Origin of the sequence: Streptomyces sp. NPDC096046 (assembly GCF_040303285.1) — a bacterium.
In the GTDB taxonomy this organism is placed as follows: Bacteria; Actinomycetota; Actinomycetes; order Streptomycetales; family Streptomycetaceae; genus Streptomyces.
The window spans coordinates 1-50,316 of record NZ_JBEOSZ010000007.1 but is presented as its reverse complement, the minus strand read 5'-3'; the positions used below and the strand labels follow the sequence as shown (position 1 = coordinate 50,316).

Here is a 50,316-nt window from a genome sequence, read left to right as displayed (position 1 = left end):
ACGGCGGTTACGACCCCGCCAGCACTCCCGTCCAGTACACCGTCCCCGCACAGGCGTTGGACACCGTGACCGAGGTACCGTCCGAGCCGGTGCCGGGGCGGAACGGGCCGCCGGTGCGCCCGCCCCGACCCGCCCGCACGCAGGCTCGCGTCCGCACGCAGGCTCACGTCCGGGCGGTTACGACCCCGCCAGCACTCCCGTCCAGTACACCGTCCCCGCACAGGCGTTGGACACCGTGACCGAGGTACCGTCCGAGCCGGTGCCGGGGGTGTAGGCCACCGCGACGCTGCCGTCGACCGTGCCGTCCTCCGTGGCCAGCTGGGGGGCCGTGCCCGTGCCCGTGTCGCCGCCGGTGGAGGTGCCGGCCGTGGCCGCCGGGTCCTCCGACGGGGTCGGGTCCGGGCTCGGGTCGGGATCGCCGACGCTGCCGCCGGGGGTGGGGCAGGTCTCGGAGGGGACCCAGGCGAACCTCACGTCGTAGCCGAGGCCCGGCTGGAGCACCAGCTGGGCGGCCTCCAGGGACGGGTCGGGCAGGAGCCCGGCCGCCGCGTCCCCGGCGGTGTGCCGGACCGCGCCGACCTTGCTCATGTCGGCCGCGCCCTGCGGCAGCGCGCTGACCGAGCCCGGGCCGGTGACCGTGCAGGCCGCGCCGGAGACGTTGACGACGCGGAAGGAGCCGGAGACCGCGCCCGTGGAGTCCGGGGCGTTGCTGCTTCCGGAGGCGGGGCCGAGCTGGGCCGGCGTGCACACCGGGATGCCGGCGGCGGCGGTGGAGGAAGGGGCGGTACCGCCCTGGGACGCGCCGGTGGGGGCGCCGGGCCCCTGGTCCTTGTCCTTCTCCTTCTTGTCGCCCTTCTCCTTGTCCTCGGTCTTGCCGGAGGAGCCGCCCGAAGTGCTCTCGCCGCCGTCCGGGCCCTTGCCCTCGCTCGCGCCGCCCTGGGCCTCGGAGGCGTGCCCGGCGACGGACGGGTTGGCGTCGGAGCCGGTGGCGTTGGAGACGTGGACGAGGGCGGGGACGGCGGTGCCGATGAAGAGGGCGGCGGCCGCCATGCCGACGACGGCCTGCCGCTTGCGGGCCCGCCGCTGCGGCACCGCCTTCCGCAGGTAGTCCAGGGTGCCGTCGCGCGGTTCCACCTCCTGCACCACTTGGTGCAGCATCGTGCGCAGGTCCAGCTCGTCCGAGTCGAACCCTTCGGGGTTCTGATCGTCGGGGCCGTGGTTCACAGTTCCGTTCCCAGCGTGCGATTGCTTCGGATCTTGCCCGTGCGGCCTGGTCGGCGCCTGCCACCCGTCGAGGCGCTCGACGGGCTCGGGGCGGTCGCGCCCCTTGCCGCCCGCGCCGTTGCCGTCACTCATACCGGTGCCTCCATGGCGACCCTGAGCGCCGCGATACCGCGCGAGCCGTACGCCTTGACCGAGCCCAGCGATATGCCGAGCGTCTCGGCGACCTGCGCCTCGGTCATGTCCGCGAAGTACCGCAGCACCAGCACCTCGCGCTGACGGCGCTGCAGCCCTTTCATCGCCTTGATCAGGGAGTCGCGCTCCAGCTGGTCGTAGGCGCCTTCCTCGGCGCTGGCCATGTCGGGCATGGGCTTCGACAGCAGCTTCAGGCCGAGGATGCGGCGGCGCAGCGCGGAGCGCGAGAGGTTGACGACGGTCTGGCGCAGGTACGCCAGGGTCTTCTCGGGCTCGCGGACCCGCTTGCGGGCGGAGTGGACACGGATGAACGCCTCCTGGACGACGTCCTCGCAGGAGGCGGTGTCGTCGAGCAGGAGCGCCGCGAGACCCAGCAGCGAGCGGTAGTGCGCCCGGTAGGTCTCGGTGAGGTGATCGACGGTGGTACCGGCCGCTACGCCGTCCTCCGCGTCGTCGCGCTGGTTGGGTATGCGGGCCGGCCGCGCTGCGGGCACGGGCGCGATCACCGGCATGCCACCGGGCGTACCGGCCATGCGGGGTCGGAGAGCCGCCGGACGGGGCGGTCGGAGGACCGTGCCGCGTGCCGCGCTGAAGTCGAGTACCTCTGCCACGCCTGTTGGACACGCGTACCCCTGTCAGGGTTGTACGTGCCGGGCATCGCTTTCATGCCGACCGTCGCCGTCGACGGTCTACCCGCGTCAGGCAGCACAACCGATGGTGCATTAAATGCCCTCATGCGTCCCGCTCTTCCCCTATGTCCGTATGTGACCGGACGTCCCCACGCCCGGTGCCAGGCGTCCCCACGCCTGATGAAGCGCTCCCACGGTCGAAGGGTGACCGCAAAGACGCTCCCCGCCCTTCGCACGGTTGCGGAGAGCGGGGAGGTAAATCCTCTGATGCCGAAGCGCCCGGGACAAGTGATCCGCTCCATCGACCGGCTCACATGTCGTCCGCAGATCCTACAAACCGCCTATGACATCGGCCGGGGGATTTTCGGCACGGCGAAACTTCACGAAAACCGGGCGGACCACCGGGTTCAGGACACCTCGGCCGCGACCAGCTCGGCGATCTGCGCGGTGTTGAGGGCGGAGCCCTTGCGCAGATTGTCCCCGCACACGAACAGTTCGAGCGCCGTGGGGTCGTCCAGCGCCCGCCGGACCCGCCCGACCCAGGTCGGATCGGTGCCGACCACGTCGGCCGGGGTGGGGAACTCCCCGGCGGCCGGGTTGTCGCAGAGCACGACCCCGGGCGCCGTGGCGAGGATCTCGCGGGCCTTGCCGACGGTGACCTCACCCTCGAAGCGGGCGTGCACGGTCAGGGAGTGCGTGGTGATCACCGGAACGCGGACACAGGTGACGGCCACGGGGAGGCCGGGCAGACCGAGGATCTTGCGGGACTCGTCCCGCACCTTCAGCTCCTCCGAGGACCAGCCGTCCTCCTGGGCCGTACCGGCCCACGGCACGACGTTCAGGGCGACCGGCTCCGGGAACGGCCCGGTGTGGTCCCCGACGGCCCGGCGGACGTCACCGGGGCTGGTGCCGAGCTCCGTGCCCGCGACGAGGGAGAGCTGCCGGCGCAGGATCTCCACGCCGGCGCGCCCGGCGCCGCTGACGGCCTGGTACGAGGAGGCGACCAGCTCGCGCAGCCCGAACTCGGCGTGCAGCGCGCCCAGGGCGACGATCATGGAGAGCGTGGTGCAGCTGGGGTTGGCGATGATCCCGCGCGGGCGCATCCGCACGGCGTGCGGGTTGACCTCGGGCACGACGAGCGGCACGTCCGGGTCCATCCGGAACGCGCCGGAGTTGTCGACGACCACCGCGCCCTTGGCGGCGGCGAGGGGCACCCACCGCTCGGCGACCTCGTCGGGGACGTCGAACATGGCGACGTCGACCCCGTCGAAGACCTCCTCGGCGAGCGCCACGACCTCGGTCTCCTCGCCGCGCACGGCCAGCTTGCGGCCGGCCGAGCGCGGGGAGGCGACGAGTCGGATCTCGCCCCAGATGTCCGCCCGCTGGGACAGGATCCGGAGCATGACCGTGCCGACGGCTCCGGTCGCTCCCACCACGGCGAGCGTCGGGCGTCCGGACCGGCCGGTTCGGTCGGGTCCGGCCATCAGCGGCCGGTGCCTCCGTAGACGACGGCCTCGTCGCTGTCGGAGTCGAGCCCGAACGCGGAGTGCACCGCGCGAACGGCCTCGGGCACGTCGTCGGCGCGCGTGACGACCGAGATGCGGATCTCCGAGGTCGAGATCAGCTCGATGTTGACGCCCGCGTCGGACAGGGCCGTGAAGAAGTCGGCCGTGACGCCCGGGTTGGTCTTCATACCGGCGCCGACGAGGGAGATCTTGCCGATCTGGTCGTCGTAGCGCAGCGAGTCGAAGCCGATGCCGGCCTTGTTCTTCTCGAGCGCGTCGATGGCCTTGCGGCCCTCGGTCTTCGGCAGCGTGAAGGAGATGTCCGTCAGGCCCGTGGAGGCGGCGGACACGTTCTGCACGACCATGTCGATGTTGATCTCGGCGTCGGCGATCGTGCGGAAGATCGAGGCCGCCTCGCCGGGCTTGTCCGGCACACCGACGACCGTGACCTTGGCCTCGGAGGTGTCGTGCGCGACACCGGAGATGAGAGCCTGCTCCACCTGCTTGTCCCCTTGCGTAATCGGCTCGCTGCTGACCCAGGTGCCCTGAAGTCCGCTGAAGCTGGACCGGACGTGGATCGGGATGTTGTACCGGCGGGCGTACTCCACGCAGCGGTGGAGCAGCACCTTCGACCCGGATGCCGCCAGTTCGAGCATGTCCTCGAAGGAGATCCAGTCGATCTTCCGGGCCTTCTTCACCACCCGCGGGTCGGCGGTGAACACACCGTCGACGTCGGTGTAGATCTCGCAGACGTCGGCGTCGAGGGCGGCGGCGAGCGCCACCGCCGTGGTGTCGGAGCCGCCGCGGCCGAGGGTGGTGATGTCCTTGGTGTCCTGGCTGACGCCCTGGAAACCGGCGACGATCGCGATGTTGCCCTCGTCCACCGAGGTCTTGATCCGGCCCGGCGTGACGTCGATGATCCGGGCCTTGTTGTGGACCGAGTCGGTGATGACACCTGCCTGGCTGCCGGTGAACGACTGGGCCTCGTGGCCCAGCTTTTTGATGGCCATGGCCAGCAGGGCCATGGAGATCCGCTCTCCGGCGGTCAGCAGCATGTCGAGCTCGCGCCCGGCAGGCATCGGGGAAACCTGCTCGGCGAGATCGATCAGCTCGTCCGTCGTGTCGCCCATCGCGGAAACCACGGCAACCACCTGGTTGCCGTTCTGCTTCGCTTCCACGATCCGCTTGGCGACGCGCTTGATGCCCTCGGCATCGGCTACGGAGGAGCCTCCGTACTTCTGCACGACAAGGCCCACGTGCGCTCCTCGCTCAATCCGTCTCTGTCCGCTCATACGCATTCGTACCGCGGTCGGCTCAGTCTAACGAGCGTCCGAAAAACCCCTCCGCGATATCGCATGGTGAGATCCGGGCGCGCCCGTCCAGAGTGGCTCATGCCCATCTGGGCACGGGCCACTCGGAAAGTGCCCGGCGTCACAACCCGCGTCCCGGGCGGGCCCGGTGACGCAACTTTCAAGCACTATGGTTCGGCTGTGCGCGTACTCCTGGTGGAAGACGATGAACCGGTCGCCGAGTCCCTGCGCCGTGGCCTGAAGCGCTACGGCTTCGAGGTCGAGTGGGTCACCACGGGCGGGGCGGCCCTGCGGCACGAGGGTCCGTACGACGTCGTCCTGCTGGATCTCGGCCTGCCCGACACCGACGGCCTGGACGTCTGCAAGACGCTGCGCGAACGCGGCGACGTGCCGATCATCGTGATCAGCGCCCGCAGCGACGAGACGGACCGGGTGGTCGGCCTGGAGCTCGGCGCGGACGACTACGTCTCCAAGCCGTTCGGCGTCCGGGAGGTCATCGCGCGGATAAGGGCCGTCATGCGCCGCACGCGGCCCAGCACCCCCACGGGCACACCCGACGCCGGTCCCGACCGCTACGGCACCCGCCTGACCGTCGACCGCAGGGCCGCCCGGGTGCGTCTCGACGGCGAGGAGGTCGCCCTCGCGCCCAAGGAGTACGACCTGCTGGCCTTCCTCACCGAGGAGCCGGGGGCGCTGATGTCGCGCGAGCAGATCATGGAAGCGGTCTGGGACGCGAACTGGTTCGGGCCGACGAAGACACTGGACGTGCACGTGGCGGCGCTGCGGCGCAAGCTCGCGGGGGCGATCACCATCGAGGCGGTGCGCGGGGTCGGCTTCCGGCTGGAGATCACCCAGGACCCCGGCCTCGGCGGGAGCGGCGCCGCCTCATGATCCGCCAGCTCGTCCGCAGCTACGTCCTGCTCGTCGCGGTCGCGATCGCGCTGTTCACCGTGCCGGTGGCGTTCACGCTCACGAACCAGCTGCGCGGCGACACCAGATCGGCCGTGCTGCGCGAGGCCGACGCCATGGCCCTGCTGCTGGGCGACGGCCGGGCCGCCTCCTGCGAGGCCCTGGAGAAGATGGCCAGGGCCTACGACGACGAGATCCAGGTGACCCGCACCGCGAACTGCGCGGCGGACCTGCCGCGGCCGACGCCCGACGCGGCACTGACCCGGGCCCTGAAGGACGGCACGCCCACGACCGACTGGGGCTCCTCCTTCATCTGGGGCCCCGAACTGGTGATCACCGTGCCCGCCCGCGCGGCCGGTACGGACCGGGTCGTCGGCGCCGTACGCATCGTCTCCTCGACCGGTGAGATGACCGGCCGCCTCTGGCAGATCTGGGGCTTCCGGGCGGTCCTCGCCGTGCTGGTCCTCGGGGTGGCCGCGCTGCTCGGCGTCGTGGTGGCCCGGCGGCTCACCCGGCCGCTGCGCCAGCTCAACGACATGGCCAGCAGGTTCAGCGACGGCGATCTGACCGCCCGCTCCCCCGTGACGGGCCCGCCCGAGACCCAGACCCTGGCGCGCACCCTCAACCAGGGCGCCGAACGCCTGGACACACTGATCGCGGCCCAGCGCATCTTCGTCGCGGACGCCTCCCACCAGCTGCGCACCCCGCTGACGGCGTTGCGGTTGTCCCTGGACAACATCGCGGACGGCGTGGACGACGAGTTCGTACGGGAGGACGTGGAGCAGGCGACGGCGGAGGTCGTGCGGATGAGCCGGCTGGTCAGCGGGCTGCTGGTGCTGGCCCGGGCCGAGGCGAAGGTGACCGCGGCCGAGCCGCTCCCGCTGATGGACATCGTGCGGGAGCGGCTCGCCGTGTGGAGGCCGGCCGCCGAGGAGCGCGGAGTCACCATCGCGCTCGGGGGGAGTGCCGACGGCCGGCTGTCCGTGCTGTCCAGCCCGGGCCATCTGGACCAGATGCTGGACAACGTGCTCTCCAACGCCCTGGAGGTCTCACCCGACGGCGGGACGATCACCGTGCGGGTGGAGCCCCGGGGCGAGGTGGTGGGGGTGTCGGTCCTGGACGAGGGGCCCGGCATGTCGGACGCCGAGAAGTCCCGGGCCTTCGACCGGTTCTGGCGCGGTCAGGGCCTGACCGGCAAGTCCGGCTCCGGCCTCGGTCTCGCCGTCGTCAAGCAGCTGGCGACGGACGACGGCGGGACCGTGGTGCTGACGGACGCCGCCCCGGTCCCGGCTTCGCTCGACCGGGGGCGTCCCCGGGGGCGCGGCCTGTGCGTGACGATCACGCTCCGGGCGGCCCACCGGGGCGGCGGTTGACCCGGCTCAGCCCTGCGGCATCTTCGACGAGTGGTGGTTCACGATCAGCCACCCGCCGTTCGGCTGCTTCTCGTAGGCGTAGGTGTAGCGGGCCTTGACGGTGCTCTTCTCGCCCGTGTCGTGGTCGGTGAGCGCGAACTCGTACACACCGGTGTCGATGACGGTGTCACGGTCGAGGACGTTGACGACCGACTCGACCTTCGTCCCGACCGGCTTGTTCCGCAGGAAGTGCTCGAAGTAGTCGACGATCCCGGCTCTGTCCGTGCGGACCTCGTTGGAGACGGTCGGCAGCAGGACGGCGTCCTTCGCGTACAGGTCGGCGACCTTCTGCGGGTCGCCGGTCCCCAGCGCGGCGTTCCAGCGGTCGAACAGTCCGAGCACCTGCGTCGTGGACACCGGCTTGGCGTGCTTCGCGCCCTTGCTCCCGGAGTCGGCCCCGGCGATCCCGGCACCGAGGGCGAAGGTGCCCGCGGCCAGGACCGCGGTGGCGGTGGCGACGGCTATGCGACGGCGGACGGGGCGGCGGTTCATGACATCTCCAGTGCGATCGAGGGGAGTTGACCTGCCTCCGCGTTCTCTGCGGTGGAAGTGACTCCAGCCTCGCGTTTCACCTGCCAGGGGCCGTACAACCCGCGTACAGGGCCCGTACAGGGAGCCCCCAAATCACGCTGCGTGGCACGGCGCCGGACGCTACCGTCGGGACATGGAGATACTGCGCTACGTGGCGTTCAGCACGGATCCCGAGGGCGGCAACCCGGCGGGGGTGGTGCTCGACGCGAGCGGCGCCGACGACGCGGCGATGCTGGCGGCAGCGGCCGAACTGGGTTACTCGGAAACGGCGTTCGCGGTGGAGTCCGGCGACGGCTCCCTGGACGTCCGCTACTTCAGCCCGCTCGCCGAGGTGCCGTTCTGCGGCCACGCGACGATCGCCACGGCCGTCGCCCACGCGGAGCGGCACGGCACCGGGCGACTGCTGCTGCGCACCGCGGCGGGCCCGGTCACCGTGGCCACGGACCGCTCCGCGGACGGCACCCTCGTGGCGACCCTGGTGAGCGTCGCGCCGCGCACCGTCCCGCTCGCGGAGGCCGACCTCGCCGCGCTGCTCTCGATCCTCGGCTGGTCCGCCGAGGACCTGGACCCGGCCCTGCCGCCCCGCGTGGCCTTCGCCGGTGCCTGGCACCCGGTCGTCGCCGCCGCGAGCCGGGAGCGGCTGGCGGACCTGGACTACGACATGGCGGCGCTCACCGCCCTCATGGCCCGCAGGGACTGGACCACGATCGACCTGGTGCGGCGGGAGTCACCCACCGTCTACCACGCCCGCAACCCGTTCCCGCCCGGCGGGGTGGTCGAGGACCCGGCGACGGGAGCGGCGGCGGCCGCGTTCGGCGGCTATCTGAGGGAACTCGGACTCGTGCCCGTGCCCGTGACGCTGACGATCCATCAGGGTGCGGACATGGGCCGCCCGAGCACGATCACGGTGTCGGTGCCGGCGGACCCGCACAGCGGAATCGGCGTCACCGGCACGGCCGTTCGGATCTGACCGGCTACTTCGCCGGGCGCAGACCCAGGGGTCCGGCGATCTCCTCGGCCATCACCCGGCCCGCCTCGATCTCCAGGGTGTCGTCGCCCATGCCCTGGTCCGTGTCCAGGCCGTCGAGTTCGGCGAGGGGCTGGTCCAGGCGGACGTGGGCGAGGACCGACTGCAGGGCGCGCAGGGTGGCCGACGCGGTGGAGCCCCAGTTGGAGAAGTAGGAGAACTGCCACCACCACAGGGCCTCGCTGGTACGGCCCGCGCGATAGTGGGCCATGCCGTGCCGCAGGTCGGCCATGACGTCGGCCAGGTCGTCGGAGATCCGGGCCGGCACGGGCGCCTTGCGGGGCTCGTAGGGGTCGAAGACCTCGGAGTAGACGTCGATCGGGTCCAGCAGACGGGCCAGGTTCTCGCGGAGCGCGTCGACGTCCGGCTCGGGTCCCGAGTCGGGTTCGTAGCGCTCGTCGGGCACGATGTCCTCGTGCGCGCCGAGCCGGCCGCCGGCCAGGAGCAGTTGCGAGACCTCCAGCAGGAGGAAGGGCACGGCCGATTCCGGCTCGTCGCCCTTGGCGACCTCCGTGACGGCGACCAGGAAGCTCTCGATCTGGTCCGCGATCTGGACCGCGAAGTCGTCCGGGTTCTGGTCGGTCGCGTGCAGCGTGGCGTCAGACATCTAGGAGTCGTCTCCCCTCGAAGGCGCGGCCGAGTGTGACCTCGTCCGCGTATTCCAGGTCGCCACCCACCGGGAGGCCGCTGGCCAGGCGGGTGACCTTCAGGCCCATGGGCTTGATCATGCGGGCGAGGTACGTCGCTGTCGCCTCGCCCTCCAGGTTCGGGTCCGTGGCGAGGATGAGCTCGGTGACCGTGCCGTCGGCGAGACGGGCCAGCAGCTCCCTGATGCGCAGATCGTCCGGGCCCACCCCGTCGATCGGGCTGATGGCGCCGCCCAGCACGTGGTAGCGGCCCCGGAACTCACGGGTGCGCTCGATCGCCACGACGTCCTTCGGCTCCTCGACCACGCAGATGACGGCCGGGTCGCGGCGGGTGTCGCGGCAGATGTTGCACAGCTCCTCCTGTGCGACGTTGCCGCAGGTCGCGCAGAAGCGGACCTTCGCCTTGACCTCCATCAGGGCCTGCGCGAGGCGCCGTACGTCCGTCGGCTCGGCCTGCAGGATGTGGAAGGCGATCCGCTGCGCGCTCTTCGGACCCACGCCGGGCAGCCGTCCCAGCTCGTCGATCAGGTCCTGGACCACGCCTTCGTACAACGGACTGCCCTTCCTGGGTCTTCGGGGTCGGTACGCACCGTCCCGTACGTACCGTAGTTGTCAGCCGCCTGTCCGAGGAAGGCGGTGCGCCGGGTCAGAACGGCAGGCCGGGGATGCCGCCGCCGCCCAGCCCCTGCGCGAGCGGGCCCAGCTTCTGCTGCTGGAGCGCCTGCGCGTTCTCGTTGGCCGCCTGGACGGCCGCCACGACGAGGTCGGCGAGGGTCTCGGTGTCCTCGGGATCCACCGCCTTCGGGTCGATCTTCAGGGCGCGCAGCTCGCCGGCGCCGGTGACGGTGGCCGTCACCAGACCGCCGCCCGCCTGCCCGTCGACCTCCGTCTGCGCCAGTTCCTCCTGCGCCTGTGCCAGGTCCTGTTGCATCTTCTGGGCCTGCTGGAGCAGCTGCTGCATATTGGGCTGGCCACCACCGGGGATCACGATCAGCTCCTTGCTCGGTACGGGTTTTCCCGTTCGGCACGAGCCTACGTGGTCGGGGCTGCCGTCGCCCCAGCACTCTTTCGAGTGAGTCCCCCTCGCGCCCTATACCCGATCAAGGAATACTTCCGGGCGGAAAAGAGGCGAAAGCTACGTCTTCGCCACCCATTGGGAGGTAGGAAGGGTCGGGCGCGTTCGGGAGGCGGCCTTTCGCCCCTCGCGCAGCGTGATCGGTGAGTGAACCGTGCGTGGTCATTCGTGGTCAGTGAGGAGTGCCGGGTGGGTCAGCCGGAGATGCAGCCCGAGGGGCCGCCTCAGGACGGGCGGGGCGAGCAGGCGGCGGCCGGGCTGCGGCCGGGCGATCTGACCGGGCGGGTCTTCCCGCTCGGGGACTGGGGCGAGCCGGCGGCCCGGCTGGACGAGCTGTACCGGTGGGTGGAGCGCGGGGCGCTGCGGACGGCGGCCTGGTATCTCGTGGACCGGGTGTGGAAGCGGCGGTGCGCGCGGGTGCTGCGCTGTGGGGCCGCGGCCGGGGCGGTCACCGGGGTCGCGCTGCCCCTGCTGGATCTGACCGGCGTCGCGGACGGGATCGCGCCGTGGGGGTGTGTGGCGCTGCTGCTGGGCGCGGCGTGCGTGGCCGTCGACCGGTACTTCGGGGTGACGTCCGGGTGGATGCGGGACGTGGCCACCGCGCAGGCCGTGCAGCGGCGGCTCCAGGCGTTGCAGTTCGACTGGGCGGCGGAGAGTGTGCGGGAGGTGCTGGGGCCGGCGGAGGGGACGGCCGGTGAGGCCGCCGAGCGGTGCCTCGGGGTGCTGCGGAGGTTCTCCGAGGACGTGACGGAACTGGTGCGGGTGGAGACGGCGGACTGGATGGGGGAGTTCCGGTCGGGGGGTGCCGCGCCGGTGGGGTTGCAGACGGTGGTGTTCCCCGGGCCGGTGCGCGGCCCCGAGGCGGGGGTGAACGGGCGGTTCGCCGTGCCCCCGGCGGGGGGCGCACGGCCGAACATGCCCCGGCAGCGGCCGCCCGAGCCGCGCTGAGGAGCCTCAGCTCGCGCCCTCGCGCCCGCACAGGGTGAGCCCTTCCGGGCTCCGGCACGGCAGGTGGCCGTGGGTGCGGATGACGTCCCCGCCGGACAGGAGCACGAGCAGCTTGAAGTGGTCGCCGCGGTTGAGCGGCACGCGCGGGATGCGCAGGGTGTTCCCGTCGTAGGCGAAGCCGCGGCCGGCGGTGAAGTGGTCCATGAGGTGGTCGGTGTCGGACGGCTGGGTGACCGAGACACCGCGGACCGTCCGGCCGGTGAACACCGCGGTCGGGCCGTGCGGTTCGGGGCCGGTGCAGTCGTCGTGGTCGATGCCCGGCGAGCCGTCGTTCTCGATGCGCGGCAGCACGAGCGTCGCGTCGGACAGGCCGAGGCGGCGGTTGGCGCGGCCCGAGCGCCCGTCGTCGCCGATGGGGTTGTCCATCTGGACGCGGTAGCCGATCCTCTTGCGGCGCGGCACCCGGCGTTCGTACCAGACGCCCGAGGCGATGACGCCGAGGAGGGCCGTGGCCACGGCCACGAGGTTCTCCGCGCTCAGCCACTCCATCGTGGGTGTCCCCGCCGCCGCCCGGACGATTCGATCGTCCGGTCACCGTACGGCCGCGCGAGCGCCCATCCGGTTTTCGTCGGCCGGAATTCGCCCGACGTTCAACGGCCTCCTGCCTCCCAGGAGTCGGTCACTGCTTCGTGTACGTCAGCCGCTCCCCGCTGCTGGTGTTCACGCGCTGGAGCGTGCCGTCCGGGAGGAGGGTGATCTCGGTGGCCGCGCCCGGGGTGCACGCCGTGCGGGGCTGCCCGACCTTCACGCTGGACGGGCCGATGCTCAGCGCACCGCCGGAACCGGGCTCCGCGGTCAGCCGCCCCTCGAACACGCAGTGGTAGGTGCCGCCGCCCTTGGTCGGGCCGTCGGCCACGAGGGAGAGGACCGTGTCGCCGGGTCCGCCCTGCTGGATGGTGAGCGAACGGCTGTGCTCGCCGTCGGCGTTGTCGATGGCCGTGGCCCAGGTGCCGAGGTACCCGGCCGGGATCGTGCCGTCCGCCGGGGAGGGGGAAATGTCGGGCTGCGAGGTCGTCGGGGACGGGCTCGGCGTGGTCGGGGGCGCGCCCGTGCTGTGCGTGGGGCCGGGGCCGTCGTCGGCCCGGTCGTCACCGCCGCCCTGCATCAGCGCGTACACCGACCCGCCCGCGGCGAGCGCGACGACCAGGGCGATCACGACCAGCAGCGCGGTGGAACGACCGCCTCCGCGCGGCGGTGGCTGCGGGGGGCCGTACGGCGGGGTCGGGCCGTAGGGCGGGGTCGGGCCGTAGGGCGGGGTGGTACCGAGACCGCCGTAGGCGGGGTGGGGCGGGGCGACGCCCGGGGCACCGGGCTGGGGGTGCTGCTGGGGGTGGCCGTACGCCGGGTACACGGCCGGGGCCGGCTGCGTCCGCGGGTGGGACGGGGCCCCGGTGGCCGGGAGTCGCCGGGGCGCCGGGGGCGCACTCTGCCCCGCGACCATGGTGGGCAGGTGGTTCACCGGCGGCCCCTCCCCCGGCAGGCCCGGCGCGGGCGGCCCGGGGGTCGCGGCGGGCGCCGCCGCGCCGGCCGCGGGCAGCGCCGGGCGGGGCGACGACTCGTCGGCGGCGGGCGCGTGTTCGGGGGTCGGGCCGGGACCGCCGGAGGGGGCGGACGGCACGGTGGGACCGGGACCGGAGGGTCCCGCAGGGGCGGACGGTGCGGCGGCGCCTGCCCCTGGGGCCCCGGCCGGGACGGGCGGAGCAGCGGGACCGGGCACGGAACCGGGGACCCCGGAGGGCCCAGGCGATGGCACGGCACCGGGGACCCCGGAGGGCCCAGGCGATGGCACGGCACCGGAGGCGGAACCGTGCCGACCGGCCGGCTCGGCTCCGGGACGCTCGGCGGTACCGGCCGGACGGGCCGCGGCACCGCCCTGCCGCCCCGCGGCGGTACCGCCGGCGGTACCGCCCCCCTCGCCTTCCGGGTCCTCCGCGTCCAGCAGCCGCACGGCGTGCCGCCCCAGCTGGGCGACCAGTGCGCTCGGCAGCCACGGGTCGAGGGCGCGGCCGTCGGAGACGGTGTCGTCGGCACCCGTGCGCTGCAGGACGCGGTCGAGGGAGGGCCGGGCGGCGGGGTCCTTGCGCAGGCAGTCGCGGACGAGGTCGGCGATGCCCTCGGGGACGCCCTCCAGGTCCGGTTCCTCCTGGGCGATGCGGAACATCAGGGCGTGCACGCCGCTGTTGGCGGTGCCGAAGGGCAGGGCGCCGGTCGCGGCGTAGGCGAGGACCGAGCCGAGGCAGAAGACGTCGCACGCCGGGGTGATGCGGTCGCCGCGCACCTGCTCGGGCGCCATGAAGCCGGGCGATCCGACGAGCGCGCCGGTGCGCGTGAGCCCGCCGTCCGTCACCGTCTCCAGCGCGCGGGCGATGCCGAAGTCGATGACGCGCGGGCCGTCGATGGTGACCAGCACGTTGGACGGCTTGAGGTCGCGGTGGACGATGCCGGCGGCGTGGATGTCCTTGAGCGCGTGCGCGAGCCCGGCCGCGAGGATGCGGACCGTCCGTTCGGGCAGGGCACCGTGGTCGTGCCCGACGACCTGCTGGAGACTCGGCCCGGCGACGTACCCCGTGGCGACCCACGGCACCGCCGCCTCGGTGTCCGCGTCGAGCACCGGCGCGGTCCAGTGGCCGCCGACCCGCCGCGCGGCCCGCACCTCCTGCCGGAACCGCTCGCGGAACTCCTCCTGCGCGGCGAGTTCCTCACGGACCAGCTTCACTGCGACCGTGCGGCCACGCTCCGAGCGGGCCAGATAGACGTGCCCCATGCCCCCGGCACCGAGGCGCGCCAGCAGCCGGTACGCGCCGATACGCGGCGGATCCCCGGGCCCCAGCTTCTCCATCGCTCAGCCGCCTTCCCCCCACATGCGAGCAACGGATCGAGAATAGTGCGGGTCGGGGCCGGGGGGGGTCCGGGCGAGGTCTACGGTTCCGTAACAGGCGGGGGGTGGGTGCCGGGCAGCCCCACCTGGTCGAGTGCCTGCGACAGCCGTTCCAGCGTCCGCACCGCCTCCATGAGCTCCCTCTCGCCGAACGCCTCGGCCAGCCGGTCGGCGAACGCCGCGTGCCCGGGGTCGATCCGGGCGATCGCCGCACGGCCCTCGCCGGTCGGCGCGAGGAGCTTGGCGCGGCGGTGCGCGGGGTTGGGCCGGTACTCCGCCAGTCCCCGCTCGACCAGCAGGTCGGCGATGCGCTGCACGCTCTGCCGGGTGATGCCCATGGCGCGGGCGATGCCGGAGACGGGCAGCGGTTCGCCGAGGACCGCGCCGAGCACCTGCCACCAGGCGGCCGTGAGCCCGGCGGGGCGGGCCAGTTCCTCCGCGACGGCGAGGAACTGGCCGTTGAGCCGGAACACCCCGAGGGCGCTGCGGCTGAGCAGGTCCTGGCGCTCGCGGCTCACAGCGCGCCGGCCTGCTCCAGCACCTCGTACGCCTGTGCGTCGGAGTCGTGGAACAGCCGGTACCAGGCGTCGAGCACCCCGTCGTCGTAGACCCCGAGCAGGCGGAGGATCTCCCGGGCGAAGGCGACGGGTTCGGTCGGGCCCGCGGTGACCAGGCCGCCGTCGGTGACGGCGTCGGCCTCGACGTAGCGTCCGCCGCCCGCGTAGCCGGTCGCGGCCAGGTAGAAGGAGACCGCGCTGGTGTGATCGCGGTCGTCGAGCAGGCCTTCCCGGGCGAGGCCGGCCGTGGCGCCGCAGATCGCGGCGACGGGGACGCCCGCGCGGAGGAACTCCCCGGCCTTGCGGGCGAAGGGGGCGAGGTCGCCCGAAGCGTCCCAGAGGTCGGCGCCCGGGAGGATCAGCAGCGCGCTGTCCTCGGGGCGCAGGTCGTCCAGCGCGAGGTCGGGCCCGATGCGCAGACCGCCGATGCTCCTCACCGGGGCCGTGGACGGGCCGACGGTGCGGATCTCCCGGCCGGCGCGGGCGAGCTGGGCCGTGGCGTGGCCGGTCTCCCAGTCGGCGAGGGTGTCGTAGACGGCGAGATGGACGGGCTTGCCGTGCCGGGCGGCGGTGGCGTTCATGGCTCCTCCTCGATCCCATGGTCTTATGACAGCATACTGTCTATTAGACAGCACGCTGTCACAGCGCTCGTTCCGTCTGGACAACCTGTCGCGGAATGCCGCCGACGCCAGACAGGCCGCCGATTTCACCGCCCTCTCCACCGCACCTACGCTCGCCCGCATGACCCCTCAGCCGAACCCCGAAGCCGGCGCCGTCGTGCAGGCCGCCGACCGCGACCATGTGTTCCACTCCTGGTCCGCTCAGGAGCTCATCGACCCGCTCGCCGTCGCCGGTGCCGAGGGGTCGCACTTCTGGGACTACGACGGCCGGCGCTACCTCGACTTCTCCAGCGGGCTCGTCTACACGAACGTCGGCTACCAGCACCCGAAGATCGTCGCCGCGATCCAGGAGCAGGCCGCGAGGATGACGACCTTCGCCCCCGCCTTCGCCGTCGAGGCACGGTCGGAGGCGGCCCGGCTGATCGCCGAGCGGACCCCCGGCGACCTGGACAAGATCTTCTTCACCAACGGCGGCGCCGACGCCGTCGAGCACGCGATCCGGATGGCCCGCCTGCACACGGGCCGCCCCAAGGTGCTCTCGGCGTACCGCTCGTACCACGGAGGTACGCAGCAGGCCGTGAACATCACCGGCGACCCGCGCCGCTGGGCCTCCGACAGCGGCACGGCCGGGGTCGTGCGCTTCTGGGCGCCCTACCTCTACCGCTCCCGCTTCTACGCCGAGACGGAGGAGCAGGAGTGCGCGCGGGCGCTGGAGCACCTGGAGACGACGATCGCCTTCGAGGGACCCTCGACCGTCGCGGCGATCATCCTGGAGACCATCCCCGGCACGGCCGGGATCATGGTCCCGCCACCCGGCTATCTCGCCGGGGTGCGGGAGATCTGCGACCGGCACGGGATCGTCTTCGTCCTGGACGAGGTCATGGCCGGGTTCGGGCGGACCGGTGAGTGGTTCGCGGCGGACCTGTTCGACGTCACGCCTGACCTGCTCACCTTCGCCAAGGGCGTGAACAGCGGATATGTGCCGCTGGGCGGGGTGGCGATCTCCGGCGCGATCGCAAAGACCTTCGGCAAGCGGCCGTACCCCGGCGGCCTGACGTACTCCGGGCACCCGCTGGCGTGCGCCGCCGCCGTCGCGACGATCGGCGTGATGGCCGAGGAGGGCGTCGTGGAGAACGCGGCCCGGCTGGGCGAGTCCGTCGTCGGGCCGGAGCTGCGGGCGCTCGCCGAGCGGCACCCGAGCATCGGCGAGGTGCGCGGCGTGGGCATGTTCTGGGCGCTGGAGCTGGTGCGCGACCGCGCGACGCGGGAGCCGCTGGTGCCGTACAACGCGACCGGTGAGGCGAACGCGCCCATGGCCGCCTTCGCCGCCGCCGCGAAGAAGGGCGGGCTGTGGCCGTTCGTGAACATGAACCGGACGCACGTGGTGCCACCGTGCAACATCAGCGAGGCGGAGCTGAAGGAGGGCCTCGCGGCGCTGGACTCGGCGCTCTCGGTGGCGGACGAGTACACGCGGTAAAGACCTGTAAACCCGTCAGTAACCGACATTCTCGCGCCTCATCCGAACGCGTAAGGTGGCGTGCTCGTAGACATGTACGCGCACGCCACCGAACGCGACGAGGGAGACGCCCTGACCATGCCCGCCAGCACCGGCAACGGCGCCGTGACACGCAGCACCCTGCGGCAGCAGATCGCCGACGCGCTTCGTGACGAGGTGCTGGCCGGGCGGCTCCAGCCCGGGCAGGAGTTCACGGTCAAGGAGATCGCCGAGCAGTACGGGGTGTCCGCGACGCCGGTGCGCGAGGCGCTCGTCGACCTCTCCGCGCAGGGGCTCCTGGAAGCCGATCAGCACCGCGGCTTCCGGGTCCGCGAGTACTCGGTCGACGACTTCCGCGGCATGATCGAGGCCCGCGGGCTGGTCATCGAGGGGATGTTCCTCGCGCTGACCGAGGGACGCCCCGACGCGGTGCGGCCGGACGATCCCCGGGCCGCCGCCGTCGTCGCCGGGGTCCGCCGGCGCGGCGAGGAGGCGCAGCGGGCCGCCGCCGCCGGTGACCTCACCGTCCTCATCGGCTACGACCTGCGCTTCTGGCGCGAGCTCGGCGCCTGCTTCGGCAACCCCTACCTCGCCGACTTCCTGCACCGGCTGCGCGTCCAGACCTGGGTCTGCGCGGTGCAGCACCTGCGCCGGCTGACCGATCTGCGCGGCGAGCTGTGGGCCGGTCACACCGAGCTGGTCGAGGCCCTGATCGACCGCGACAACGACACCGCCCGGGCGATCATCGCCGCGTACAACAGGCACTCGCTCAGCCTGATCGAGCGGCTCGCCTCCGGATGACCCGAGTCGTCGCTGTCCGTATGGGTATGGGACATGCACGGCGGGAGCCGTGCCCGCGGCGCACCGCTACCCTTCTTGACCATCGTGCTACCCGACCACCGCGCTGAGCGAGGAGCCTTCTTTGGCCTGTGACCTGTGGCTGGTACCGCTCGTCGACGTGTTGTGCCACACGCCGGACAACCCCTTCGCCGAGGAACTCGCGCAATACAACAAGGTGCTCGCGGAGGCCGGTCTGCCGCCGGTGCCGGTGTACCAGTACATGCCGGGCCTGTCCGGCGAGGTCGCCCCGGTCGCGGGCTTCGACTACGACGCGCTGCACTTCCTGCGCCGCGTCTACCTGCTCCAGGTGTGCGGCCTGCCGGTGGCGCCGGTGGACGAGCTGGGCGGCGACTACGAGCAGTTGCTGGAGATGTTCGAGTCGACGGCCCAGCAGTCGCACCTCGTCTGGCACTACGACCACGCGGGCGCCTACGTCCCCGTCGACTTCCCCTCTCCGCTCGCCGACGACGATCTCCTCGCGGGCGGCGGCCCGCTGGGCTCCTCGCACGCCCTGCTGCGGGAGCTGGAGCTGGTCGCCCCGGCGCTCGGCATCGACCCGGCCAACCCGCCGGCGGCCCCCCGGCCGCCGCTCGCCCCGACGGAGCTGGAGGAGCCCGCCGTACCCGCCCCGTACGACCCGAGCCCGTTCGCCCGTGAACGGCACGTCTGGCTCGGGTTGCACGCGGCCGTGACCCGCAGCCTCGCCCAGGGATCGATGATCGTCTTCAGCTGAGCCGGCGGCTCAGCGTCCCAGCTGGGAGAGGCCCTTCTGCACGTCCTCGGCGTTCATCACCGGCGTGTAGGTGATCTCCGCGCCCAGCTGAAGGAAGAATGGCTCGCTGAGCACCGGCATCTGCCAGCTGTCCTGCATGTCGAAGACCACGTAGGCGGTGCGCTTGCCATGGTCAGTGGTGAAATAGGCCGCTTCGGGCTTGATCTGTTCCATCGACTCCTGGATCAGCTTCCCCATGGTGCCGTTCCGGATGGCCTCGTTGGCCTTCTCGGTGTCCATGGACGCCTTGAGCAGTACGCGCATCGCACTCACCTTCTTCTGGTCGACGCACGCGGACCGATGACTCCACCCTATGCCCGTTATGCCTGTTTCGCGGGTGTCCCCGCGGCAGGACGGCGGCCGCCCCCGCCACGTTTTCCGCGGTCTGATCACAGCGACCGCCTGCCGCCTCGGACAGCGGTCTGCGCCCAGGCGCCGGCCGCAGCACCGGTCAGAGGGCGTATCACTCGAATGGGAGAGGTGATGAGGCTGCTCCTGCGGCAGCCGGGCGTGGGGGACCTCGGCGGACCTCGGCCTCGGCGGAGCGAGGCGCAGCGGCAGATCCGTCTCGAAGGTGCCGTCCCTGCGCAGCCAGAGAGCGATGGCGGGCATGCCGCCTCCGGCGGCCGGCCCGCGTGGGCGGGCATGCCGCCGGAGGCGGTGGTACGGACGGGTGGGGTCAGATGAACGAGTTGATCTCGATCGTCTCGTCCCGGCCCGGGCCGACGCCGATGGCGGAGATCGGGGCGCCGGACATCTCCTCCAGCGCCTTCACGTACGCCTGGGCGTTCTTCGGCAGGTCACCGAAGGTCTTCGCCTTGGAGATGTCCTCGTTCCACCCCGGGAGCATCTCGTAGACCGGCTTGGCGTGGTGGAAGTCGGTCTGGGAGTACGGGAGCTCCTCGACGCGCTTGCCGTCGATCTCGTACGCCACGCAGACCGGGATCTGCTCCCAGCCGGTGAGGACGTCGAGCTTGGTGAGGAAGAAGTCGGTCAGGCCGTTCACGCGGGTCGCGTAGCGGGCGATGACCGCGTCGAACCAGCCGCAGCGGCGGTCACGGCCGGTGGTGACACCGCGCTCACCGCCGATGCGGCGCAGCGCCTCGCCGTCCTCGTCGAACAGTTCGGTCGGGAACGGACCGGCGCCGACCCGGGTCGTGTAGGCCTTGAGGATGCCGATGACCCGGCTGATCTTCGTCGGGCCGACACCGGCGCCGGTGCAGGCGCCGCCCGCGGTCGGGTTCGACGAGGTGACGAAGGGGTACGTGCCGTGGTCGATGTCGAGGAGCGTGCCCTGGCCGCCCTCGAACAGCACGACCTTGTCCTCCTCCAGCGCCCGGTTGAGGACCAGGACGGTGTCGGCGACGTACGGCGCGAGCTTGTCGGCGTAGGCCAGCAGTTCCTCGACCACCTGGTCCACGGCGATCGCGCGCCGGTTGTAGAGCTTGGTGAGGATCTGGTTCTTGGCGTCGAGGGCCGCCTCGACCTTCTGCGTGAGGATCGACTCGTCGTACAGGTCCTGCACGCGGATGCCGACGCGGTTGATCTTGTCGGCGTAGGTCGGGCCGATGCCGCGCCCGGTCGTGCCGATCTTCCGCTTGCCGAGGAAGCGCTCGGTCACCTTGTCCACCGTCACGTTGTACGGGGTGATGATGTGCGCGTTTCCGCTGATGAGGAGCTTGGACGTGTCGACGCCACGCTCGTTCAGACCGCTCAGCTCGGAGAGCAGGACCGACGGGTCGACGACGACGCCGTTACCGATGACCGGCGTACAGCCGGGAGACAGGATTCCGGAAGGGAGGAGGTGCAGTGCGTACTTCTGGTCACCGACGACCACCGTGTGGCCGGCGTTGTTGCCGCCCTGGTAGCGCACCACATAATCCACTGAACCACCGAGCAGGTCGGTGGCCTTTCCCTTGCCTTCGTCACCCCACTGAGCACCGAGCAGCACAAGTGCGGGCACGCGCGTACACCCCTTCCGGGTGGGGCATGTCCATGGTCGAGGGCGCACGCGGAAGTATGGAGCCGCGTGCACCGCGACCGCCGTTGGCCGCCAACCGTCGGACCGGATGCCCCGGAATAGACGAAGCCCCTGGCGCAATAGCGCAAGGGGCTCTTGCACAAAGATGCTACCCGAGGAAGCGAGGCATGGCCGAGGTGGCGACTTCCGCGACGTCCGAGCAGCTGTTGGTGGTGGTCGACCCGGTCGCCCGTAGGTCGGACGGCGAGTCCGTCAGGATCGCGAAAGACGTGCTCGGAGCGGGTGCCGGCATGAAGCTGTGCCTGCCGGACGGGCCCGAGGAATTCGCGCGGGCACTGGCCCGGCGGGGCTCGCGGCGTCCGGTGGTGGTGGGCGACGACCGGGCCCTGATCCGTGCGGTGGCGCTGCTGCACCGCCACCGGGAGCTGGCCGGATGCGCGCTGTCGGTGGTGCCGGTCGGCGCCGCGCAGTCCCTGGCCCGGTCGCTGGGGGTGCCGGCGGGGACGGTGGCGGCGGCGCGGGCGGTGCTCGACGGGGTCGAGCGGCGGATGGACCTGATGGTCGACGACAGTGACGGGGTGGTGCTCGGGGCGCTGCGGATACCGCCGCTCTCCCCCTTCCCGGCGGCCGAGGATCCGGGAACCGGGGATCCCGAGGACGCGACGGGCCGCCCGTGGCTGCGGACCTGCCAGTACCTGGTTCGCACCCTGGTCCCGGCCGGCCGCCCGTCCCGGCTCGCCGCCGCGCCCGAGCCGGGGCCGTCCCGGCTGCGGGTCGAGGTGGACGGGGAGACCCTCGTCGACCTGAACCAGCCGGTGGAGGCGGTGTCGGTGTCCCCGGGCGCCGCGGGGATCGCCTCGGTGGAGGTCAGACCGCTGTCGGTGGGCGCCGAGGCCTCTCCGCTGCTCGCGCGGGGGCGGACGGTGACGGTGTCGGGGGCGCACTTCCGCTACCGGGCGGACACGGTGGTGTCGGGGCCGGTACGGACCCGGACCTGGGTGGTGCGGGAAGGGGCCTGGGGGCTGACGGTGCCGGCGGGGCAGTGAGCCGGGCCGTGCGGCCGCGAGGGCGGTTTTCGCCACCGGCGCCGGCGGGGCAGTGAGCCCGGGCCGTGCGGCCGCGAGGGCGGTTTTCGCCGCGAGCACACGCTTCTCACTCCCGGCCGAACATCTTCTCCCGGTGCGCCCTCCAGCGCTCCATCATCGCCGCGACCTCGTCCTCGACGAACTCGAAGAACGCGAGCGTCTCGGCCATACGGCGGCCCGCCGGGGTGTCGGCGCCCAGGCTGGTGAGGCCCTCGCGCAGGGCGCCTTCCCAGCGCTTGATGACGGCCTCACGGTTGGTCAGCGCCTCGTACCACTGGTTGCCGTGCACCCGGTAGCGCTCCTTGCGCGATCCGGGTTCCCGTTCCCGCGAGACCATGTGCTGCTGCGCCAGGTAGCGCACCGCCCCGGACACCGCCGCCGGACTGATCCGCAACTGTTCGCCCAGTTCGGCGGATGTCATCGCGCCCTCGTCCGAGGAGAGCAGCGCGACGAAGACGCGGGCGGGCATCCGCGGCAGGCCCGCCTCGACGAGCTGCGCCGCGAAGGACTCGACGAACCTCGACACCGCCTCGGCGTCCCGCGCGTTCCCGGCTGATCCTGTCATGGGGCCCACCCTATCCAGGGTTCAAAGCGTTTCTTATCTTCACAAATTCCTGAAAGAACTGTACGTTCTGAACATGACGAAGGCCATCACCGTCTCCGGACTGCACAAGTCCTTCGGGCGGACGCGCGCGCTCGACGGACTCGATCTGGACGTCGCCACCGGCGAGGTCCACGGCTTCCTCGGCCCCAACGGCGCCGGCAAGTCCACCGCCATCCGGGTCCTGCTCGGCCTGCTGCGCGCCGACTCGGGCGCCGCGCGGGTGCTCGGCCGCGATCCCTGGACGGACGCGGTGGAGGCGCACCGCCGGATCGCCTACGTCCCCGGGGACGTGACCCTGTGGCGCAACCTCTCCGGCGGCGAGGTCATCGACCTCTACGGCCGGCTGCGCGGAGGACTCGACGCCGGGCGCCGGGCGGAACTGGTCGAGCGCTTCGAACTCGACCCCACCAAAAAGGGCCGCACGTACTCCAAGGGCAACCGGCAGAAGGTCGCCCTGGTGGCCGCGTTCGCCTCGGATGTCGACCTGCTGATCCTGGACGAGCCGACCTCGGGTCTGGACCCGCTGATGGAGGGGGTCTTCCGGCGCTGCGTCGAGGAGGAACGCGACCGGGGCCGTACGGTCCTGCTCTCCTCCCACATCCTCAGCGAGGTCGAGGAGCTGTGCGACCGGGTGAGCATCATCCGCAAGGGCCGTACGGTCGAGAGCGGTTCGCTCGCGGACCTGCGCCACCTGACCCGCACCAGTGTCGTCGCCGAGCTGGCGGGCCCGCCGGGCGGCTTGGCGGAACTGCCCGGCGTGCACGACCTCGACGTGCGGGGGCGCCGCGTCCGGCTCCAGGTCGACACCGACCGGCTGGACGGTGTCCTGCGGTCGCTGACCGAGTCGGGGGTGCGGTCGCTGACGTCGACCCCGCCGACGCTGGAGGAACTGTTCCTGCGGCACTACCAGGACGAGGCGGCCGAGGCGGCGGTCCGATGACGGCCTTCGCGGTGCGGTCCGGCAGCGCACGCCAACTGGCCGGTACGGGCACGCTGCTGCGGTTCGCGCTGCGCCGTGACCGGCTGATGGTCCCGGTCTGGGTCGCGGTGAACGCGCTGATGGTCCTCTCCATGCCGGGCGCGCTGGAGGGCCTGTACGGCGCCCCCGCCGAACGCGCCGACCTGATCCGGCAGGTGGACACCAACTCCTCGCTGCGCGCGATGGTCGGACCCGTCTTCGGTGACTCCCTGGGCGCGCTGACCGCCTGGCGGGCCGGTGTCTACGCCGGTGCACTGGCGGCCGTGACGAGCCTGCTGGTCGTCGTACGGCACACCCGTGACGAGGAGGAGAGCGGCCGTCAGGAACTGGTGGCGTCCGGCATGGTGGGCCGCCGGGCCTCCCTGACGGCGGCCCTGCTGGCGGCAGCGGTCGCGAACGGGGCGCTGGCGCTGCTGCTGACGGCCGGCCTGGCGGGCCAGGGCATCACCGGGGCTCTGGCTCTCGGGCTCGGCATCGCCGCGGTCGGCATGGTCTTCGCCACGATGGCGGCGATCGTCGCGCAGCTGACGGAGAGCGCGCGGCCGGCCCGCGGTCTGACGGCGGCGGTGCTGGGCATCGCGTTCGTGCTGCGCGCGGCGGGCGACTCGGTGACGCACGACGGCTCGTCGGCGCTGACGTGGCTGTCGCCGCTGGGGTGGCTGGAGAACCTGCGGCCCTACGCGTCCGAGCGCTGGTGGGTGCTGGCGCTGCTCGCAGGGGCGGCGGCACTCCAGGGTGTGGTGGCCTACGTCCTGGCCGGCCGCCGGGACCTCGGCATGAGCTTCCTGCCGACGCGGCCGGGCCCGGCGTCCGGCCGCCTGGGCAACGCGGGGGCCCTGGCCTGGCGGTTGCAGCGGGGCGGCGTGCTGGGCTGGAGCATCGGCTTCTTCCTGGCCGGGGTCGTCTACGGCGGCCTGGCCGAGGGTGCGGCCGACCTGGTCGGCGACAACGACAATGCCCGGCGGATCTTCGAGCGGATGGGCGGACAGTCCGGCCTGGAGGACGCGTTCCTGGCGTCCATGGCCGGCCTGCTGGGCCTGGTCGCGGCGCTGTACATCGTGGCGTCGGTGCTGCGCCTGCACGCCGAGGAGACCTCGGGCCGGGCGGAACCGGTACTGGCGAACGCGGTCGGGCGGCTGAGCTGGGCCGCCGGGCATCTGGTGATCGCCTTCGGCGGTGCCGCCCTGATCATGCTCCTGGCCGGAGGGGGCCTCGCCGTCGGCTACGGCAAGGAGGCCGGCCCCCTCATGGGCGCGTGCCTGGTGCAGCTTCCGGCGGTGTGGGTGATCGGCGGGCTGGCGGTGCTGCTGTACGGGGTCCTGCCCCGGGCGGCCATGGCGGCGTGGGGCGTCGCCGGGGCGGTGCTGCTGATCGGCTGGATCGGACCCGCCCTGGACGTGCCGCAGGCGGTGCTGGACCTCTCCCCGTTCGGGCACCTGCCGAAGCTGCCGGGCGGCTCCATGGAGTGGGAGCCGGTGGCGGCGCTGACCGGGCCGGCGGTCATGCTGGTGGCCGGGGGCCTGGCGGGGCTGCGAAGGAGGGACATGACCATGTGAGCAGTCGACGTCCCCCCTGGCGGTGATCACCCCACCTCGACGGCCAGTCCCTCCAGCCCTCTGATCACGAAGTTCGGCTTCCGCTCCGGCTCGGCGGCGAGCCGGAGCGTCGGCGCCCTGTCCAGCAGCGCCCCCATCGAGGCCGCCAGTTCGATACGGGCCAGGGGGGCGCCGATGCAGTAGTGGATGCCGGCGCTGAAGGAGATGTGGGGGTTGTCGGTGCGGGTCAGGTCCAGGGCGGACGGAGTGTCGAACACCGCCGGGTCGTGGTTGGCGGAGCCGAAGAGCATGGCGATCTCCGCGCCGCGGGGGATCGTCGTGCCGGCGATCTCGATCTCGTCCAGGACCCAGCGCTCGAACAGCTGGAGCGGGGTGTCGTAGCGCATCAGCTCCTCGACGGCGGAGGGGATGAGCGTGTGGTCCGCGCGCAGCAGCTCCAGCTGGGAGGGGTTGCGGAACAGGGCGTACCAGCCGTTGACCGTGGAGTTCACCGTGGCCTCGTGACCGGCGTTCAGGAGGAGGACGCAGGTGGAGATCATCTCCTGCTCGGTGAGGCGGTCGCCCTCGTCGTGGGCCTCGATGAGACCCGAGACGAGGTCCTCGCCCGGCTCCTTGCGGCGGGCCGCGATCAGCTCGCGCAGGTAGTCGGAGAACTCCACCGACGCCCGGACCGCCCTCGCCGCCGTGTCCTCGGACGGGTTCAGCTCGTACATCCCGCAGATGTCCGCCGACCAGGGGCGCAGCGGAGCCCGGTCGGACTCCGGGATGCCGAGCATCTCGGCGATCACCGCGACGGGCAGGGGCTCGGCGACATCCTTCAGCAGGTCGCCGCCGCCCGCCTCGACCAGCGCGGAGGCCAGATCGTCGGCCAGGCCCCGCACATACGGCTTCAGCCGCTCCACCGTGCGCGGTGTGAACGCCTTCGACACCAGGCGGCGGATCCGGGTGTGGTCCGGCGGCTCCAGGTCGAGCATCCCGTGATCGTTGAGCGTGTGGAACGGCTCCTGCTCCGGCGGGGGCGCCGTGCGGCCGAACTCCTCGTGCGTGAACCGGTGCTGGTACGTCCGGCCGAGGCGCCGGTCGCGCAGCAGGGCCGAGACGTCCGCGTGGTGCGGGACGAGCCACTGGTTCGTGGGCTCGAACCAGTGCACGCGGCCCCGGGCACGCAGTTCGGCGTAGGCGGGGTACGGGTCGGCGAGGAACGCCGGGTCCCACGGGTCGAACCCGAGGTCGAAAGCAGCTGCCATGAAGGGACGCTAGCCCGGCATCCCCCGCTCTGACCAGGGGTGGCGCCCGCTCGTCACCCCGGCGTCACCAGCCGCGCCTCGTAGGCGAACACCGCCGCCTGGGTCCGGTCCCGGAGGCCCAGCTTCACCAGGATCCGGCTGACATGCGTCTTGATCGTCGACTCGGCGACCACCAGCCGCTGCGCGATCTCCGAGTTCGACAGGCCCTGCGCGATGAGGACCAGCACCTCCGTCTCCCGGTCGGTGAGGTCCCCGTACGCCGCCTGCGCGGACGGCATCAGGCGCGGGGTCGCGGACAGCTTGGAGAACTCGGTGATCAGCCGTCTGGTCACCGACGGGGCCAGCAGGGCCTCCCCGGAGGCCACCACGCGCACCCCGTCGGCGAGCTGACGGGCCGAGGCGTCCTTGAGGAGGAATCCGGAGGCACCCGCGCGCAGCGCCTGGTACACGTACTCGTCGAGATCGAAGGTGGTCAGCACCAGCACCTTCGCCGCGCCGTCGGCGGCGACGATCTCGCGCGTCGCCTCGATGCCGTTCAGTTCGGGCATGCGGATGTCCATCAGCACCACGTCCGGGGCGAGCTCGCGGACCTTGGTGACGGCCTCCCGGCCGTTCACCGCCTCGCCGACGACCTCGATGTCCGGCATCGCGTTCAGCAAGACCGAGAAACCCTCACGCACCATCATCTGGTCGTCCGCGATCAGGACCCGGATGGTCATGCGTCGTCCTCGTCCGGCAGGGTGACCGGCAGGAACACCGCCACCTCGTAACCTCCGTCGTCGGTGCCGCCCGCCGTCATCTCGCCGTTCAGCATCGACACCCGCTCCCGCATGCCCGTGATGCCGTGCCCGGCGCCGGGCGAGGGCTTGATCAGGCTCGGGTTGGGCGGCGGGCCGTTGACTATGCGCAGGCCCAGGCCGCCGAGAACGTACCCGATCTCCACGCGGGCGGTCGCGCCCGGCGCGTGCCGCAGGGTGTTGCTCAGCGCCTCCTGCACGATCCGGTACGCCGACAGTTCCACGCCCTGCGGCAGTTCCCGCACCGCCCCGATCACCACCTTGTCCACCGTCAGCCCGGCCTCCCGCACGTTGGCCAGCAGCCCGTCCAGGTCGGCGAGCGTGGGCTGCGGGGCGTCCGGGGCCTCGTAGTCCTCGGCGCGGACGACGCCCAGCACACGGCGCAGTTCGGTCAGGGCCGCCACCGCGTTCTCCCGGATGGTGGCGAAGGCCTTCTCCAGCTCCGGCGGCGGGTTCTCGACCCGGTAGGGCGCGGCCTCGGCCTGGATGGCGACCACCGACATGTGGTGGGCGACGACGTCGTGCAGCTCCCGGGCGATCGTGGTGCGCTCCTCCAGCAGGGTGCGGCGGGAGCGCTCGTGCGCGGTGACCGTCAGCTGGGCGGTGACCTCCTGCTCCGCGTGGCGCCGGACGTGCCAGACGGTGACGCAGAGCAGGATCATGGCCGACAGGACCAGCATGGGGCCGGAGTTGGTTCCGTACATGTCGTTCGGGCCGATGCCGGCGTCGGCGATGAGGGCGTAGAGCGCGGTCAGCGCCCACATCCACCCCGCCGTGCGCGGCCTGGTGCGCATCGCCACGACCGTCAGCACCGTGAGATGGCAGGCGAAGCTGCCGGCCTGCCACGGCCATTGGCCCCAGCCGCTGCCGAACATGCCGGTGATCGGGGTGGCGGCCATCGACAGCCAGAACGCCCCCACCGGCCGGGTCATGGTCATCAGCACCGGGAGCACGGTCAGCGGCACCATCAGCGGCGCCAGGCCGCCGGTGTCGACGCTGGCGCTGGACAGCAGCAGGGTGATCAGAGCGGCGAGGATGATCAGGGCGTGCGGCGCCCACGCCGCGTACTCCCGCGGCCTGGCCGGCAGCCGCCGGAGGAACCGCCCGCTCGTGCTCCTGCGGGCCAGCGGCCGGTAGGCGAAGGCGTCGTGGAAGAGGTCCTGCCGCAGCCCGCGCAGGGAGTCCACGGCCACCCGGTACTCCGGGCTGCGCGGCTTGGCCCCGGCCCCCGGCGGCGGGGTCTGGGTGTGAGTCGTCTCGGTCACGTACAGAACGGTAGGCGTACCCGGGCGTCGCGGTCGTCCCCAGTGAGAGGGGTCATAGGGCGTCCCTCTCAGGTACTACGGGGGTGACCGGGGAGGATCGGCCGCTGTGGAGGGGACCGGGGAGGACCGGCCGCGCATGGACCGGATGGTGCGCGGCCGCACCCCGGCTCCCGGCGCTACGGAGGTGACCGGGGAGGAGCGGCTACCACGGAGGCGACCGGGGAGGAGCGGCACCGCCCTCAGTACCCCGACGGCCGCACCAGCCCCGACTCGTAGGCGAACACCGCGGCCTGCGTCCGGTCCCGGAGGCCCAGCTTCACCAGGATCCGGCCGACGTGGGTCTTCACCGTCTGCTCGGCCACGAACAGGTGCCGGGAGATCTCCGCGTTCGACAGGCCCTGCGCGATCAGCGCGAGCACCTCCGTCTCCCGCTCGGTGAGGTCGCCGACGCGTTCCTTGAGCGGGACGCGGGGTCTGCCGTCCAGCCGGGAGAACTCGGCGATGAGCTTGCGGGTGATGACCGGGGCGAGCAGCGCTTCCCCCGCCGCGACCACCCGGACCGCCTCGGCGAGCTGCTCCGACGACGCGTCCTTCAGCAGGAACCCGGAGGCCCCGGCGCGCAGCGCGTCGTACACGTACTCGTCGAGGTCGAAGGTGGTGAGCACCAGCACCCGCATGTCCGGGTGTGCCGCGGTGATGTGCCGGGTGGCCTCGATGCCTCCGATCCCGGGCATGCGGATGTCCATCAGGACGACGTCCGGGGCGAGTTCCGCGGCCAGGGCGATGCCGCCCTCGCCGTCCTTCGCGTCGCCGACGACCTCCATGTCGGGCTGTATGCCGAGCAGCACGGTGAAGCCCTGCCGGACCATCGCCTGGTCGTCGACGATGAGAACCCGGATGGGTTTGCCGGTGCCGCTCGTCATGAGGTGCCTTTCCTGCGGGCCGTGGGGTGGTCGGTGCCCGGGGCGTCTGCGGGCGGGGTGTCCGGGAGGAAGGCGGTGACCTTGAAGCCGTCCCAGTGCCACGGGTGCGCCGTCATGGTGCCGCCGAGCATCGCGACCCGCTCCCGCATGCCGAGCAGTCCGTGGCCCGCCCCCGTCGACGGTGGTGGCGGCCCGGCCGGGCGGCCGTTGACGATCTCCACCTCCAGGCCGTCCGGCTCGTAGGTGAGACGGACCGTGATCCGCGCGCCGGGCGCGTGCCGCAGGGCGTTGCTCAGCGCCTCCTGCACGATCCGGTACGCCGACAGCTCCACGCCGGGCGGCAGTGGACGCCGCTCGCCCCGGATGTCGGTGACGACCTCGCGTCCGGCCGCCCGGGTGTTGTCCACCAGCGCGTCGAGCCGGTCGAGCGTGGGCTGCGGGGCGTGCGGGGCGGTCTCGTCACCCGCGTCGGCGAACGGCTCCCCCGGCCCGGGGTGCTCCGAGCGCAGCACGCCCAGCACGCGGCGCAGTTCGGTCAGTGCCTCCAGCGCGTTCTGTCGTATGCCCGCGAGGTTCTCCCTGAGCTCGTCGGGCGGGTTCTCCACGAGGTGCGGGGCGACCTGCGCCTGGATGGAGATGACCGACATGTGGTGGGCCACGACGTCGTGCAGTTCCCGCGCGATGCGGCTGCGCTCCTCCAGCAGGGTGCGCCGGGTGCGTTCCTCGGCGGTCAGCGTGGTCTGCTCGACCAGTTCCGCGCGGGCCTCGCGCCGGCCGCGCAGGGCGCTGCCCAGTATCACCACGACGGTGAACAGGGAGATCGCGAGCACGCCGGTGGTGTCGTAGCGCGCCCCGGTCCACAGTCTCTCGAAGACGTGGGTGACGAGTCCGGTCACCGCCAGGGCCGCCACCGCCGCACGGGTGGGCACCCGGAGCGCGAGCAGCAGCAGCACGAACATCTGGGCGATGATTCCGGCCGCGGTCCAGGGCCAGGTGTAGGTCTCCAGGTCGAAGCCCAGCCGGGAATGCACCGTGACAGCGCCCAGGGTGAACATCCCCAGGGACAGCCACCATGCCGGCACCGGCCGCCACAGCCCCAGCACCACGGCGCCGCCCTGCCCGCCCGCGACCAGCAGGGCCAGGCCGGAACCGAGATGCCCGTTGCTCGTGAGATCGCTCGCACCGCCGAGCGTGATGCCGAACGCGGCCAGGCACAGCAGCCCGTGCGGCAGCCAGCGCAGCCAGGTGGAAGGCGGCAGCGGGTCCGCCCGGGCCGTCCACAGGTCCTGGCGCAGCACCCGCAGCCAGCCCCTGACCCGCGCTCGCAGCGCGCGGCCCACCCCCGTGTCCGTCACGCGGCCCAGCCTAGACATGCCGCGCCCTCGCCGCTGCGTCCCGGTCGGACGGACGGTGCGCCCGTACCACCCGCGACCTGCGGTTGGACTCGGGGTCCCGGCCGCCGCCCCGCTCGAAGAAACGAAAGGCGGCCCAGCAGACGGCGAGGGCGAGCGCGAACACGGGCAGCCACAGGAGCCGGGCACCGACCCAGCCGAGACCGTCGGGCACCGTGTGCAGACCGGGGAGCCGGCCCGCGAGGAGGCCGGTGGCCGTCGTGGCCATCAGGGCCGTCTGATGCCACAGGAAGACGGTCATCGCGGAGAGGTTGACGAGGGCCACCGCCGCCCGCCCCACGGGCCGGCGCATCGCGTGCCGCAGCCGCTCGCGCAGCAGCAGGGCGAGACCGCACTGGGCCAGCCCGAACGTGACGACGGCCAGCGTCGGCGGGTCCAAGTTGGACATCCCCTCGCCTGGGACGCCTACCATCGACGCCGGGTAGCCCGCCCACGCCACGAGCCCCGCGGTCGCCGCCGCACCACCGGCGAGCAGGACCCAGCCCGCGCGGCGGCGCTCCAGCTCGCCCCGGGACCAGGCCGCGCCCAGGGTGTAGGGCACCGTCCAGCCCGCCGCCACGTTCACCCAGCCCAACCAGGAGGGGCCATCGAGCCCGAAGCGCAGCAGGTCCACGTGCAGGACGACGGCCAGCGGCCAGAGCGGGTTGAGCCGGGACAGCAGCGGGGCCGCCGCCGTGAGGCCCGCGAACACCACGAGGAACCACAGCGGGGACAGGGCCAGTTTCACGAGCGCCCGCACCGTCATGACATCCGTACCCGACAGCAGCAGCGCGAGCGCGGCGACCGTCCACAGGCCGAGGACGGCGGCGACCGGCAGGAACAGCCGGGACAGCCGGGCCGCCAGCCAACGGTGGTACGGGATGCCCCGGGCCCGGGCCGAGGCATGGCTGCGCGTCGCCACATGGCCGCCGACCAGGAAGAACACCGCGAGCGTCTGGAACAGCCACGAGACGGGCGTCAGCCAGGGCATGTGCTGGAGAGGGCTGGCCGTGCGCAGCGTGCCGCCGTCGGCGACGAGTGCCGTGACCAGCCAGTGCCCGAGAACGACGCCGAGGACGGCGGCGGCACGCAGAGCGTCCACGGCCCGGTCGCGGCCGGGCGGGGTGGCAGAGCCTATGCGATCGGCACCATGGCGCAGGCCTGCGCGGAGCCCGCGCAGGCTGATGCCGCGGAGGCCGGCAACACGAGGGCCGGCGCCGCGGGGGCCGGCGCCACGCGGGCCACCGTCTCGCCGGCCACTGCCGCTCAGCTCTCCGCCACTCAGCTCCTTGCCGTTCGCCTCACCGCCGCTCACCTCACCGCCGCGTACGCCGATGTCAGTCATGAGTCACCGCCTCGGTGTCGCCCAGGACGATCCGGGCCAGGTTGGTCAGGGAGGCCGAGCCGGGCCTGAAGTAGTCGCTGTGGCCGCCGTCGCCTGCCGCGAAGACCCGGGCGCCGAAAGCCGGAGAGACGGGGTCGGTGCCGAAGCCGACGGTGGTGCCGAACAGGTCCAGGTCGACGTGCGGGACGTTCTCCACCCAGTCGCCGCCGCCCCGGGCCGCCCAGAGACGGGCGCGGGTGTGCAGGCCGGCGGCGGTGTCCGCGCCGGTGCCGGGGCTGCCGACGAGCGCGATGTCGTCGACGGCGAGCCCGGCGGCGGCACGGCCGCAGACCACCGAGCCGTACGAGTGGCACAGCAGCGAGATGCGCGGTCCCGCGCCCGCTATGGCACGCAGGTCGGCGACGAGCGCGCGCAGGTGCGGGGCCGCCTGCTCCGCCCTGCCGGTCGTCGTGACCGTCGTGCTGACCGTGCCCGGTGTCTCGTAGCCCAGCCAGGCCACGACCGCGGTGTGGGTGCCCGCCGGGGCCTGCCGGGTGAGCTGCCGGTGCAGGGCGGCGGCCGCCGTGTGGAACCGGCCGTAGGTGTCGAGGCTCGTGTCGGAGCCGGGGACCAGCACGGCGACGCGGTCGGCCCGGGCGAGGTCGCCGAGGACCTCCGTCACCCGGCCGGAGCCGCGTCCGTCGAACCGCAGGAGGTGTCGGGCCGGGGCGGCCAGACGACGGTCCGTCGCGGCACGGGCGCGGTCGTGGTGGACAGCGGCCGTACGGGCCGCCTCGGCGGCGTTGGCCCGGTTGGCCGCGTACGCTTCGTCGAGCGTCGACGCCCTGAGGGGGGCGAGGTGGGCGGGGGCCGGTGCGGGGGTCTGCGGTCGTACGGCGCCGGACAGGGGGACGACCACCGCACCGGTGATGAGGGCGGCGAGCGCGGCTCGGCGCCATCGGCCGGCGCGGCGCCTGCCGCCGCCACGGCGGTACTGCGGTGCGGACCCCATGGTCGTCCTCCTCCAGCGCACCCGGCCATCGGGTCTGCGTGGAAGGGAAGTTACGGAGCGGGACACCTCGTCCGCGTCCCGCCGCAGGACTCACCTGCGGCCTAGCTCTCAGGTACTACGGGTACGACCAGGGCCTCCCTACGGGCAGGACTGGCAACCGCCTCACGGGTACGTCCCGCGAACACCCAGCGGGTACGTCCCGCGAACACCCAACAGGTACCCCCGCGAACGCCACCGCCATCACCAACACGACCCCTCACCAGGCCAGTTGGGCGATCTCCTCCACCACCACCGCGCACGCGTCCGCCGACGGGTCGATGAGCGGGAAGTGCCCCACGTCCTCCAGCAGTGTCACCCCCACCATCTCCCCGGCCTTCGCCGCCGCCTCCGCGTAGGACTCGGCGACCGCCTGCGGCACGTCGAGGTCCGCGCGGCCCTGCACGAGGGTGGTGGCGATACCCGTGGGCAGCAGCAGCGCCGGGTCCGCGTACGGCTGCCGCTCGGCGAAGTGCTCGTCCCCTCCCAGGAGTTGCCGTACGGCATCCCCGCACACGTCCAGCTTGTCGGCGATCGCGAGGTCCGCGATCGGGGCGAGGGCGACCACCCCGCGCAGGGCCGCCGCGTTGTCGTCGCGCCAGGGCGAGCCGCCGGGCAGGACGTGCCGGGCGGCACCCCACAGCGCGAGATGCCCGCCCGCGGAGTGACCGGTGAGGACCGTACGGCGCGGGTCGGCCCCCGGCAGCAACTCCCGTACCAGGCCCGGGAGGGCGTCCAGCGCGGCCGCGACGTCGTCGAAGGTGTCGGGCCAGCGGCCGGCGACGGAGTCGTCGCCACCACCGCGCCGGTACTCGGCATTGGCCACGGCGAACCCGCGACGGGCGAGGAAGTCCGCGAACGGGCTGATGTGACGCCGGTCGTACGGTGCCCGCCAGGCACCGCCGTGCAGCACGAGGACGACCGGGGCGGGCCCGCCGGGACCGCCCCGCCCGCGCGGGGCGTAGAAGTCGATCACCTGGTCGGGGTGGTCGCCGTAGGCGGCGGTGGCGTCGGGGGCGACGGGCGCGTGGGAGAACACCGACTTCTCCTCGGCGGCGGCCCGTGCTGCTGCGACGTCGTCCGTCATGCTCCAACCTCTCAGCGCTCAAACGTCTGTGGCGGACCAGGTGGGGGCGGCCATTGGCCGGGACGGTACCAGGGCGCGCGACATGCGCGGACACGGGGATGTCACGCTGGGTGACTCTCGACGGAGGGCGGCATGAACGACAGCCGCGTGACGTCATGACACCGTGACGTCGTGACCACAATGAACTCAACCTTCAATGGTCACACAACCGAGACAGGATATCTCAGGAATCGCACACTCATGGCTCCGGATCGGCCCAAGCGAAAGAGATGAGCCATGAGAACGCGACGAGCCGCACTTGTCGGAGCTCTTGCCGCCGCATCCATGATCGCGGTCAGCGCCTGTGGCGCCACCGCCGACAAGGAGGAGTCCGGGAGCGGCGGCGGGGGCTCGAAGCCCGTGACCGGCCTCCGCTTCATGGTCCCCAACACCCCGGGCAGCGGGTACGACCTCACCGCCCGCACCGTCTCCCAGGTGATGCAGGACACCAAGGCCGCCTCCGGTGTCCAGGTGTTCAACCTGCCCGGCGCCAGCGGCACGGTCGGCCTGCAGCGCCTGGTGAACGACAAGGGCAACGGCAAGATGGCCATGCAGATGGGCCTCGGTGTCGTCGGAGCCTCGTACACCCAGAAGTCCAAGGTGACGCTCACCGACACCACACCGCTCGCCAGGCTGATCGAGGAGGCCGGCGCGATCGTCGTGCCGAAGGACTCCCCGTACAAGACGATCGACGACCTCGTCACCGCCTGGAAGAAGAACCCCAAGAAGCTCGCGGTGGGCGGCGGGTCCTCGCCGGGCGGCCCCGACCACCTGCTCCCGATGCAGCTGGCCAAGGCGGTCGGCATCAAGCCGGCCGACGTCAACTACGTCTCGTACGACGGTGGCGGCGAGCTGCTTCCGGCCCTTCTCGGCAACAAGATCGCCTTCGGGGCGAGCGGCTTCGGCGAGTTCCTCGACCAGGTCGAGGCGGGCCAGGTGCGGGTGCTCGCGGTCAGCAGCGAGAAGCCGGTCGACGCGCTGAAGGACGCGCCCACCCTCAAGGACTCCGGCATCGACCTGGTCTTCACCAACTGGCGTGGAATCGTCGCCCCTCCGGGCATCACCGACGAGCAGAAGCAGACCTGGGTCGACGCGCTGACCACGATGCACGACTCCGACGAGTGGAAGACGCAGCTGAAGAAGAACGGCTGGGTCGACGCGTTCCAGACCGGTGACGAGTTCGGCGACTACCTGACCGAGCAGGACAAGGCGGTCGCCGACCTGCTGGCAGAGCTCGGGCTGGCATGAGTTCCCAGGCAGAGGAACGGACCGTGGAGGACTCCCGTCCGTCCCGGGAGGGCGGGGACCGCGCACAGTACGGCGTGTGCGCGTTCCTCGCCCTGCTGGGCGCCGCCGTGATCGTGGACGCCCTCGGCATCCCGCACGTCACCAGCGGCATCGACCCGGTCGGGCCGCGCGCGGTGCCCCTGATTCTTGGCGGCCTGCTCATCCTGCTCGCGGTGCTGTACGCCGTCGACGTGGCCCGCGGCGGCCGCGGTGAGCCGGAGGCCGGCGAGGACGTCGACCTGTCCCAGGGGAGCGACTGGCGCACCGTGCTGCTGCTGATCGGCGTGTTCCTGGCGAACGCGCTGCTCATCGAGCGGCTCGGCTGGGTGATCAGCGGCGCCCTGCTGTTCTGGGGCACGGCCTTCGCCCTCGGCAACCGGCACTACATCCGCAACCTCGCGATCGCGGTGACGCTGTCCCTGACGACGTTCTACGCGTTCGCGATCGGCCTCGGCGTGAACCTCCCCGCCGGTGTCCTGCAAGGAATCCTGTGAGGCCTGGGCGATGGACAATCTGAACAACCTCATGCAGGGCTTCGCGGACGTCATGGCCCCGATGAACCTGCTGCTCGCCCTGACCGGCGTCGTCATCGGCACCGCGGTGGGCGTCCTGCCGGGCATCGGCCCGGCGATGACGGTGGCCCTGCTGCTGCCGGTGACGTACGGCATGGAGCCGGTGCAGGCGTTCATCATGTTCGCCGGCATCTTCTACGGCGGCATGTACGGCGGCTCGACGACGTCGATCCTGCTGAACACCCCCGGTGAGTCCTCGTCCGTGGTCACCGCGATCGAGGGCAACAGGATGGCGAAGGCGGGCCGGGCGGCCCAGGCCCTCGCCACGGCGGCGATCGGTTCGTTCGTGGCCGGCACGATCGGCACCCTGCTGCTGGTCCTGGTCACCCCGTTCGTGGTGGACTTCGCGGTCAGCCTGGGCGCGCCCGACTACTTCGCGCTGATGCTGCTGGCGTTCATAGCGGTGACGTCCGTACTGGGGTCCTCCCGCGTCAGAGGCTTCGTCTCCCTGGCGCTGGGCCTGACGATCGGCCTGGTCGGCATCGACTCGGTGTCCGGCCAGCAGCGCCTGACCCTGGGGGTCCCGCAGCTGGCCGACGGCATCGACGTCGTCGTGGTGGCGGTCGGCATCTTCGCCGTCGGCGAGGCGCTGTGGGTGGCCGCGCATCTGCGGCGCAAGCCGACCGAGGTGATCCCGGTCGGGCGCCCGTGGATGGGCAAGAAGGACTGGCGGCGCTCCTGGAAGCCCTGGCTGCGCGGCACGGCGTTCGGTTTCCCGTTCGGCGCGCTGCCGGCCGGTGGCGCCGAGATCCCGACCTTCCTGTCGTACGCCACGGAGAAGCGGCTGACCAAGCACCCCGAGGAGTTCGGCAAGGGCGCCATCGAGGGCGTGGCGGGTCCGGAGGCGGCGAACAACGCGTCGGCGGCGGGCACCCTGGTCCCGATGCTGGCGATCGGCCTGCCCACGAACGCCACGGCGGCGGTCATGCTGGCGGCCTTCCAGTCGTACGGCATCCAGCCCGGCCCCCTCCTCTTCGAACGGGAGGCGAGCCTGGTGTGGGTGCTGATCGCGAGCCTGTTCATCGGCAACCTGCTGCTCCTGCTGCTGAACCTCCCGCTGGCACCGGCCTGGGCGAAGCTGCTGCAGATCCCGCGCCCGTACCTCTACGCGGGCATCCTGTTCTTCGCCTCGATGGGCGCCTACGCCGTCAACGCCCAGCCCCTGGACCTGTTCCTCCTCCTCACCCTGGGCCTTCTCGGCTTCTGCATGCGCCGCTTCGGGCTGCCGGTCCTGCCGCTGATCGTCGGCGTGATCCTGGGCCCCCGCGCGGAGCTGCAGGGCCGGCGCTCCCTCCAGCTCTCCGGCGGTGAGCTGTCGGGCCTGCTGGGCGGCCCGGTGTCGTACACCGTCTACGCGGCGATCGTGCTGGTCCTGATGTGGCCGCTGATAGGCCGCTTCGTCGTCCGTCCCCTGCGCGCGCGAAGCGCCGCCTGAGACATCTGGAGATCGAGATGACCATCCTGGTCGGCTACGTCCCCTCGCCCGAGGGCCAGGCGGCGCTGCGCGCGGCGATCGGCGAGGCCCGTCGGCGCGACGAGAAGCTGCTGGTGGTGAACACCACCCGGGGTGACGCGTATGTGGACCCGCGCTTCGCCCAGGAGCCCGACCTGACCCACGTACGCGAGGATCTCGCGGCCCTGGACGTCGACTTCGACATCCGCCAGGTCCTCGGGGCCCGTGACGCCGCCGAGGAGATCATCGACCTGGCGGAGCAGACGGACGCGTCCCTGGTCGTGATCGGGCTGCGGCGCCGCAGCGCGGTCGGCAAATTGATCATGGGCTCGCAGGCCCAGCAGATCCTGCTGGGCGTGGGCTGCCCGGTCCTGGCCGTGAAGGCGGAGGGCTAGCGGTGGTGCTGCGTACCTTCGGCTGGTCGTTCGCCGTCACGGCGGCCGGCCTCGCCTTCGCCGGGTGGCAGTGGGGCTGGGAGGCCTTCGGGATCGTCCTGATCCTGTCCATCCTGGAGATCTCGCTGTCCTTCGACAACGCGGTCGTCAACGCCGGGATCCTGAAGAAGATGAACGCCTTCTGGCAGAGGTTCTTCCTCACCGTCGGCATCCTGATCGCCGTGTTCGGCATGCGGCTGGTCTTCCCGGTCCTGATCGTCGCCGTCAGCGCCGAGGTCGGCCCCGTCGAGGCGGTCCAGCTCGCCCTCGACGAACCCGGGCGCTACGAGGACCTGGTCACCGACGCCCACCCGGCGATCGCGGCCTTCGGCGGTATGTTCCTGCTGATGATCTTCCTGGACTTCATCTTCGAGGACCGCGACATCAAGTGGCTCGCCTGGCTGGAGCGCCCGCTGGCCAGGCTCGGCAAGATCGACATGCTGTCGGTCTGTGTCGCGCTCGTCGTCCTGCTCGCCACGGCGATGACCTTCGCCACCCACGCCCACGTCAGCACGGGCCACGCGGACAAGACCGCCACCGTGCTGCTCTCCGGCGTCGCCGGTCTCATCACCTACCTCGTGGTCGGCGGCCTCTCCGGCTACTTCGAGGACAAGCTCGAAGACGAGGCGGAGGAGCAGCACGAGGCGGAGGAGAAGGCCAGGGCCGAGGGCAAGCCGGTCTCAGCGGTCGCCCTCGCAGGCAAGGCCGCGTTCTTCCTCTTCCTCTACCTCGAAGTCCTCGACGCGTCCTTCTCCTTCGACGGCGTGATCGGCGCCTTCGCCATCACCAACCACATCTTCTGGATGGCGCTCGGCCTCGGCATCGGCGCCATGTACGTCCGCTCCCTCACCGTCTACCTGGTCCGCCAGGGCACCCTCGACGACTACGTCTACCTGGAGCACGGCGCCCACTACGCCATCGGTGCCCTCGCCACGATCCTGCTGATCACCATCCAGCACCAGATCAGCGAGATCATCACCGGCCTGATCGGCGTGGTCCTGATCGCCGCGTCCTTCCTCGCCTCCCTACGCCGCAACAAGGCGCTCGCCCCATCCGAGGCGGGCGAGGCGGAGCCGGACGAGAAGGCAGAGGTTCCGTCCAGGGCGTGACCGGGACGTCCTCACGCCGGCGTGGGAACGCGACCGCCGGACCGCGCGGGCGCGTTCCCGCGTGCCGTTGGCCGCCGGACCGGCACCGGCACCGGCACCGGCACCGGGAGGGAGGCTCCCGGCGCGGCCGCGTGCGGCAGCCGGCCGGTGTCATCTCCCGCCGCGTCCGAGGCGCCCGCCCAGGGCGCCGGGAGAGGGCGCCGGGAGAGCGCCGGGAGAGGGCGCCGGGAGAGCGCCGGGAGAGGGCGCCGGGAGAGCGCCGGGAGGGCGCCGGGAGGGCGCCGGGAGGGCGGACAAGGACTCCGGAATGAACGGCCCCTGCGGCCACAGGAGCCGTTCGCCGTACGTCACGTGTCACTCACGCCAGCGTCTCCGCCAGCACCCGCGCCGCCCGCTCCACGTCGGCGAAGCCCACGTACAGCGGCGTGAAGCCGAAGCGCAGCACGTCCGGCGCCCGGTAGTCGCCGACCACACCCCGCTCTATGAGCCGCTTCATCACGGCACCGGCCCCGTCACAGCGCAGGGCGATCTGGCTGCCCCGCTCCGCGTGCGGCACCGGCGTCAGGCACTCGACCCGGCCCTCGGGCACGTACTCGGCCACGCAGTCCAGGAAGAAGTCCGTCAGCGCGAGCGACTTGAGCCGCACCGCCTCGACCCGCACCCCGTCCCACACCTCCAGGGCCGCCTCCAGGGCGAGCATGGAGAGGATGTCCGGCGTGCCGACCCGGCCGCGCGGGGCGCCGGGGGCCGGTTCGTACCCGCTGCGCATTCCGAACGGCTCGGCGTGGGAGTTCCAGCCGGGCAGGGGCGAGTCGAAGCGGTCCTGCAGCTCACGGCGCACGTACAGGTACGCCGGTGAACCCGGCCCGCCGTTCAGGTACTTGTACGTGCAGCCGACCGCGAGATCCACGCCGTGCTCGTCCAGCCCCACCGGGAGCGCGCCCGCGCTGTGGCACAGGTCCCAGACGACGTAGGCGCCCGCCCCGTGCACGGCGGCCGTCAGCGTCGGCAGGTCGTGCAGCCGGCCGGTGCGGTAGTCGACGTGGTTGAGGAGGACGGCGGCGGTACGGTCGCCGAGCGCGCCCGGCACGTCCGCCGGTGCCACGGGCCGCAGCGCGCAGCCGGTCATCCGGGCGGCGGACTCGGCGATGTACCCGTCGGTCGGGAAGGTCGTGGCGTCGACGACGATCTCGTCCCGCTCGGGATCACGAAGCCGCGCGAGCCGCACAGCCCCGACAACCGCCTTGAAAACGTTGACGCTTGTCGAGTCGCCCACCACGATCTGCCCGGGCGCCGCCCCGACCAGCGGGGCGATCCGGTCGCCGATCCGCTCGGGCGCCGTCCACCAGCCGCTCTCCTCCCAGGAGCGGATGCGCAGCTCGCCCCACTGGCGGCGGACGATGTCCTCCACCCGCCCGGGGACGACCGCCGGCAGCGCGCCGAGCGAGTTGCCGTCGAGGTAGACCGTCTCGTCGAGGACGAACTCGGCGCGCTTGGCGGCAAGTTCGTCGACGGCGTCCAGCTTCTCCGCGCGCACGCTCAGCTCAGACATAGGACCGCGCCGTCCACAGCTCGGGGAAGACGTTCTTCTGAGCGCGCTTCTCCAGCCACGCCACCCCTGCGGAACCGCCGGTGCCGGTCTTGGCGCCCATGGCACGGCGGGTGGCGACCAAGTGGTCGTTGCGCCAGCGCCACACCAGCTCCGCCACATCGCTCAGCGCCTCGCCCAGCCGGGCGACCTCGTCGCTCTCGTCGCCCGAGTAGACGGCCGTCCAGGCCGCCTCCACCTGCGGCGACGGCTCGTAGCGCTTCGAGACATCATGCTCCAGCACGGCCTGCGGGATGTCGTACCCGCGTCGCGCGAGCAACCGCACGACCTCGTCGTACAGGCTCGGCTCGTGCAGCGCCTTCTCCAGCTCGGCGTGCACGCGTGGGGCGCCCCGGTGCGGGACGAGCATCGACGCGGACTTGTCACCGAGCAGGAACTCCATCCGCCGGTACATCGCCGACTGGAAGCCGGAGCCCTCGCCGAGGGCGCTGCGGTACGAGTTGAACTGGGCCGGCGTGAGCTGGGCGAGCGGCTTCCAGGAGGCGTTGAGCGCCTCCAGCTCCCGTACGGACCTCTTCAGCGCGGCGGTCGCGGTGGGGACGTCGTCGCGCCTCAGCGCCTGTGCCGCCGTCTCCCACTCGTGGACGATGACCGTGAACCACAGCTCCATCACCTGGGTCGTCACCAGGAAGACCATCTCTCCGGGGTCGTCGGAGAGGGTGTGCTGGAGGTGGGTGAGCACGTCCGCCTTGACGTAGTCCTCGTACGGCGTCGTGCCGTGGAAGTCGAGATGCGGGGTCTCGGGCTCGTGAGCCTCGTGGGACATCGCTGTCTCCTGCGTATAACTCCGGGTAGCGGTCCGCCCCTGCCGAATCCGACACGGGGGCCCCGGTCCCCAGGGGCATCTTCCGCAATGGTCCCCCGAGACCGCAAGGCCCGCCTTTCGCGGACGGGCCTCGCGTGCACGGACCGTGTTCTCAGCCCAGGACCTGCGCCGCCGTCGGCGAGGAGTCCTTCAGGAACTGGGAGCAGCGCTCGTACTCCTCCTGCTCGCCGATCGCCTGCGCGGCGCGGGCGAGGGCGTGCAGGGCGCGCAGGAAGCCGCGGTTCGGCTCGTGCTCCCACGGCACGGGGCCGTGGCCCTTCCAGCCGTTGCGGCGCAGCGCGTCCAGACCGCGGTGGTAGCCCGTGCGGGCGTACGCGTAGGACTCCACGGCGGCGCCCCGCTCGAACGCCTCGTCGGCGAGCTGCGCCCAGGCGAGTGAGGAGGTGGGGTGCGCACCGGCGACCTCGGCGGACGCGGCACCCGACGCGAGCATTTCCCGCGGCCCGGGGTCGTCGGGGAGATGGGTCGGGGGCGGGCCCCCGAGAAGGTTCTCGTGAATGGACATGGGGTCAAGTCTGCGCCATGCCGCCCACTGCGGCGCAGCGGGCGGCGGAATATGCCCTCGGCCGCGACGACCGGACCGCCGGCCGCGGCGCGACCGGACCGGACGGCTATCGAGGCCGAGGCGCGTGACATCGGGCATGCAGGGAGCACAGGGAAGAGCCCGGCACCTGAGCAGGTGCCGGGCTCGACGCGGGCGAACCGGCGTGGACCGGTACTGACCGGCGCGAACCGATGCAGGCGGACGCAGACCGATGCAGGCTTACTTGATCTTCGTGCCGGTCGAGCGCAGGTGGCCGCAGGCCTGGGCGACGCGCGCCGACATGGAGGCCTCGGCCAGCTTGCCCCAGGTGCGCGGGTCGTAGGTCTTCTTGTTGCCGACCTCGCCGTCGACCTTCAGGACACCGTCGTAGTTGCGGAACATGTGGTCCGCGACCGGGCGTGTGAACGCGTACTGGGTGTCGGTGTCGATGTTCATCTTGACGACGCCGTTCTCCAGCGCGGTGCGGATCTCCTCCTCGGAGGAGCCGGAGCCGCCGTGGAAGACGAAGTCGAACGGGGAGCCCTTGCCGAACTTGGCGGCGACGCCCTCGTTCAGCTCCTTCAGCAGCTCGGGACGCAGGACGACGTTGCCCGGCTTGTACACGCCGTGCACGTTGCCGAAGGACGCGGCGAGCAGGTAGCGGCCCTTCTCGCCCAGGCCCAGGGCCTCGGCCGTCCGGATCGCGTCGTCGACCGTCGTGTAGAGGGAGTCGTTGATCTCGTGGGAGACGCCGTCCTCCTCGCCACCGGTCGGGGTGATCTCCACCTCGAGGATGATCTTCGCGGCGCGGGCCTGCTCCAGCAGCTCCTGCGCGATGGAGAGGTTGTCGGCGAGGGTCTCGGCCGAGCCGTCCCACATGTGCGACTGGAACAGCGGGTTCAGACCGGCCTCGACGCGCTTCTGGGACAGCGCCAGCAGCGGACGTACGTACCCGTCGAGCTTGTCCTTGGGGCAGTGGTCGGTGTGCAGCGCGATGTTCACCGGGTACTTCTCGGCGACGATGTGCGCGAACTCGGCCAGGGCGACCGCGCCGGTCACCATGTCCTTGCTGTACTGACCGCCCAGGAACTCGGCGCCACCCGTGGAGATCTGGACGATGCCGTCGCTCTCCGCCTCAGCGAATCCGCGCAGGGCCGCGTGCAGGGTCTGGGTGGAGGTCACGTTGATGGCCGGGTAGGCGAACTTTCCTGCCTTCGCCCGGTCCAGCATCTCGTTGTAGACCTCGGGAGTTGCGATGGGCATGCGTCCGCTCCTTGTATCTGCGGGTTGACGTACTGCTGTGTCTAACGGCCCTGACCTAGACCTTGGGGTGCGACGTCATCGTCGGCCCCATCTTTCCAGACTTGGCCGGAAGGTCCAGGCCACCGTCCACGCCCTGGTCAGTCCCTGGTCAGTCGAGGCCCAGCTCGTCCTTCGAGAAGGCGAAGAGATACGGCACCCCGGCCCCCTCCTGGATCTTCTCGGCGGCACCGGTCGCCCGGTCGACGATGGTCGCGACGGCGACGACCTCGGCCCCGGCCTCGCGCACGGCCTCGACGGCGGTGAGCGGGGAGCCGCCCGTGGTGGAGGTGTCCTCGACGACCAGCACGCGGCGGCCCGCGATGTCCGGGCCCTCGACGCGCCGCTGCAGGCCGTGCGCCTTGGCGGCCTTGCGCACGACGAAGGCGTCCAGGCGCTTCCCGCGCGCGGCGGCCGCGTGCAGCATGGCGGCGGCGACCGGGTCGGCGCCCATGGTGAGGCCGCCGACGGCGTCGAACTCCAGCTCTTCGGTCAGGTCCAGCAGCACCTGCCCGACGAGCGGGGCGGCCTCGCCGTCGAGGGTGATGCGGCGCAGGTCGACGTAGTAGTCGGCTTCGAGGCCCGACGACAGGGTCACCTTGCCGTGCACCACGGCCTTGTCCTTGATCTGCTGCAGCAGCGCGCCACGCGTGTCCGTCATGGCGCCCAGCTTAGAGGCGGCGCCAGCTCCAGGTCGTGGCGGCCTCCAGCGGCTCCAGGGGTGTGACCAGGTGGGGTGACGTGTTGAGGCCATTGGGCGGGCCGGTCTGCGGCTCCACGCACACGGCCGCCTCCTGCTCGTCGTAGACGACGACCCACTCCTGGCGGCTGGTCACCTTCAGCTCCAACCGGCCCGGCCAGGTCAGGGTCGCCTCGACGCCGCCGGGCATCCCGAAACAGTCGTCCCAGGGACCGGGCTCGGGGGCGATGCGGTTGCCGGTGGGCAGGTGGTCGGCGCCGCGCTCCTCCTGCCAGGCGGGGTCGAAGTCGAGGATCACGTCCTCGCCGCCGAGGTTCCGGTTGAACCAGGGGTGCCAGCCGATCTGCGCCGGGAAGGACGACTGGTACGTCTCGACGGACATGGTCAGCGTCAGCGCGTCCTCGGTGAGGGAGACGATCTGGGTGACGAGGCCCGGATGGGGCCAGGGGTCGGCGAGCTCGCAGGTGAGAACGGCCTCGCCGGCGCTGGTGCGGGCGGTGCGCCAGGCGCCGTCGCGGACGGTGCCGTGGATGGCGTGGGGCGGAGCGTTGAGGGGCATCTGGCGCACTTCGGCGCCGTCCAGGAACCGTCCGTCCCGGATCCGTCCGCACCACGGCACCATCGGGAAGCACCCGAACCGCTCACCCTGGCGAAGCAGTTCGACGCCGCCGATCCGCAGCCCTCCCACCCGGCCGCCGTTGCCCGGCTGCACGGTCACCTCCGCGTCACCCGCGGTCAGCGTGATGTCTTCGTCGCTCACGGGACGACCCTACTGCGGTGATCAAGAGGGCCTCACGCGTGACGGGGTGCTTCGGCCAGGTCCCGCCGGGCCCGCGGGCCCTCCTGCTGCCGAACGACTCAGCGGCGTCTGCGCAGGGCCCGGACCGCCACGACGGCCGACGCCAGCGCCAGCGCCGCCGCCGGGGCCGCCCAGCGCAGGGGGGCCGCGGGCGTCACGGTCTGCGGCGCCGGCACGGGGGCGTACCGGCCGCGCGGCGGCGCGTGGTCCACCTCCTCGGCACTGCGCCCGATCATGGTCCGCCGCGCGTGCGCCGCCTCGGCGATGTCCTCCTCGCCGTCCTCGCCGTCCTCGCCGTCCCCGTTGCCCTGCTTGCTCTCGCCCGCGGGTCCGAGCGGGGAGGGCGGGACATCGGCGCCGAAGACGGAGGGGCGCTCGGGGGCCGGGGCCTCCTCGGTGAGACCGGCATCGGCAGGGGCCTGCGCCCCTTCCCCCGCGTCGGCCCCGGCCGGGGGCTGCGGCGCCTCGTCGTCCCCGTTCACGGCCGTGGCGGCCAGTTGCTCCGCGAAACGGTTCAGCAGCCGGGTGACGGCCCCTTGCACCGCATCCGGGGGGAGGTCCGTGATCCGGCCGTCCGCGGAGGCGGTGCCGTCGTACGCGAGGGTGCAGCCGTCCGCCGTCTCGCGCAGGGCGATCCGCAGGGCGAACCGGACCGAGCCGCTGCCGCGCGCCTCCTGCACCTCACCCTCGACCGCGTACGCGTCGTCGTCGTGCCGGAGCACCCGGACGGCACCCCGGTAGGTGACGGAGTGGCTGCCGACCCGGATCTTCAGCCGCCCGGCGACGGGCTCGGCGCCGGCGTCCTGCTGGAGCCCGGGAACAGCCCGGGCGACCCGCGCGGGGTCGTCCAGCACCTCCCTGAGCCGCTCCGCCGGAACCGGAACGAACACCTCGTGCTCCATGTCGACGGACTCTACCCAGCGAAGCCCGAAACGCACCCCCGCCTGAGGGAATCGCCCCCGATCCACCCCCGCCAGGCGTATCCTCCCGGCCCCTTGTGGGCGCGGCTCCCTCAGTACCGCGGATGCACCAGCGTCGACGGCGGCAACCCCTCGATCCGCGTGGCCCGCGCCGCCCGCTCCCCCGCCGCCAGCAGCTCCTCCGTGAGGACGCTCGGCCGCGGACCGTCCGGGTCGAGCCGCGGTCGCGGATCCGTGCGGGCGGCCAGGACGAAACCCCAGTCCCGGGGCGCCCGGGAGCGGTCGGCGGGGCTGCGGTCGGGGCCGGTGGCGAAACCGGTGTGGCGGCCGGCGGTGCCATCGAGGCCAACACCGACACCCACGCCACGACCACCGACGCCATCCAGGCCAACACCGACACCCACGCCACGACCACCGGCGGCGTAGGGGGCGGTCTCGAAACCGGCCGCGCGCAGCGTCGCCTCGACCGTCCAGTACACCCGGGGGCCGGCCGTGACCGGCCCGGCGTGCACCACCAGCCGCCCGCCGGGGGCCAGCACGCGCCGGGCGAGGCCGTAGAACTCCTGCGAGTACAGCTTCGTGCTCGCCGTGATGCCCGGGTCCGGCAGATCCGAGACGACCACGTCGTACGTCGCCGGGTCCGCTCCGCGCAGCCAGCCGAAGGCGTCCTCGGTCGTCACCCGCACCCGCGGGTCGCCGAACGCGTGCTGGTTGAGTGCGGACAGGCCCGGGTCGGTGCGGGCCAGCCGGACCACCTCCGCGTCCAGTTCGACGACGTCGACCGATTCCACTCCGGAGTGGCGCAGCACCTCGCGCGCGGCCAGGCCGTCGCCGCCGCCGAGGATCAGCACGCGCGCGTGCGGCCCGCTCATCGCGGGGTGGACGAGAGCCTCGTGGTAGCGCCGTTCATCGCCTGCGCTGACCCGCAACCGGCCGTCGAGGTACAGGTCGAGGGGCCTGCCGTGCGTGCCGCCGGTGAGGACGACCTCCTGCACCCCGCTCTGGAGCGCCACGCGGACGTCCCCGCCGTACAGAGCCTGCCGCGCCGCCCGTTCGAAGTCGTCGGCGAGGACGGCCGCCGAGGCGAGGATCGCGAGGACGAGGGCGTTGCCGAGGAGCAGCAGCCACCGGGCGCGCCGGGTCAGGTCCCGTTGGAACAGGCCGAGGACCAGCGCACCGCCGACGACCGCGTTGACCGCGCCGGTGAGCAGCGCGCCGGTCAACTGGCCGAAGAAGGGCAGCAGAAGGAAGGGAAAGGCGAGGCCGCCGACGAGGGCCCCGACGTAGTCGGCGGCGGAGAGGTCGGCGACGGCGCCGCCCGCGTCCTGACGGCGGATCCGCTGGATCAGCTCCATCAACAGCGGGACCTCGGCGCCGATGAGCAGCCCGGTGGCCAGGGAAGCAGCGACGAGCAGGCAGCGCGGCCCGCCGGCCCACATCCCGCCCCAGTCACCGGTCCAGGCGAACACGGCGTACAGGGCCATCGCACTGCACCCGCCGACGAGCGCGAGGGTGGCCTCGACGGCACCGAAACCGGCCGCGGCGAGCCGGCGCAGCCGCTTCGCGGCGAGGGAGCCGATGCCCATCGCGAAGACCATGACGGAGAGCACGACGGACGCCTGCGTGACGGAGTCGCCCATCAAGTACGAGGCGAGCGTGAGGAGTTCCAGTTCGTACACGAGTCCGCAGGCCGCGCAGACGAACACTCCCGCGAGGACCAGGAACCGTCCGGTGCCGGGCCGGACGGGCAGTCGCGCCGGGCCGTCGGGGCCGCCGGGGGCGCTCCGGGGCGCCGGAGAGCGGGGCGGGGCGGGCGCGTGCGGCTCGATCACGCTGCGACGTTACGTCACGCCTCGACTGCGGCTCGTCACCCACACGTGTGGTGCTGGTTTACAGACGCCGGACATCGATACGAGATCTGGTTGGCCGTCCGCGGTTTGGCCGGCCGGGCAGCGGCCGGCCGGGGTCAGTCGGCGCAGGCGGTCGCGGGAACCCGCATGCCCACCTTGGTACGGGTCGCCACCAACTGCCCGTCCTGCGGGTAGGCGTGCCAGGTCCGCCACTGCACCTGTCCTTCGTGGTGCCGGGCGAGCAGGGCCGTGAAGGCGTACGGACTGCCGGGGAAGACGCCGACGAGGCCGTACGGATGGTCGGAGACGAGGGCCAGCAACTCCTGGGCGCGCCCCGCGAAGGAGCCGGGTGAGTGGACCTCGACCCGGGCCGCGAACTCGTACTCCCAGTCGTCCACCCGCTTGGTGACGCCGAGCGGCAGCGGAGTGCTGCTGCCGGCGATGCACGCCACCGTCTCCGAGCAGACGCCCCCCTCCTCCTCCAGCAGGACCTGGTGGGACGCACCGAGGAGTCGCAACTGCAGTTTGCTGTCCCCCAGTTCGAGGTCGAGCGCGGCCAGCGCGGGAAGCGGCTCGCGCCCTAGGGCCCAGGCGAGATCGGCCGCGCGCGTATCGGTGTAGGAGGTGTTCAGGGTCGTGAGCATGGATCGGCTCCGCAAGCACACAAAAGGAGAGGGAGATGGGTCCGCTGCGCCCCGGTAGAACCGGGGGATGCCGGCCCGGTCAGCCCAGTCGGCCGGTTGGAGAAGGTGTCCGCAGGACGTCCGAGGGGCTGCGTCGGTGACTTAGAGGGAATCATGAACGGTGGCGCCGTCACAGCGTTTTTACCCAAGTTCGTAGGCTTTCCATCCCTCAGAGGGCTCCACAGCTCAACTGTTCAACTACGGCGTGCGCCCGCGCCGGGGAGGCGTGTGCCGGTGCGCCGTGGTTCACGCTCGGCGCCGGGACGGACGGGAGCCCGGGATTCCGGCCACCCCTCGAAGCGACCGCGCGCCGCGCGCAGTTGCCGGAGCAACCCCCGAACCGGTGGAGAGACCAGACAAGTTGTCCTACAGGCATGGAATTGTGCCGACATCAACCGAAAGTCACTCGACAGGCATTCGAGCGATCACCCGGCCGGGGGGGCCGATCCGCATCGATCCGCGCATGACAACGCGGGGCCCGGGTGCGGACCCCGCGTTCGATGGATGCGGCGTGCCCGTCGCGAGACGGCCGACGTGGGTCAGTTGCCTCCTCCGCCGCAGCCACCGCCGCCACCGCAGGACGATCCGCCGCCGCAGGAGTGCCCCCCGTGGTGCCCGCCGTCGGAGGAGCCGGAGTCTCCCCCGCCGGCCCACCAGCTGTTGTGGCTGCTGCTCGAACCGGTGGACGCCCACGCCCCGCGCCGCGCCGTCCCTCCGGAAGACCCCCTGCGGGCCTTGGAGACCAGCGCCCCGACCAGGACGACTCCGACCACTGCCAGGATGATGCCGACGATCATGGCGTCACCCTCCTTTCGTTCCCCCGAAGCGGCCCCCCGTGGGCGCCTCGCTCTTGCGTGAAGCGGTGATGCCCTCCCCGCTCCCGGCCCAAAGCAGAGTTGAGGAACTCCAGAGCTTCGGCGCAGGATGACCGGCATGACCTCCAGCACGCGCCCCCTCCTGAACCGCCGGCTCGCCGAGTTCGGGACGACGATCTTCGCCGAGATGTCCGCCCTGGCCCTGAGCACCGGTGCCATCAACCTCGGGCAGGGCTTCCCCGACACCGACGGCCCCGAGGAGATCCGGGAGGCAGCCGTACGGGCCCTGCGGGACGGCCGCGGCAACCAGTACCCGCCGGGCTCCGGCGTCCCCGAGCTGCGCACCGCGATCACCGCCCACCAGCGGCGCCGCTACGGCCTGTCCTACGACCCCGACACGGAGGTCCTGGTCACCGCGGGCGCCACGGAGGCCATCGCCGCCGCCCTGCTGGCCCTGGTGGAGCCGGGGGACGAGGTGATCGCCTTCGAGCCGTACTACGACTCCTACGCGGCGTGCATCGCCATGGCCGGCGGGCGCCGGGTGCCGGTCACCCTGCGGGCGCACGAGGAGGAGGGCCGGTTCCGTCTCGACCTCGACGAGCTGCGCGACGCCGTCACCGACCGCACCCGGCTGCTGCTGATCAACACCCCGCACAACCCGACCGGCACCGTCCTCACCCGCGAGGAACTGGCCGCGATCGCCGAGCTGGCCGTGGAGCGCGACCTGCTGGTGGTGACCGACGAGGTGTACGAACACCTGGTCTTCGACGACGCCGAGCACGTGCCTCTGGCGACCTTCCCGGGGATGCGCGAGCGCACCGTCACTATTTCCAGCAGCGGGAAGACCTTTTCGTTCACCGGCTGGAAGGTCGGCTGGGCTACCGGCGCCCCCGATCTCGTCGCCGCCGTCCGCTCGGCCAAGCAGTTCCTGACGTATGTCGCCTCCGGGCCCTTCCAATACGCCGTGGCCGAGGCCCTGCGCCTACCCGACTCGTACTTCGCGGACTTCCGCGCGGACATGCTGGCCAAACGGGACCTGCTCGCGGGCGGCCTGGAGCAGGCGGGCTTCAAGGTCTTCCGCCCGGCCGGCACGTACTTCATCACCACCGACATCCGGCCCCTCGGTGAGAGCGACGGTCTGGCCTTCTGCCGTGCGCTGCCGAAGCGCTGCGGGGTGGTCGCGATCCCCAACGCGGTCTTCTACGACCACCGTGAGCAGGGCACACCCTTTGTCCGCTTCGCGTTCTGCAAGCGGACAGGCGTGCTGGAGGAGGCGGCCTCCCGGCTCAAGACGCTGGCTGCCTGACGGCCACAGACGTACCAGCACATGTACCGGCCACACGGCCTGGTTACTCCGAGCCGCCGCGCTCCCGCACTCGACTGCCGCCTAGTGCCGCAGCAGGCAACGTTCGCCCCGTCGCGACGCCCGGCACGCACTCTCGCCGCACCGGGCGCAAGCCCAAGTACACCCAGTACGAGG

48 protein-coding genes and 1 pseudogene are annotated in these 50,316 nt (G+C 72.3%); 16 read left to right on the top strand and 33 right to left on the bottom strand.

The genetic code is table 11. From position 1 onward, the window contains the following. Positions 1–177: 177 nt before the first annotated feature. From ABTX62_RS08600 to ABTX62_RS08585, 4 genes are all read right to left on the bottom strand, one after another. Complete coding sequence (locus ABTX62_RS08600) at positions 178–1,224, bottom strand: hypothetical protein (protein ID WP_502997923.1); 1,047 nt, start codon at positions 1,222–1,224, stop codon at positions 178–180. A gap of 128 nt (positions 1,225–1,352) precedes the next feature. Further along, positions 1,353–1,928 carry a SigE family RNA polymerase sigma factor gene (locus ABTX62_RS08595; RefSeq protein WP_352115466.1) on the bottom strand — a complete coding sequence of 192 codons (576 nt, stop codon included), beginning with the start codon at positions 1,926–1,928 and terminating at the stop codon, positions 1,353–1,355. A gap of 524 nt (positions 1,929–2,452) precedes the next feature. Continuing rightward, a complete protein-coding gene (locus ABTX62_RS08590) occupies positions 2,453–3,529 on the bottom strand; it encodes an aspartate-semialdehyde dehydrogenase (RefSeq protein WP_352115465.1) in 1,077 nt (358 codons plus the stop codon). After that, positions 3,529–4,806, bottom strand: coding sequence for an aspartate kinase (locus ABTX62_RS08585; protein ID WP_031140483.1), 1,278 nt, complete (start codon positions 4,804–4,806; stop codon positions 3,529–3,531). The genes ABTX62_RS08590 and ABTX62_RS08585 overlap by 1 nt, the downstream gene beginning before the upstream one ends. Before the next feature lie 234 nt (positions 4,807–5,040). Between ABTX62_RS08585 and ABTX62_RS08580 the strand changes: the two genes are divergently transcribed. Together ABTX62_RS08580 and ABTX62_RS08575 are read left to right on the top strand one after the other, a co-directional pair. After that, the gene (locus ABTX62_RS08580) at positions 5,041–5,751 is read left to right on the top strand and encodes a response regulator transcription factor (protein ID WP_352115464.1); all 711 of its coding nucleotides are present in this window, start codon (positions 5,041–5,043) and stop codon (positions 5,749–5,751) included. Further along, the gene (locus ABTX62_RS08575) at positions 5,748–7,142 is read left to right on the top strand and encodes a sensor histidine kinase (RefSeq protein ID WP_352115463.1); all 1,395 of its coding nucleotides are present in this window, start codon (positions 5,748–5,750) and stop codon (positions 7,140–7,142) included. Before ABTX62_RS08580 ends, ABTX62_RS08575 begins: the two co-directional genes overlap by 4 nt. Before the next feature lie 6 nt (positions 7,143–7,148). Here the strand turns inward: ABTX62_RS08575 and ABTX62_RS08570 are convergent, their stop codons facing one another. Beyond that, entirely contained in the window at positions 7,149–7,673 is a 525-nt protein-coding gene (locus ABTX62_RS08570; RefSeq protein WP_352115462.1) for an SgcJ/EcaC family oxidoreductase, read from the bottom strand. A gap of 172 nt (positions 7,674–7,845) precedes the next feature. On the opposite strand from ABTX62_RS08570, the gene ABTX62_RS08565 reads away from it, so the two are divergent. Beyond that, positions 7,846–8,682, top strand: a complete 837-nt coding sequence (locus ABTX62_RS08565; protein ID WP_352115461.1) for a PhzF family phenazine biosynthesis protein — start codon at positions 7,846–7,848, stop codon at positions 8,680–8,682. 4 nt (positions 8,683–8,686) lie between these two features. Here ABTX62_RS08565 and ABTX62_RS08560 read toward each other — a convergent pair whose 3' ends face one another. The 3 genes from ABTX62_RS08560 to ABTX62_RS08550 form a co-directional block, all read right to left on the bottom strand. Next, positions 8,687–9,346 (bottom strand): DUF5063 domain-containing protein, encoded by a 660-nt coding sequence (locus ABTX62_RS08560; protein WP_352115460.1) that lies wholly within the window; start codon positions 9,344–9,346, stop codon positions 8,687–8,689. Then, positions 9,339–9,938 (bottom strand): recombination mediator RecR, encoded by a 600-nt coding sequence (recR, locus tag ABTX62_RS08555; protein ID WP_003991835.1) that lies wholly within the window; start codon positions 9,936–9,938, stop codon positions 9,339–9,341. Before recR ends, ABTX62_RS08560 begins: the two co-directional genes overlap by 8 nt. 94 nt (positions 9,939–10,032) lie before the next feature. Continuing rightward, the gene (locus ABTX62_RS08550; RefSeq protein WP_078885280.1) at positions 10,033–10,374 is read right to left on the bottom strand and encodes a YbaB/EbfC family nucleoid-associated protein; all 342 of its coding nucleotides are present in this window, start codon (positions 10,372–10,374) and stop codon (positions 10,033–10,035) included. Between the two features lie 276 nt (positions 10,375–10,650). Here ABTX62_RS08550 and ABTX62_RS08545 point away from each other — a divergent pair, with 276 nt between their 5' ends. Further along, positions 10,651–11,409, top strand: coding sequence for an SLATT domain-containing protein (locus tag ABTX62_RS08545; protein ID WP_352115459.1), 759 nt, complete (start codon positions 10,651–10,653; stop codon positions 11,407–11,409). Between the two features lie 75 nt (positions 11,410–11,484). Here the strand turns inward: ABTX62_RS08545 and ABTX62_RS08540 are convergent. From ABTX62_RS08540 to ABTX62_RS08525, 4 genes and pseudogenes are all read right to left on the bottom strand, one after another. Next, a pseudogene (locus ABTX62_RS08540) lies at positions 11,485–11,958 on the bottom strand (phosphate ABC transporter substrate-binding protein); the annotation flags it as partial. A 130-nt stretch (positions 11,959–12,088) separates the two neighbouring features. Continuing rightward, the gene (locus ABTX62_RS08535; protein WP_352115458.1) at positions 12,089–14,308 is read right to left on the bottom strand and encodes a serine/threonine-protein kinase; all 2,220 of its coding nucleotides are present in this window, start codon (positions 14,306–14,308) and stop codon (positions 12,089–12,091) included. Between the two features lie 80 nt (positions 14,309–14,388). Further along, complete coding sequence (locus ABTX62_RS08530; RefSeq protein ID WP_352115457.1) at positions 14,389–14,865, bottom strand: MarR family winged helix-turn-helix transcriptional regulator; 477 nt, start codon at positions 14,863–14,865, stop codon at positions 14,389–14,391. Further along, the gene (locus ABTX62_RS08525; protein WP_352115456.1) at positions 14,862–15,485 is read right to left on the bottom strand and encodes a type 1 glutamine amidotransferase family protein; all 624 of its coding nucleotides are present in this window, start codon (positions 15,483–15,485) and stop codon (positions 14,862–14,864) included. Before ABTX62_RS08525 ends, ABTX62_RS08530 begins: the two co-directional genes overlap by 4 nt. Before the next feature lie 160 nt (positions 15,486–15,645). Here ABTX62_RS08525 and ABTX62_RS08520 point away from each other — a divergent pair, with 160 nt between their 5' ends. The 3 genes from ABTX62_RS08520 (at position 15,646) to ABTX62_RS08510 (ending at position 18,592) form a co-directional block, all read left to right on the top strand. Next, complete coding sequence (locus ABTX62_RS08520; protein WP_352115455.1) at positions 15,646–17,001, top strand: aspartate aminotransferase family protein; 1,356 nt, start codon at positions 15,646–15,648, stop codon at positions 16,999–17,001. 117 nt (positions 17,002–17,118) lie between these two features. Beyond that, positions 17,119–17,820: a GntR family transcriptional regulator gene (locus tag ABTX62_RS08515; RefSeq protein WP_352115603.1), complete on the top strand. Its 702-nt coding sequence runs from the start codon at positions 17,119–17,121 to the stop codon at positions 17,818–17,820. 121 nt (positions 17,821–17,941) lie between these two features. Continuing rightward, positions 17,942–18,592, top strand: a complete 651-nt coding sequence (locus tag ABTX62_RS08510; RefSeq protein ID WP_352115454.1) for a putative DNA-mimic protein — start codon at positions 17,942–17,944, stop codon at positions 18,590–18,592. A 9-nt stretch (positions 18,593–18,601) separates the two neighbouring features. Here ABTX62_RS08510 and ABTX62_RS08505 read toward each other — a convergent pair whose 3' ends face one another. Together ABTX62_RS08505 and ABTX62_RS08500 are read right to left on the bottom strand one after the other, a co-directional pair. Continuing rightward, the gene (locus tag ABTX62_RS08505) at positions 18,602–18,895 is read right to left on the bottom strand and encodes a hypothetical protein (RefSeq protein ID WP_352115453.1); all 294 of its coding nucleotides are present in this window, start codon (positions 18,893–18,895) and stop codon (positions 18,602–18,604) included. A gap of 415 nt (positions 18,896–19,310) precedes the next feature. Beyond that, entirely contained in the window at positions 19,311–20,594 is a 1,284-nt protein-coding gene (locus ABTX62_RS08500) for an adenylosuccinate synthase (RefSeq protein ID WP_283968104.1), read from the bottom strand. Positions 20,595–20,779: 185 nt separating this feature from the next. On the opposite strand from ABTX62_RS08500, the gene ABTX62_RS08495 reads away from it, so the two are divergent. Then, positions 20,780–21,658, top strand: a complete 879-nt coding sequence (locus ABTX62_RS08495) for a diacylglycerol kinase family protein (protein WP_352115452.1) — start codon at positions 20,780–20,782, stop codon at positions 21,656–21,658. 106 nt (positions 21,659–21,764) lie between these two features. Here the strand turns inward: ABTX62_RS08495 and ABTX62_RS08490 are convergent, their stop codons facing one another. Next, complete coding sequence (locus ABTX62_RS08490; RefSeq protein WP_283968106.1) at positions 21,765–22,262, bottom strand: GbsR/MarR family transcriptional regulator; 498 nt, start codon at positions 22,260–22,262, stop codon at positions 21,765–21,767. A 73-nt stretch (positions 22,263–22,335) separates the two neighbouring features. Here ABTX62_RS08490 and ABTX62_RS08485 point away from each other — a divergent pair, with 73 nt between their 5' ends. Together ABTX62_RS08485 and ABTX62_RS08480 are read left to right on the top strand one after the other, a co-directional pair. Next, a complete protein-coding gene (locus ABTX62_RS08485; RefSeq protein WP_352115451.1) occupies positions 22,336–23,241 on the top strand; it encodes an ABC transporter ATP-binding protein in 906 nt (301 codons plus the stop codon). Then, entirely contained in the window at positions 23,238–24,836 is a 1,599-nt protein-coding gene (locus ABTX62_RS08480) for an ABC transporter permease (protein WP_352115450.1), read from the top strand. The genes ABTX62_RS08485 and ABTX62_RS08480 overlap by 4 nt, the downstream gene beginning before the upstream one ends. 26 nt (positions 24,837–24,862) lie before the next feature. Here ABTX62_RS08480 and ABTX62_RS08475 read toward each other — a convergent pair whose 3' ends face one another. The 8 genes from ABTX62_RS08475 to ABTX62_RS08440 all read right to left on the bottom strand — a co-directional run bounded on the left by ABTX62_RS08475 (position 24,863) and on the right by ABTX62_RS08440 (position 33,918). Beyond that, complete coding sequence (locus ABTX62_RS08475) at positions 24,863–26,083, bottom strand: cytochrome P450 (RefSeq protein WP_352115449.1); 1,221 nt, start codon at positions 26,081–26,083, stop codon at positions 24,863–24,865. Positions 26,084–26,136: 53 nt separating this feature from the next. Continuing rightward, positions 26,137–26,802, bottom strand: coding sequence for a response regulator (locus tag ABTX62_RS08470; protein WP_283968110.1), 666 nt, complete (start codon positions 26,800–26,802; stop codon positions 26,137–26,139). Then, positions 26,799–28,145, bottom strand: a complete 1,347-nt coding sequence (locus ABTX62_RS08465; RefSeq protein WP_352115448.1) for a sensor histidine kinase — start codon at positions 28,143–28,145, stop codon at positions 26,799–26,801. The genes ABTX62_RS08470 and ABTX62_RS08465 overlap by 4 nt, the downstream gene beginning before the upstream one ends. Positions 28,146–28,384: 239 nt before the next feature. Then, on the bottom strand, positions 28,385–29,068 hold the full coding sequence (locus tag ABTX62_RS08460) for a response regulator (RefSeq protein WP_352115447.1): 684 nt from the start codon (positions 29,066–29,068) through the stop codon (positions 28,385–28,387). Next, positions 29,065–30,441 carry a sensor histidine kinase gene (locus ABTX62_RS08455; protein ID WP_352115446.1) on the bottom strand — a complete coding sequence of 459 codons (1,377 nt, stop codon included), beginning with the start codon at positions 30,439–30,441 and terminating at the stop codon, positions 29,065–29,067. The genes ABTX62_RS08460 and ABTX62_RS08455 overlap by 4 nt, the downstream gene beginning before the upstream one ends. After that, complete coding sequence (locus tag ABTX62_RS08450; protein WP_502997919.1) at positions 30,434–31,804, bottom strand: acyltransferase family protein; 1,371 nt, start codon at positions 31,802–31,804, stop codon at positions 30,434–30,436. The genes ABTX62_RS08455 and ABTX62_RS08450 overlap by 8 nt, the downstream gene beginning before the upstream one ends. Further along, positions 31,797–32,795, bottom strand: a complete 999-nt coding sequence (locus tag ABTX62_RS08445; RefSeq protein ID WP_352115445.1) for an alpha/beta hydrolase — start codon at positions 32,793–32,795, stop codon at positions 31,797–31,799. The genes ABTX62_RS08450 and ABTX62_RS08445 overlap by 8 nt, the downstream gene beginning before the upstream one ends. Before the next feature lie 256 nt (positions 32,796–33,051). Continuing rightward, positions 33,052–33,918, bottom strand: a complete 867-nt coding sequence (locus tag ABTX62_RS08440) for an alpha/beta hydrolase (protein ID WP_352115444.1) — start codon at positions 33,916–33,918, stop codon at positions 33,052–33,054. 276 nt (positions 33,919–34,194) lie between these two features. Between ABTX62_RS08440 and ABTX62_RS08435 the strand changes: the two genes are divergently transcribed. The 5 genes from ABTX62_RS08435 to ABTX62_RS08415 are packed head-to-tail and all read left to right on the top strand — an operon-like array spanning position 34,195 to position 38,812. Next, positions 34,195–35,205 (top strand): Bug family tripartite tricarboxylate transporter substrate binding protein, encoded by a 1,011-nt coding sequence (locus tag ABTX62_RS08435; protein ID WP_352115443.1) that lies wholly within the window; start codon positions 34,195–34,197, stop codon positions 35,203–35,205. Beyond that, a complete protein-coding gene (locus tag ABTX62_RS08430; protein WP_352115442.1) occupies positions 35,202–35,738 on the top strand; it encodes a tripartite tricarboxylate transporter TctB family protein in 537 nt (178 codons plus the stop codon). The genes ABTX62_RS08435 and ABTX62_RS08430 overlap by 4 nt, the downstream gene beginning before the upstream one ends. 10 nt (positions 35,739–35,748) lie before the next feature. Next, positions 35,749–37,251 carry a tripartite tricarboxylate transporter permease gene (locus ABTX62_RS08425; RefSeq protein WP_352115441.1) on the top strand — a complete coding sequence of 501 codons (1,503 nt, stop codon included), beginning with the start codon at positions 35,749–35,751 and terminating at the stop codon, positions 37,249–37,251. Positions 37,252–37,268: 17 nt separating this feature from the next. Next, positions 37,269–37,664 (top strand): universal stress protein, encoded by a 396-nt coding sequence (locus ABTX62_RS08420; RefSeq protein ID WP_352115440.1) that lies wholly within the window; start codon positions 37,269–37,271, stop codon positions 37,662–37,664. 2 nt (positions 37,665–37,666) lie between these two features. After that, positions 37,667–38,812: a DUF475 domain-containing protein gene (locus ABTX62_RS08415; RefSeq protein ID WP_352115439.1), complete on the top strand. Its 1,146-nt coding sequence runs from the start codon at positions 37,667–37,669 to the stop codon at positions 38,810–38,812. Between the two features lie 358 nt (positions 38,813–39,170). Here ABTX62_RS08415 and kynU read toward each other — a convergent pair whose 3' ends face one another. From kynU to ABTX62_RS08365, 10 genes are all read right to left on the bottom strand, one after another. Further along, entirely contained in the window at positions 39,171–40,364 is a 1,194-nt protein-coding gene (gene kynU / locus ABTX62_RS08410; RefSeq protein ID WP_352115438.1) for a kynureninase, read from the bottom strand. Next, positions 40,357–41,187 carry a tryptophan 2,3-dioxygenase family protein gene (locus ABTX62_RS08405; RefSeq protein WP_352115437.1) on the bottom strand — a complete coding sequence of 277 codons (831 nt, stop codon included), beginning with the start codon at positions 41,185–41,187 and terminating at the stop codon, positions 40,357–40,359. Before ABTX62_RS08405 ends, kynU begins: the two co-directional genes overlap by 8 nt. A 151-nt stretch (positions 41,188–41,338) precedes the next feature. Further along, positions 41,339–41,752, bottom strand: a complete 414-nt coding sequence (locus ABTX62_RS08400) for a DUF3151 domain-containing protein (protein ID WP_283968124.1) — start codon at positions 41,750–41,752, stop codon at positions 41,339–41,341. A 258-nt stretch (positions 41,753–42,010) separates the two neighbouring features. Then, positions 42,011–43,033 (bottom strand): class II fructose-bisphosphate aldolase, encoded by a 1,023-nt coding sequence (gene fbaA, locus ABTX62_RS08395; RefSeq protein WP_352115436.1) that lies wholly within the window; start codon positions 43,031–43,033, stop codon positions 42,011–42,013. Between the two features lie 148 nt (positions 43,034–43,181). After that, entirely contained in the window at positions 43,182–43,730 is a 549-nt protein-coding gene (pyrE, locus tag ABTX62_RS08390) for an orotate phosphoribosyltransferase (protein WP_175433796.1), read from the bottom strand. A gap of 10 nt (positions 43,731–43,740) precedes the next feature. After that, positions 43,741–44,529: an aldose epimerase family protein gene (locus tag ABTX62_RS08385; RefSeq protein ID WP_352115435.1), complete on the bottom strand. Its 789-nt coding sequence runs from the start codon at positions 44,527–44,529 to the stop codon at positions 43,741–43,743. 98 nt (positions 44,530–44,627) lie between these two features. Beyond that, on the bottom strand, positions 44,628–45,470 hold the full coding sequence (locus tag ABTX62_RS08380) for an SRPBCC domain-containing protein (protein ID WP_352115434.1): 843 nt from the start codon (positions 45,468–45,470) through the stop codon (positions 44,628–44,630). Positions 45,471–45,580: 110 nt separating this feature from the next. Then, positions 45,581–47,320 (bottom strand): polyamine aminopropyltransferase, encoded by a 1,740-nt coding sequence (locus tag ABTX62_RS08375; protein WP_352115433.1) that lies wholly within the window; start codon positions 47,318–47,320, stop codon positions 45,581–45,583. Positions 47,321–47,454: 134 nt separating this feature from the next. Beyond that, the gene (locus tag ABTX62_RS08370; RefSeq protein ID WP_352115432.1) at positions 47,455–47,982 is read right to left on the bottom strand and encodes a DUF2617 family protein; all 528 of its coding nucleotides are present in this window, start codon (positions 47,980–47,982) and stop codon (positions 47,455–47,457) included. Positions 47,983–48,560: 578 nt separating this feature from the next. Then, entirely contained in the window at positions 48,561–48,818 is a 258-nt protein-coding gene (locus ABTX62_RS08365) for a hypothetical protein (protein ID WP_352115431.1), read from the bottom strand. Between the two features lie 127 nt (positions 48,819–48,945). On the opposite strand from ABTX62_RS08365, the gene ABTX62_RS08360 reads away from it, so the two are divergent. Further along, positions 48,946–50,142 carry a pyridoxal phosphate-dependent aminotransferase gene (locus tag ABTX62_RS08360; RefSeq protein WP_352115430.1) on the top strand — a complete coding sequence of 399 codons (1,197 nt, stop codon included), beginning with the start codon at positions 48,946–48,948 and terminating at the stop codon, positions 50,140–50,142. Positions 50,143–50,316: the final 174 nt, after the last annotated feature.

Excerpts from the sequence above, each read along its gene's own strand:
- ABTX62_RS08595 (WP_352115466.1), bottom strand. The coding sequence starts at position 1,928 with ATGCCGGTGATCGCGCCCGTGCCCGCAGCGCGGCCGGCCCGCATACCC.
- ABTX62_RS08590 (WP_352115465.1), bottom strand. The coding sequence starts at position 3,529 with ATGGCCGGACCCGACCGAACCGGCCGGTCCGGACGCCCGACGCTCGCC.
- ABTX62_RS08575 (WP_352115463.1), top strand. The coding sequence starts at position 5,748 with ATGATCCGCCAGCTCGTCCGCAGCTACGTCCTGCTCGTCGCGGTCGCG.
- ABTX62_RS08570 (WP_352115462.1), bottom strand. The coding sequence starts at position 7,673 with ATGAACCGCCGCCCCGTCCGCCGTCGCATAGCCGTCGCCACCGCCACC.
- ABTX62_RS08565 (WP_352115461.1), top strand. The coding sequence starts at position 7,846 with ATGGAGATACTGCGCTACGTGGCGTTCAGCACGGATCCCGAGGGCGGC.
- ABTX62_RS08560 (WP_352115460.1), bottom strand. The coding sequence starts at position 9,346 with ATGTCTGACGCCACGCTGCACGCGACCGACCAGAACCCGGACGACTTC.
- ABTX62_RS08535 (WP_352115458.1), bottom strand. The coding sequence starts at position 14,308 with ATGGAGAAGCTGGGGCCCGGGGATCCGCCGCGTATCGGCGCGTACCGG.
- ABTX62_RS08525 (WP_352115456.1), bottom strand. The coding sequence starts at position 15,485 with ATGAACGCCACCGCCGCCCGGCACGGCAAGCCCGTCCATCTCGCCGTC.
- ABTX62_RS08520 (WP_352115455.1), top strand. The coding sequence starts at position 15,646 with ATGACCCCTCAGCCGAACCCCGAAGCCGGCGCCGTCGTGCAGGCCGCC.
- ABTX62_RS08515 (WP_352115603.1), top strand. The coding sequence starts at position 17,119 with ATGCCCGCCAGCACCGGCAACGGCGCCGTGACACGCAGCACCCTGCGG.
- ABTX62_RS08505 (WP_352115453.1), bottom strand. The coding sequence starts at position 18,895 with ATGCGCGTACTGCTCAAGGCGTCCATGGACACCGAGAAGGCCAACGAG.
- ABTX62_RS08495 (WP_352115452.1), top strand. The coding sequence starts at position 20,780 with ATGGCCGAGGTGGCGACTTCCGCGACGTCCGAGCAGCTGTTGGTGGTG.
- ABTX62_RS08490 (WP_283968106.1), bottom strand. The coding sequence starts at position 22,262 with ATGACAGGATCAGCCGGGAACGCGCGGGACGCCGAGGCGGTGTCGAGG.
- ABTX62_RS08485 (WP_352115451.1), top strand. The coding sequence starts at position 22,336 with ATGACGAAGGCCATCACCGTCTCCGGACTGCACAAGTCCTTCGGGCGG.
- ABTX62_RS08480 (WP_352115450.1), top strand. The coding sequence starts at position 23,238 with ATGACGGCCTTCGCGGTGCGGTCCGGCAGCGCACGCCAACTGGCCGGT.
- ABTX62_RS08475 (WP_352115449.1), bottom strand. The coding sequence starts at position 26,083 with ATGGCAGCTGCTTTCGACCTCGGGTTCGACCCGTGGGACCCGGCGTTC.
- ABTX62_RS08470 (WP_283968110.1), bottom strand. The coding sequence starts at position 26,802 with ATGACCATCCGGGTCCTGATCGCGGACGACCAGATGATGGTGCGTGAG.
- ABTX62_RS08460 (WP_352115447.1), bottom strand. The coding sequence starts at position 29,068 with ATGACGAGCGGCACCGGCAAACCCATCCGGGTTCTCATCGTCGACGAC.
- ABTX62_RS08455 (WP_352115446.1), bottom strand. The coding sequence starts at position 30,441 with ATGTCTAGGCTGGGCCGCGTGACGGACACGGGGGTGGGCCGCGCGCTG.
- ABTX62_RS08450 (WP_502997919.1), bottom strand. The coding sequence starts at position 31,804 with ATGACTGACATCGGCGTACGCGGCGGTGAGGTGAGCGGCGGTGAGGCG.
- ABTX62_RS08445 (WP_352115445.1), bottom strand. The coding sequence starts at position 32,795 with ATGGGGTCCGCACCGCAGTACCGCCGTGGCGGCGGCAGGCGCCGCGCC.
- ABTX62_RS08440 (WP_352115444.1), bottom strand. The coding sequence starts at position 33,918 with ATGACGGACGACGTCGCAGCAGCACGGGCCGCCGCCGAGGAGAAGTCG.
- ABTX62_RS08435 (WP_352115443.1), top strand. The coding sequence starts at position 34,195 with ATGAGAACGCGACGAGCCGCACTTGTCGGAGCTCTTGCCGCCGCATCC.
- ABTX62_RS08430 (WP_352115442.1), top strand. The coding sequence starts at position 35,202 with ATGAGTTCCCAGGCAGAGGAACGGACCGTGGAGGACTCCCGTCCGTCC.
- ABTX62_RS08425 (WP_352115441.1), top strand. The coding sequence starts at position 35,749 with ATGGACAATCTGAACAACCTCATGCAGGGCTTCGCGGACGTCATGGCC.
- ABTX62_RS08420 (WP_352115440.1), top strand. The coding sequence starts at position 37,269 with ATGACCATCCTGGTCGGCTACGTCCCCTCGCCCGAGGGCCAGGCGGCG.
- kynU (WP_352115438.1), bottom strand. The coding sequence starts at position 40,364 with ATGTCTGAGCTGAGCGTGCGCGCGGAGAAGCTGGACGCCGTCGACGAA.
- ABTX62_RS08405 (WP_352115437.1), bottom strand. The coding sequence starts at position 41,187 with ATGTCCCACGAGGCTCACGAGCCCGAGACCCCGCATCTCGACTTCCAC.
- ABTX62_RS08400 (WP_283968124.1), bottom strand. The coding sequence starts at position 41,752 with ATGTCCATTCACGAGAACCTTCTCGGGGGCCCGCCCCCGACCCATCTC.
- fbaA (WP_352115436.1), bottom strand. The coding sequence starts at position 43,033 with ATGCCCATCGCAACTCCCGAGGTCTACAACGAGATGCTGGACCGGGCG.
- pyrE (WP_175433796.1), bottom strand. The coding sequence starts at position 43,730 with ATGACGGACACGCGTGGCGCGCTGCTGCAGCAGATCAAGGACAAGGCC.
- ABTX62_RS08380 (WP_352115434.1), bottom strand. The coding sequence starts at position 45,470 with ATGGAGCACGAGGTGTTCGTTCCGGTTCCGGCGGAGCGGCTCAGGGAG.
- ABTX62_RS08370 (WP_352115432.1), bottom strand. The coding sequence starts at position 47,982 with ATGCTCACGACCCTGAACACCTCCTACACCGATACGCGCGCGGCCGAT.
- ABTX62_RS08365 (WP_352115431.1), bottom strand. The coding sequence starts at position 48,818 with ATGATCGTCGGCATCATCCTGGCAGTGGTCGGAGTCGTCCTGGTCGGG.
- ABTX62_RS08360 (WP_352115430.1), top strand. The coding sequence starts at position 48,946 with ATGACCGGCATGACCTCCAGCACGCGCCCCCTCCTGAACCGCCGGCTC.